Annotated in this window: 37 protein-coding genes and 2 pseudogenes; 30 read left to right on the top strand and 9 right to left on the bottom strand. The window is 42.6% G+C overall.

The features are described from left to right. Window positions 1-66 precede the first annotated feature (66 nt). Complete coding sequence (locus ACT8YW_RS05885) at window positions 67-6,024, top strand: DUF3320 domain-containing protein (protein WP_444104321.1); 5,958 nt, start codon at window positions 67-69, stop codon at window positions 6,022-6,024. 1 nt (window position 6,025) lies between these two features. Here ACT8YW_RS05885 and ACT8YW_RS05880 read toward each other — a convergent pair whose 3' ends face one another. The 3 genes from ACT8YW_RS05880 to ACT8YW_RS05870 all read right to left on the bottom strand — a co-directional run bounded on the left by ACT8YW_RS05880 (window position 6,026) and on the right by ACT8YW_RS05870 (window position 10,560). Next, window positions 6,026-7,156 carry a retron St85 family RNA-directed DNA polymerase gene (locus tag ACT8YW_RS05880; RefSeq protein ID WP_444104320.1) on the bottom strand — a complete coding sequence of 377 codons (1,131 nt, stop codon included), beginning with the start codon at window positions 7,154-7,156 and terminating at the stop codon, window positions 6,026-6,028. Between the two features lie 205 nt (window positions 7,157-7,361). Next, on the bottom strand, window positions 7,362-9,569 hold the full coding sequence (locus tag ACT8YW_RS05875) for a DUF5686 family protein (RefSeq protein ID WP_444104319.1): 2,208 nt from the start codon (window positions 9,567-9,569) through the stop codon (window positions 7,362-7,364). Between the two features lie 166 nt (window positions 9,570-9,735). Further along, window positions 9,736-10,560 carry an Rpn family recombination-promoting nuclease/putative transposase gene (locus ACT8YW_RS05870; RefSeq protein ID WP_444104318.1) on the bottom strand — a complete coding sequence of 275 codons (825 nt, stop codon included), beginning with the start codon at window positions 10,558-10,560 and terminating at the stop codon, window positions 9,736-9,738. A gap of 877 nt (window positions 10,561-11,437) precedes the next feature. Between ACT8YW_RS05870 and ACT8YW_RS05865 the strand changes: the two are divergent. The 4 genes and pseudogenes from ACT8YW_RS05865 to ACT8YW_RS05850 form a co-directional block, all read left to right on the top strand. Continuing rightward, a pseudogene (locus ACT8YW_RS05865) lies at window positions 11,438-11,830 on the top strand (hypothetical protein); the annotation flags it as partial. A 138-nt stretch (window positions 11,831-11,968) separates the two neighbouring features. Further along, entirely contained in the window at window positions 11,969-14,158 is a 2,190-nt protein-coding gene (locus tag ACT8YW_RS05860) for a glutamine synthetase III family protein (protein ID WP_004301833.1), read from the top strand. A 116-nt stretch (window positions 14,159-14,274) separates the two neighbouring features. After that, window positions 14,275-14,976: a Crp/Fnr family transcriptional regulator gene (locus ACT8YW_RS05855; RefSeq protein WP_004301832.1), complete on the top strand. Its 702-nt coding sequence runs from the start codon at window positions 14,275-14,277 to the stop codon at window positions 14,974-14,976. A gap of 64 nt (window positions 14,977-15,040) precedes the next feature. Beyond that, a complete protein-coding gene (locus ACT8YW_RS05850) occupies window positions 15,041-17,470 on the top strand; it encodes a beta-N-acetylhexosaminidase (RefSeq protein ID WP_444104317.1) in 2,430 nt (809 codons plus the stop codon). A gap of 289 nt (window positions 17,471-17,759) precedes the next feature. Here ACT8YW_RS05850 and trxB read toward each other — a convergent pair whose 3' ends face one another. The 3 genes from trxB to ACT8YW_RS05835 are packed head-to-tail and all read right to left on the bottom strand — an operon-like array spanning window position 17,760 to window position 21,903. Continuing rightward, window positions 17,760-18,710 carry a thioredoxin-disulfide reductase gene (gene trxB / locus ACT8YW_RS05845; RefSeq protein WP_004301820.1) on the bottom strand — a complete coding sequence of 317 codons (951 nt, stop codon included), beginning with the start codon at window positions 18,708-18,710 and terminating at the stop codon, window positions 17,760-17,762. 36 nt (window positions 18,711-18,746) lie between these two features. After that, window positions 18,747-19,391 carry a LolA-like putative outer membrane lipoprotein chaperone gene (locus ACT8YW_RS05840; protein ID WP_009000539.1) on the bottom strand — a complete coding sequence of 215 codons (645 nt, stop codon included), beginning with the start codon at window positions 19,389-19,391 and terminating at the stop codon, window positions 18,747-18,749. A 19-nt stretch (window positions 19,392-19,410) separates the two neighbouring features. Continuing rightward, window positions 19,411-21,903 (bottom strand): DNA translocase FtsK, encoded by a 2,493-nt coding sequence (locus ACT8YW_RS05835; RefSeq protein ID WP_009000538.1) that lies wholly within the window; start codon window positions 21,901-21,903, stop codon window positions 19,411-19,413. Window positions 21,904-22,028: 125 nt separating this feature from the next. Between ACT8YW_RS05835 and ACT8YW_RS05830 the strand changes: the two genes are divergently transcribed. The 23 genes from ACT8YW_RS05830 to ACT8YW_RS05720 all read left to right on the top strand — a co-directional run bounded on the left by ACT8YW_RS05830 (window position 22,029) and on the right by ACT8YW_RS05720 (window position 49,214). Continuing rightward, window positions 22,029-22,700, top strand: coding sequence for a DUF5063 domain-containing protein (locus ACT8YW_RS05830; RefSeq protein WP_444104316.1), 672 nt, complete (start codon window positions 22,029-22,031; stop codon window positions 22,698-22,700). Between the two features lie 2 nt (window positions 22,701-22,702). Then, window positions 22,703-23,362 carry a 3'-5' exonuclease gene (locus tag ACT8YW_RS05825; protein WP_444104315.1) on the top strand — a complete coding sequence of 220 codons (660 nt, stop codon included), beginning with the start codon at window positions 22,703-22,705 and terminating at the stop codon, window positions 23,360-23,362. A gap of 63 nt (window positions 23,363-23,425) precedes the next feature. Then, window positions 23,426-24,604 carry a class I SAM-dependent rRNA methyltransferase gene (locus ACT8YW_RS05820; RefSeq protein WP_444104314.1) on the top strand — a complete coding sequence of 393 codons (1,179 nt, stop codon included), beginning with the start codon at window positions 23,426-23,428 and terminating at the stop codon, window positions 24,602-24,604. A gap of 407 nt (window positions 24,605-25,011) precedes the next feature. Continuing rightward, the gene (locus ACT8YW_RS05815; protein WP_004301812.1) at window positions 25,012-26,262 is read left to right on the top strand and encodes a nucleoside permease; all 1,251 of its coding nucleotides are present in this window, start codon (window positions 25,012-25,014) and stop codon (window positions 26,260-26,262) included. Window positions 26,263-26,275: 13 nt separating this feature from the next. Next, window positions 26,276-26,869: a bifunctional nuclease family protein gene (locus tag ACT8YW_RS05810; RefSeq protein WP_004301811.1), complete on the top strand. Its 594-nt coding sequence runs from the start codon at window positions 26,276-26,278 to the stop codon at window positions 26,867-26,869. Between the two features lie 8 nt (window positions 26,870-26,877). Next, a complete protein-coding gene (locus ACT8YW_RS05805) occupies window positions 26,878-27,576 on the top strand; it encodes a 16S rRNA (uracil(1498)-N(3))-methyltransferase (RefSeq protein ID WP_128858059.1) in 699 nt (232 codons plus the stop codon). 51 nt (window positions 27,577-27,627) lie between these two features. Then, window positions 27,628-29,175: a DUF4836 family protein gene (locus ACT8YW_RS05800; RefSeq protein WP_444104313.1), complete on the top strand. Its 1,548-nt coding sequence runs from the start codon at window positions 27,628-27,630 to the stop codon at window positions 29,173-29,175. A 20-nt stretch (window positions 29,176-29,195) separates the two neighbouring features. Then, the gene (locus ACT8YW_RS05795) at window positions 29,196-29,840 is read left to right on the top strand and encodes an ATP-binding cassette domain-containing protein (protein ID WP_004304608.1); all 645 of its coding nucleotides are present in this window, start codon (window positions 29,196-29,198) and stop codon (window positions 29,838-29,840) included. Window positions 29,841-29,934: 94 nt separating this feature from the next. Beyond that, on the top strand, window positions 29,935-31,140 hold the full coding sequence (locus tag ACT8YW_RS05790; protein ID WP_004304607.1) for a hypothetical protein: 1,206 nt from the start codon (window positions 29,935-29,937) through the stop codon (window positions 31,138-31,140). Window positions 31,141-31,163: 23 nt separating this feature from the next. Further along, complete coding sequence (locus tag ACT8YW_RS05785) at window positions 31,164-33,815, top strand: TonB-dependent receptor plug domain-containing protein (protein WP_444104312.1); 2,652 nt, start codon at window positions 31,164-31,166, stop codon at window positions 33,813-33,815. A gap of 395 nt (window positions 33,816-34,210) precedes the next feature. After that, complete coding sequence (gene miaA / locus ACT8YW_RS05780) at window positions 34,211-35,131, top strand: tRNA (adenosine(37)-N6)-dimethylallyltransferase MiaA (protein ID WP_444104311.1); 921 nt, start codon at window positions 34,211-34,213, stop codon at window positions 35,129-35,131. A gap of 58 nt (window positions 35,132-35,189) precedes the next feature. Beyond that, complete coding sequence (locus tag ACT8YW_RS05775; protein ID WP_444104310.1) at window positions 35,190-36,116, top strand: diacylglycerol/lipid kinase family protein; 927 nt, start codon at window positions 35,190-35,192, stop codon at window positions 36,114-36,116. Between the two features lie 75 nt (window positions 36,117-36,191). Continuing rightward, window positions 36,192-36,992, top strand: a complete 801-nt coding sequence (gene kdsA / locus ACT8YW_RS05770) for a 3-deoxy-8-phosphooctulonate synthase (protein WP_444104309.1) — start codon at window positions 36,192-36,194, stop codon at window positions 36,990-36,992. A gap of 81 nt (window positions 36,993-37,073) precedes the next feature. Continuing rightward, entirely contained in the window at window positions 37,074-39,911 is a 2,838-nt protein-coding gene (locus tag ACT8YW_RS05765) for a M16 family metallopeptidase (protein WP_444104308.1), read from the top strand. 23 nt (window positions 39,912-39,934) lie between these two features. Continuing rightward, window positions 39,935-41,428 (top strand): DUF5687 family protein, encoded by a 1,494-nt coding sequence (locus ACT8YW_RS05760; RefSeq protein ID WP_444104307.1) that lies wholly within the window; start codon window positions 39,935-39,937, stop codon window positions 41,426-41,428. A 38-nt stretch (window positions 41,429-41,466) separates the two neighbouring features. Continuing rightward, entirely contained in the window at window positions 41,467-42,174 is a 708-nt protein-coding gene (locus ACT8YW_RS05755; RefSeq protein WP_004301798.1) for an ABC transporter ATP-binding protein, read from the top strand. Window positions 42,175-42,199: 25 nt separating this feature from the next. Continuing rightward, window positions 42,200-42,823, top strand: coding sequence for a C40 family peptidase (locus ACT8YW_RS05750; RefSeq protein ID WP_009000529.1), 624 nt, complete (start codon window positions 42,200-42,202; stop codon window positions 42,821-42,823). Between the two features lie 26 nt (window positions 42,824-42,849). Further along, window positions 42,850-43,734: a TraB/GumN family protein gene (locus ACT8YW_RS05745; RefSeq protein ID WP_444104306.1), complete on the top strand. Its 885-nt coding sequence runs from the start codon at window positions 42,850-42,852 to the stop codon at window positions 43,732-43,734. Window positions 43,735-43,772: 38 nt separating this feature from the next. Further along, window positions 43,773-44,411 (top strand): HAD-IA family hydrolase, encoded by a 639-nt coding sequence (locus ACT8YW_RS05740; protein WP_302825993.1) that lies wholly within the window; start codon window positions 43,773-43,775, stop codon window positions 44,409-44,411. Window positions 44,412-44,605: 194 nt separating this feature from the next. After that, the gene (gene rplU / locus ACT8YW_RS05735) at window positions 44,606-44,923 is read left to right on the top strand and encodes a 50S ribosomal protein L21 (protein WP_004316691.1); all 318 of its coding nucleotides are present in this window, start codon (window positions 44,606-44,608) and stop codon (window positions 44,921-44,923) included. Between the two features lie 21 nt (window positions 44,924-44,944). Continuing rightward, the gene (gene rpmA, locus ACT8YW_RS05730) at window positions 44,945-45,208 is read left to right on the top strand and encodes a 50S ribosomal protein L27 (RefSeq protein WP_004301792.1); all 264 of its coding nucleotides are present in this window, start codon (window positions 44,945-44,947) and stop codon (window positions 45,206-45,208) included. Window positions 45,209-45,480: 272 nt separating this feature from the next. Continuing rightward, the gene (serS, locus tag ACT8YW_RS05725; RefSeq protein ID WP_004301791.1) at window positions 45,481-46,755 is read left to right on the top strand and encodes a serine--tRNA ligase; all 1,275 of its coding nucleotides are present in this window, start codon (window positions 45,481-45,483) and stop codon (window positions 46,753-46,755) included. 158 nt (window positions 46,756-46,913) lie between these two features. After that, window positions 46,914-49,214, top strand: coding sequence for a bifunctional dihydroorotate dehydrogenase B NAD binding subunit/NADPH-dependent glutamate synthase (locus tag ACT8YW_RS05720; protein ID WP_004301790.1), 2,301 nt, complete (start codon window positions 46,914-46,916; stop codon window positions 49,212-49,214). Window positions 49,215-49,424: 210 nt separating this feature from the next. Here the strand turns inward: ACT8YW_RS05720 and panD are convergent, their stop codons facing one another. Both panD and panC read right to left on the bottom strand, forming a co-directional pair. Then, a complete protein-coding gene (panD, locus tag ACT8YW_RS05715; protein ID WP_004301789.1) occupies window positions 49,425-49,778 on the bottom strand; it encodes an aspartate 1-decarboxylase in 354 nt (117 codons plus the stop codon). Window positions 49,779-49,796: 18 nt separating this feature from the next. After that, a complete protein-coding gene (gene panC, locus ACT8YW_RS05710) occupies window positions 49,797-50,642 on the bottom strand; it encodes a pantoate--beta-alanine ligase (protein WP_004301788.1) in 846 nt (281 codons plus the stop codon). Window positions 50,643-50,784: 142 nt separating this feature from the next. Between panC and ACT8YW_RS05705 the strand changes: the two genes are divergently transcribed. Beyond that, the gene (locus ACT8YW_RS05705) at window positions 50,785-51,618 is read left to right on the top strand and encodes a glycogen/starch synthase (protein WP_444104305.1); all 834 of its coding nucleotides are present in this window, start codon (window positions 50,785-50,787) and stop codon (window positions 51,616-51,618) included. 20 nt (window positions 51,619-51,638) lie between these two features. Then, window positions 51,639-53,339, top strand: a complete 1,701-nt coding sequence (locus ACT8YW_RS05700) for a DUF4270 domain-containing protein (protein ID WP_444104304.1) — start codon at window positions 51,639-51,641, stop codon at window positions 53,337-53,339. A 221-nt stretch (window positions 53,340-53,560) separates the two neighbouring features. Here the strand turns inward: ACT8YW_RS05700 and ACT8YW_RS05695 are convergent. Next, window positions 53,561-54,489: pseudogene (locus ACT8YW_RS05695) on the bottom strand (alpha-amylase); the annotation flags it as partial.

The following is a 54,489-nucleotide window of genomic DNA, read 5'->3' as shown; positions in this document are numbered from 1 at the left end:
AATAAGACATTATATTATCTATAAATCGGGCGCAAAGGTAGGAATATTTTCTTGATTGACAAAAGAATGGCAGAAGAAAAGAGAATTATATCCGTATTTTTTGTAATATTGCAATCTTTAATTTATACAGTTTTTGCCATGGACGAGAGATTGGACAAAGTCAAGGTGCAATGCGACTATTTACCGCTTATTAATTTTGCGATACAACAAAACGGTGCATCAATCATTCATCAGCTTTCTATTGAGAATACAACGCCTGCCCCGCTGAAGGACATTCAGGTACAAATCACGACAGAACCGACTTTCGGAAACGCTGCTCCGATAGCTGTGGCACAGATTCCGCCCAATGAATCGATATGCCTGTCGTCATTCAATCTCACTTTGTCCGCCAACTATTTCACACAGCTGACCGAACGTTTATCCGGCAATCTGAAAATTGAAATTACTTCCGAAGCAGAATCCGTATTCTGCCAAACCTACCCTATCGACATTCTGGCATACGACCAATGGGGAGGGCTCAATGTATTGCCCGAAATGCTGGCCGCTTTCATCACCCCCAATCATACAGCCATTGTGCCGATCATCAAGAGAGCCGCTTCCATCCTGGGACAATGGACTGATAATCCGTCCCTCGACGAATATCAAAGCCGCACTCCGGACCGGGTAAGGAAACAGATGGCCGCCATCTACACGGCTATCACGGAACAACAGATTATATACAGCACCATCCCCGCCAGCTTCGAGGAATATGGGCAACGTGTACGGCTAGCCGACTCCGTAATGGCACAAAAACTGGGAACCTGTCTGGATATGGCCTTGCTCTATGCTTCCTGCCTGGAAGCAATCGGTCTGAATGCACTCATTATCATCACTCAAGGGCATGCTTTTGCGGGAGCCTGGCTAGTGCCGGAGACTTTTCCGGATCCTACCATTGACGATGTTTCCCTGTTAACCAAACGGACAGCCGAAGGAATCTACGACATTACCTTAGTTGAAACGACCTGCATGAACATGGGCCATTCGTCCGATTTCGACGATGCTGTGAAGAAAGCGAACGGAAAGTTGACGGATGGAAACAGTTTCATTCTTGCCATAGATGTGAAAAGAGCGAGACATTCGGGCATCCGCCCCATCCCCCAACGCATTTTGCATGGACAGGTATGGGAAGTAGAAGAAAAGGAGACCGACATTCAAAAAAGTGCCGTTCATGCCACTCCGCAAAGTATCAATCCGTATGATTTATCGGGCAATGAAACCCAGACCGTAATCACCAAACAACTGTTATGGGAAAGACGGTTGCTGGATTTAAGCCTGCGCAACAACCTGCTGAATATCCGGATTACCAAAAACACGCTCCAACTCATCCCGGCTAATCTATCCTGTCTGGAAGATGCATTGGCCGACGGAGAAGAATTCCGCATCCTCCACCGCCCTGCCGATTGGGAAAGTCCGGCGATGGACTTCGGGATTTATTCCTCCATACCGGAGTCTGATCCCATGGTTGGTTTCATCAACTCGGAACTTTCACAGAAAAGGTTACGTTTCTATCTGCCCGAAAACGATTTAGGTAAGGCACTGACTCACTTATACCGCTCTTCGCGTACTTCTATCGAAGAGAATGGAGCCAACACACTCTATCTGGCTCTCGGACTTTTGAAATGGTATGAGACACCTTCCAGCGAACGCCCCCGATATGCCCCCATCTTGCTATTACCGGTTGAAATTATCCGCAAATCGGCAGCCAAAGGTTACGTAATCCGTTCCCGGGAAGAAGAAACAATGATGAACATCACCTTATTGGAAATGCTTCGCCAAAACTTCGGAATCTCCATATCAGGATTGGATCCGTTACCTACCGACGAAAGCGGTGTTAACGTCAAACTGATCTATTCCATTATCCGCAACAGCATCAAGAACCAGCGTAAATGGGACGTGGAAGAGCAAGCGATTCTGGGTATCTTCTCTTTCAACAAGTTCATTATGTGGAATGACATTCACAACAATGCCAACAAACTGGTTCAGAACAAGATTGTGTCCAGCCTCATCAACGGAAAGATAGAATGGGAAGCCGCCACAGAGGAAATAGATGCAACGGATATGGACAAACAAGTGTCGCCCGCAGACATTGTATTACCCATCATCGCCGATTCTTCGCAACTGGAAGCTATTTACGAAGCCGTACACGACAAGACTTTCATCCTGCACGGGCCTCCAGGAACAGGAAAATCGCAAACGATTACCAATATTATCGCCAACGCGCTTTACAAAGGAAAACGTGTTTTATTTGTAGCGGAAAAGATGGCTGCCCTCTCCGTTGTACAAAACAGATTGGCAGCTATCGGCCTGGCTCCGTTCTGTCTGGAAATTCATTCCAACAAGACAAAGAAATCCGCCGTTATCTCTCAACTGAAAGAAACCACGGAAATTATCAGGCAGACACCTCCCGAAGAATTCAGAAAGGAAGCGGAACGCCTGCTGAATTTACGGGCGGAATTGAATCAATATATCGAAGCCCTGCATAAAGAATACCCGTTCGGAGTTTCATTATATGACGCCATTATTCATTATCAATCCGTGGACGTCGAATCTTGTTTTGATATTCCACAAGTTTATCTGGATACATTAGATAAAGACACATTCGCCCAATGGGAAGATGCCATCGAGTTGTTAGTCCGGACGGCCAATGCGTGCGGACACCCTTATCAGCATCCATTAACCGGCATCTCAATTACCGAATATTCATCAGCCGTTAAGGAGGAGTCCTCCCAACTGCTCACCGGATTTATCGACCTGTTGACCACCATCCGGCAGAAGCTGGATGTATTCTCCATACTTCTAAAAGATACGGATATACACCCTACACGCAAGGATTTCCAGACAATCTCCCACATCATCCGGAGAATACTCGACATTCCGGAACTGACTCCCGGATTGCTGACTTTGCCATTGCTCAACGAAACACTGAATGAATACCAGGAAGTAGTGGTTCACGGACGGAAACGGGATGAACAAAGGAAAGAGATAGAAACCGGATTCACCCAAGAAATCCTGTCTATCAACGCCAAGCAGATGATAGCCGAATGGAACCGGGTATCCGATCAATGGTTCCTTCCCAGATATTTCGGACAACGGAAAATCAGAAAGGCAATCAACGTATATGCTTTAAAAACGATTGAAACAGAAGACATCAAACCTCTGCTCCACCACATTATCCGGTATCAGGAAGAAGCAGAAGCCGTCCGGAAATACATCGGGCAACTTCCCTCCCTATTCGGACGCCCCGGCAAGAACGAGGATTGGAACACCATTGAGCAGATAATCGACGACATGACTTCCCTTCATTCGCATTTGTTGAACTACGCAAAAGACATTGCCAAAGTTTCGCAAATCAAGCAGAATTTGTCCGTACAACTCACAGAAGGAATTCAAACATTCAGAGATATTCATGCTCATTCTTTCAATGAACTGTATCAGCTCGCAAATACACTCACAGCCACCGAAAAGAAATTGTCCGGCATGTTGGGTATCTCGATCGAAGAACTTTATACCGATTCAGCCGACTGGATAACGATTGCCTTGTCAAAAGCCCGAACCTGGAAAGAGAACCTCGACAAGCTCAAAGACTGGTATCAGTGGCTACAAGCCTACCAAACCCTGCATAGCCTGGGAATAGGATTTATCGCGACGGAATATAAGGAAAAGAATATTCCTACCGGCCAACTTACAGACAGTTTCCGCAAGAGTTTCTATCAGGCGGCTATCCGGTATATCATCGCCAAAGAGCCGACTTTGGAATTATTCAACGGTAAGATATTCAATGATATCATTGCTAAATACAAACAAATATCCGCCAAATTCGAAGAAACGACCCAAAGAGAATTATTTGCCCGGTTGGCCTCCAACATTCCGTCTTTCACTCACGAAGCCATCCAAAGTTCCGAAGTGGGTATCCTTCAAAAGAATATCCGCAACAATGCCCGCGGCATATCTATTCGCAAGCTATTCGACCAGATTCCCACTTTGTTGTCGCGCATGTGCCCGTGTATGCTGATGAGTCCTCTTTCCGTCGCTCAATTCATCGATACGGACGCTGATAAATTTGATTTGATTGTCTTTGATGAAGCCTCACAGATGCCTACTTATGAAGCGGTGGGCGCCATTGCACGGGGCAAAAACGTCATTATCGTAGGCGATCCGAAACAAATGCCCCCTACCAGTTTCTTCTCGGTCAACACCATTGATGAAGACAACATTGAAATGGAAGATTTAGAGAGTATCCTTGACGACTGTCTCGCCCTGTCTATCCCTTCCAAATATTTATTATGGCACTACCGAAGCAAACATGAGAGCCTCATCGCTTTCAGTAACTCCGAATATTACGATAACAAACTGATGACTTTCCCCTCACCGGACAACATTGAATCGAAAGTCAGGATAGTCAACATCAACGGTTACTATGATAAAGGCAAGTCGCGCCAGAACCGGGCGGAAGCTCAAGCAGTAGTGGACGAAATAGCCAGAAGATTGAGAAGCGAGGAACTAAGAAAGAAAAGTATCGGTGTAGTCACTTTCAGCATTGTCCAACAAGCCTTGATAGAAGACTTATTATCTGACCTTTTTATCTTTTACCCCGAACTGGAAACTCTTGCGTTGGAATGCGACGAACCGTTATTTATCAAGAACCTGGAGAATGTGCAGGGAGACGAACGCGATGTTATTCTCTTCTCTGTGGGCTATGGGCCGGATGCAGAAGGGCGCGTCAGTATGAATTTCGGACCACTGAACCGGGCAGGCGGCGAAAGAAGATTGAATGTAGCCGTTTCCCGTGCCCGGTATGAGATGATTATCTATTCCACCCTAAGGTCGGATATGATCGACCTGAACCGGACTTCTTCCATTGGAGTGGCCGGACTAAAACGTTTCCTCGAATATGCGGAGAAGGGAACCCGAAGCACCATCAACAGCGTGACAAGACAACTGTCGGAAACAACAGCCTCCATCGAAACGATCATTGCCGACAGACTACGCTCATTGGGTTACACTGTGCATACAGACATCGGTTGCTCCGGATACAAGATAGACATAGGTATCGTCGACACCGAGAACACCTCTAACTATCAGTTAGGTATTATCTGCGACGGCAAAAACTACAAACGTACCAAGACCGCACGTGACCGGGAAATTGTGCAGAATAATGTATTGAAAGCACTCGGATGGGACATCTACCGGATATGGACAATGGATTGGTGGGAAAAGCCGGACGAAGTAATAGCAACTATCCAAGAGGCTATCGCCCGAAAAAAGAGTTCAAAGGTCGGCTCTATGACAACAGCCGGAATTAACTCAACTCCGACAGAAGTGGCAGCACCTGCACCGACGGCACAGACAACCAACAATGAAATTTCATTCGTGCTCAAGGCATCGCCTGCTGCCCCTGAAAAGCAAGCTGCTTCCGTTCTTTCTACGCAAAACCGGATAGAACAAAAGTACAAGTTTGCAAAGATTACCCCATACAGTTATTCACCGGAAGACTTTTTCTTTACGGACAGTTACTCTATCCTCCTCTCCCAAATACGGAAGATTATGGAAAGCGAGGCGCCAATCAGTAAATCCCTGCTCTGTAAGAAAATCCTGTCCGAATGGGGAATCAGCCGCTTGGGAACACGGGTAGAAGCACAGATAGAAACAGCACTCGACACATTGAATATCTATCGCACAGAATACGAAGGACTTGTCTTCTGCTGGAACGACAAAGAGCAATGCGCTTCCTATTCAATCTATCGCCCGGTTTCCGACCGGGAAGCGACAGACATACCACCTGAAGAGATAGCCAATGCCATCCGGCAACTATTGACCGACTCCATCAGCCTGCCTGCGGCAGATTTGATAAAAGCATGCGCACAACAGTTCGGCTTTGCCCGTATGGGATCGAACATAGACGCTGCCATGCAAAGAGGTATTCGCGAAGCTGTGAAAAGGAATTACGCCAAGATAGAAAATGAACGGGTAACGATTGCCAATTAGATTAATACCCTTTCTCCAAACATTTCAAACGGTTAATAGAATCGGATACATACGCATTGTCCGGTTCTATTGACCGCCAATAACAAAGTTCTCCAATCAGCCGTTTCAGATAGACAGGATCACTCGAGCCAATCCGGCGCTGATGTTCCGCCAAGCCTTTTGTCAGGATAAAATAGACATTCTTCCGGATCTCTCTCTTTCTGGCTTTAGGGATTGTCAGTTTCGCACCGGAAGAAACAGATACTCCTGTAATAATCTTCCTGCCATACTCATTGATAAAACGGGTCTTCTTATGATTCGGTTCGAATTTCTCATCACGGATGATCTGTTTGATCCGGGGAATGATTTGTTCTTTGGGAAACACATCTCCCGAAAAAGTCAGGTCATCGGCATAGCGGGTATAAGTCAGTCCGTATTCCGCTGCCAGTGCCGCCAATTTCTTATCCATCTCATACCCCACGATATTGCTTAACGCCGGACTTGTAGGCGCTCCCTGCGGCAAGTGCCTGTACAAGCAGCACAACACTCCCAATACTTTAGACACATTTTCCGGATAACCAATCTTCTCAAATGTCTTTTTCACCCTCCGGCTCCGTATCGAAAAGAAAAAATCATGAATATCCATTTTCAAGACATACCGTTTTCCCAGATGGGGACTGGCATTATCAACCACAGAATGACCGCTCCGGAAACCTACTGCCGCCGGATGAATCATTGTCACAGATGATAATATTCGAGAATTAATGGTGGCTTGAATAGATTGTAATTCTTTGTCAGGAGCAGAAATCATCCGATAACCTCCCTTTCTTTTTCTCATCCAGAACTCCCGGTAATGTTCAGAAACATCCCGTAGAATCTCCTTCAACCGTGCCGTTTCCACTCCCAACAAGTTGGCGCACCAAACAACAGCCGATTCATCAAACTTTTGAACATACTGCGCTCTCGGAACAGTTTCTCCCAAAGCATGCCTAAGCCAGGCTCCGTGTTCCCATTTTACCTTAGTAGTCTTTTCTTCCTTACCACTGCTTGTTGCTTTCCATCTTTTATACCCCTCCTGTTTCCTGCTTGAGGAAATCATCTTATAAACCAGGAAAGCGGTGATAACAATGATCGTTATTAAAATTCCGTCCATTTTGTATATGCATATAAAAAAGAGAGAAGAGAGGATGAGTTATTTACTAAAATAAATTTAGGTATTTATACCTTAGAATTTATTTTCTAGGAAAATACCTGTGCTTATGAGGCGACTACACCTCTTTGATGCTAAATTTTGCCCTCATCCTCTCTTATACAAAGATAAGTAAAATCTTTCGATAAAACAACCGGAACGAAGAAAACTATCGGTTGAACAACTCAAACGTGAACTTACAGCCTATTCCCCCGAATTTCCAATTTTCGCTGCTCACAAAAACTCCTACGTCAAAAATATGCGTACCGATGCCATATCCTACTTCCAGATAAGGTTGAAGGTGCGGCATAGAGAGGGCACTGATATAAATACGTTCATTCTGCACATAACGGGTGTACTTCATCAGATGCCGGAGAATAAGGAACGGAGCTTCGTAGGTGAAATGCCCCCGTACATAACGGCGGGAGGAGTTATACCAACGTGAGTCAAGCACCTGAAATACTCCGCCGATTTCATCATTCCAACCTACGGGAAGATTATGGCGGGAGAAATTGGCAAAGTCCACAAAATACAACTCATCCTGATTGGTGAATGCTCCGAATCCGAAACGATAATAAATATTACGCATCAATCCCAACCGGATTTGATGCTGAAGGTCAAACTCTATTCTTTCATATTCACCCGTACTCTTGAACACTCCTTTAATACCTCGTTCATAATCGACCGAGAAAGTCGGGTATAAAGAATGGAGGTTAATCTTTCGCTTTCCGTTCATATAATAATAGAGTCCCGGAGTCCACTCTATCCGGATGCGGGGAGCGAAACTGATATAAGTGTTCTTGAATTTATCCATAAATTCCGGGGGCGGCATCGGATAGTCACCGGTAATCACAAAGCGGGAAGGCTCTACCGCTGTTCTTTTATGGGCCGAGAACCCCAGACCGATATCCAGTCCATTGACTACTTCAACGGTATGACGGAAATTGAAATACAAGTCCTTAAAATAATCGAGATGAATTAAATCGAAATTGAAGATACTGTCCGGCATAGCTTTCAGTTCGTCCAGCACTTTACTACTATAAATACGGTTACCGTTACCCACATTCAACCGGAAGAATCCCCGCTTCTGCGGCCAGTATTCAAAATCGGCATTCAATGACCAGTAGAATTCCTTACGCGTAAAGTTGTATCCGAGTTTAGGCACAATGCGAAGTAACTTATCCCCTCTGAAAAGACGGTTATAACGAAAATCCTGTCGATAAGACAAACCGTTGCTTCCACTATAACTGAATAAGAGCGGATTGATAAACGGAGAAAATCGCACACTTCCGATATTGGACAAATTGAATTTATAATCTTCTACCATCAAATCACCCATCGTTCCCAAAAAGGCCTGACTCTTGGATTGCTTTTGTACGGTTGTCGTGTCACGCCGAAGCAAATTGTCGGAATATAGTTTCTTCTCGCTTTCGCTCAAAGGAATGGGGCGCATGATAGCAAAGGTAGAAGCATCCGTCTTATAAGCATTCGTATCACACTGCAAAGAGAAAGATTCTGAAAGGTTATAGTTCTTCTTTTCTTTCTTACGTACCTTCTTTTCTTTCAATTCGATGGATTTATAATCTAAAGAAGCGGTGTAATTACCATCCACCTTATTTCCGAGAAATTTGAAAAGAGCTTCTACGTCATAACGCACCGGCAGGAATTCATTTTTCTTGCCTACATCTCCCATCTGAATCCAACAGGTAAATGTTATCAGCTCCGATCTTCCCGAAAAACGAATTTCACGAACACTCCAAACGTTACTGCTGACCACCATATAACCACCCACCAACTGATCGCTCTTGGTACGGGGAATAAAACGGATTCGATAATCCAGATTATTAGGGTCTCCCATCACGCTGTCTATTCGGTATTTATAGTATTTCTGTCCGTTTTTAGCCAGTGGTGACAATAAGCGTTCATCGTTCAGCAGAGATGAAGAGTAGATATTTACATTAAAGTATTCTAGCAACCCCGGCAATCCCCTGTTTCCCCTCACTGTTCCCTGGGAGGCTTTTACTTTTTGATCGTAAATATTGGGAGCCGTATAATGAAGATCACTATATGTTTCAAGCAGATATTCGCGAACCCCCTTTTGCAAACGAAACATAGAAGGTACATAACGAAGAATAAAATTTTTCTTCTGAATGTCCATCTTACCTTTTATATATAGGTTCGCACGATAATCGCTGACTATCGTTTCATACAAAGGTGCAAAAGTCATTACACGTTCTATAATGGAGTCGGCGGAGATTTCCTGATGGATATAAGGATTCATTATATAATTATTGGCTGCCCCCTTTGGTATAAAAGAGAACAGACACAATATGCATCCTATCAATATTTTATCTCTCAATCGTCGTATCTCCTTCATTAACGCAGGCAAATATAAAAAAGAATATCGAAAAGCAATGGAATTAAGCTACTAAAAAGAGTTATCAAGGGCAGGAACCTCTTCATTGGATTAATATAGATATAAGAATAAACAAAAACGACTCATGTTTGAATGCATGAGCCGTTGATTAATAATAGGAGAAAGATTATAATTTCTCTATTTCTTCTTTCGAAATACCCGTAGATTTTATGATAATATCATCAGCTACTCCTAGCTCTTTCAATTTACGGGCTGTTTCTCGTATACCCTTTTGTATTCCTTTTTGTTCTGCAAAATCCAACGTATTAAAATAATCGTTGTAAACTTTCCATTCTTCCTCGTACTGCATTCTTTCCTCTTGGGTCATATTCGCTTTGGAGGCCAACTTTTCTAGTCGTTCAAAAACGGCTTTACGAGCCTTGAAAGGCATTCGATCAAGTGTATCCATGTGCTTTAATATATAAATCCAGCGTTCAAAATCATTTTCACATTCATCCTCTTCTTTATTAAAGTTCGGCAATTCAATAAAGATTTGCCGGAACTTACTGTTGAAAAGCTTACCTGTATCCCTGTCAGAAAGGATAACATCCGTTCTGATTTTAGAGGGTATATCCTTGTCCATCACGAAGTTCATGAAGAACACTCCATACACAGCATCTAATTGAAAGTTCCAAATTCCCTTTCTCGCTTGTTGAGTTATAGCCCTAGAGAGATAGAAGAGGGCACGGTCTTTAAAGTAAGGCTGCTCCCGGTTCTGCATTTCTACGATAATATGCTCCCCTGTATTGGTTCTGCAATATATATCATAGATAAGTCCTCGTTCTGTTTTTACTTCCGGCTGCTGTTCGTTGTTAAGGAACTGAATGTCGGTAATTACATGCTCTCCTACGAGCAAATCATTCAAGAAGTCAATTAACAACTCCTTTTCTACCTCTCTGCCGAATAAAAACTTAAAGCCAAAATCGGTAAAGGGATTGATAAATCTTCCCATTATTATGTTGTGTCTCAATTATAAAACAAAGATAGAGTTTTTTTGTTGAATTTCCTCAAAGATAGGATAAAAGAAAACTTTAATATTCATAACAGTATGGATTTGAACTAATTCATAGTATAGGAGCTTGAACTAAACATTACATAATGAAAAAACTATCTATCATACTATCATTCATTTTAGTAATGTTTTAATTATCACTGTAATATCTATGATAGATAGCTTTAAAAAAATGTATCTATCATACTTTTACCAGTAAAAACGGGTTACCTATCATCTACAAAATAGCCGTATAAATATCCTATAAGCATAAGACGGCTTGTTTTTGTCATAATGAAGCCATATAAATCCGAATATCGCAGCTCAAAAATCCCACTTAAACGGCGATAAGTTTATAGCCCACAAGTGTGTGCTGCATAGCCCGCATATGTAGGCTGTATGGTTTACATGCGTAGGCTGTACGGCACACACTTGTGAACTATAGAAATACTGCCGCTCCCCATAGATAATTAAGCTGTCAAATACAGGTTATCATCCTATAAAGTGTACATTCGTATGTCTTTAAATGGATTATCTCACCTAATGCTACACTAAAATAGATACAGTATAGGAATGATAGATGTCCCTTTTTGCTGATAAAAGTATGATAGATACATTTTTTTAGAGCTATCTATCATACTTATTCTTTTGATAATTAGAATATTATTAAAATGAATGATAGTATGATAGATGTTTTTTCTATTATGTATGACCGAATTCATACAGTTTCACTCATTTTCGCACTGTTTCATTCATTTCCATACAAATAGAAACTAAACAAATACAAGTCTAATGTATTTCCGCATAAAAAATAGAAAATTACAATATCGGTTAATATGAAGAATTAAAGGATTTCTACCTTAAATTCGCTTTCCTTCTGGACCCGGATTCTTGCTCCGTAAACCGTACCGAATTCGAACTATTAAACATTCTGCTGAAAAACCTAAAAAAAATCCTGGCAGCATTGACTCACCTCAACACCCATCCTTGGGATGAAGGCATTGCAGAAATCCAAATTTCATGCGGTGCTTATTCCATACAAGACAACTTGAGCAAAGAAAAACGTATGCAGATGAACACCTCTACGGGTAAACACCTACAATTTCTCACCCAAATGGCTGTGAGCAGCCCAGTGTTCAAGCTGTTATTCAAGAACTATCACAACCATTATATCCAAGTGGAAAGTTTGGTTAAACAGATGGCTAAAGAAATCAACCAACAGCAACAATAAGAATAGAAGTTGGAGAATCAACAGAGGGGGTACTTTTAGAAAAACACATTATTTTTCAAAATACCCCCTCTAAAATAGGGGTACTTTCAGAAAAAACATATAATTTTGCGCCATCAACCGATAAAAAATAGACCATTTATGTCAAAAATGCGTTTTTTTGCCTTACAAGAGCTTTCCAACCGGAAACCTCTGGAAGTTATTGCCCCTTCCAACAAACTCTCTGATTATTATGGTAGCCACGTGTTCGACCGCAAGAAGATGCAGGAGTATCTTCCCAAAGAAGCTTACAAAGCTGTAACCGACGCTATCGAAAAAGGTACGCCTATCAGCCGTGAAATAGCAGATTTAATTGCTAACGGTATGAAAAGTTGGGCTAAGTCACTCAACGTCACTCACTACACACACTGGTTCCAGCCTCTGACAGACGGAACAGCCGAAAAGCATGACGGCTTTATCGAATTTGGCGAAGATGGTGGAGTGATTGAACGCTTCTCCGGAAAACTACTGATCCAACAAGAGCCGGATGCTTCTTCTTTCCCTAACGGCGGTATTCGTAACACTTTCGAAGCACGAGGATACACAGCCTGGGATGTTTCTTCACCAGCATTCGTAGTGGATACCACTCTTTGTATCCCCACTATCTTCATTTCTTATACAGGTGAAGCGTTGGATTACAAAACTCCATTGTTGAAAGCACTTGCCGCTGTAGATAAAGCAGCAACGGAAGTCTGTCAGCTATTCGACAAGAACATCACACGCGTATATACCAATTTAGGATGGGAACAGGAATATTTCCTTGTAGACTCTTCCTTATATAATGCACGCCCCGACCTCTGCCTGACAGGACGGACACTGATGGGACACTCTTCTGCCAAAGACCAACAGTTGGAAGACCATTATTTCGGCTCTATCCCTCCACGTGTCACTGCATTTATGAAAGAACTCGAAATCGAGTGTCACAAACTCGGTATTCCTGCCAAAACACGCCATAACGAAGTAGCTCCCAACCAATTTGAGTTGGCCCCTATCTTCGAAAACTGCAACCTTGCCAACGACCACAACCAGCTCGTCATGGATTTGATGAAGCGTATCGCCAGGAAGCATCATTTTAATGTACTCCTGCACGAAAAGCCATATAGCGGAGTAAACGGTTCGGGCAAGCACAACAACTGGTCGCTCTGCACAGACACCGGCATCAATCTATTTGCTCCCGGAAAGAATCCGAAAGGAAATATGCTATTCCTCACTTTCCTGGTAAACGCCTTAATGATGGTTTATAAAAACCAGGATTTATTGCGCGCCTCCATCATGAGCGCCAGCAACAGCTACCGTTTGGGAGCCAATGAAGCTCCTCCCGCCATCCTCTCTTGCTTTCTGGGTTCACAACTCTCGTCTACTCTCGACGAAATTGTCCGCCAGGTAGGAAATGAGAAAATGACACCGGAAGAAAAAACCACACTGAAGTTAGGCATCGGACGTATCCCCGAAATTTTACTGGATACCACCGACCGCAACCGTACTTCTCCTTTCGCATTCACCGGAAACCGTTTCGAATTCCGCGCCGCAGGTTCTTCTTCCAACTGTGCCGCCTCTATGATTGCAATCAATGCGGCCATGGCTAACCAGCTGAACGAATTCCGGGCATCGGTAGAAAAGCTGATGGAAGAAGGAGTTGGCAAAGACGAAGCTATCTTCCGCCTGCTGAAAGAAACAATTATCGCCTCCGAACCGATTCGTTTCGAAGGGGACGGTTATTCCGAAGAATGGAAACAAGAAGCTGCACGCCGCGGACTGACTAATATCTGCCACGTACCGGAAGCCCTGATGCACTATATTGATAACCAATCCAAATCAGTACTTATCGGCGAACGTATCTTCAACGAGACCGAATTGAACAGCCGTCTGGAAGTGGAACTGGAGAAATACACTATGAAGGTGCAAATCGAAGGCCGTGTATTGGGCGACCTCGCCATCAATCACATCGTACCAACTGCCGTTGCCTATCAGAATCGTTTGCTCGAAAATCTTCGCGGACTGAAAGAAATATTCCCGGCTGAAGAATATGAAGTATTAAGTGCCGACCGTAAAGAACTGATTCGTGAGATTTCACACCGGGTCACTTCTATCAAAGTACTCGTGCGCGACATGACCGAAGCAAGAAAAGTAGCCAACCACATGGAAAACTACAAAGAAAGGGCATTTGCATACGAAGAAAAAGTACGCCCGTATCTTGACCAAATCCGCGATCACATCGACCACCTGGAGATGGAAGTGGATGACGAAATATGGCCGTTGCCTAAATATAGGGAACTGTTGTTTACCAAATAAAACGCCTGTAAGATTGCACGAAAGCTCCCACTTTTGTGCAATCTTTTTATAGATTCGTTCATTTTCTCATTTTTTCTTTTTACTTTTGTGCTGTATAACACAGTTTTGTAGCACTCATGGTAAAAATGAATATGTCAGACATCGATATTTCGGAACCATTATCCGATATGTTAGCTCCTCTAAACAATGAGCAAAAGGAGTTTCTGATGAATAATTATACGATACAAACCTACAAAAAGAATGAAACCATCTACTGTGAAGGAGAAACGCCACATCATCTGATGTGTCTCATCAGTGGAAAAGTGAAAATCTTCAAAGATGGTGTGGGGGGTAGAAGTCAAATTATCCGCATGATTAAACCACGCGAATACTTTGCATATCGTGCTTATTTTGCCAAACAAGATTTTGTAACTGCCGCAGCAGCTTTCGAACCTTCCGTTGTTTGCCTGATTCCTATGAGTGCCATCACTACGCTGGTTGCCCAAAACAATGACTTGGCCATGTTCTTTATCCGCCAGCTTTCCATTGACTTGGGTATCTCTGACGAACGCACCGTTAATCTGACACAAAAACATATTCGCGGACGCTTGGCCGAATCACTTATCTTCCTGAAAGAAAGTTATGGACTGGAAGAAGACGGTTCTACGTTGAGTATTTATCTTTCACGTGAAGATTTAGCTAATCTCTCTAATATGACTACTTCGAATGCTATCCGCACATTATCACAGTTCGCTACGGAACGACTGATTACAATCGACGGAAGAAAGATCAAAATCATCGAAGAAGAAAAGCTGAAGAAAATAAGTAAGATTGGGTAAAGGAATTATAAACAAGTACGTTTGCCCTGTCAAATCTATTTATAACTTAACACACATTTTGACCATGAAGAAAAGTATTTCTCTTCTTCTTTTGTCCTTGCTAATGATTACCCCCAGTTGCCAGAAGACAAAAGAAGCGGTGAACGAGTACAACATCGTTCCCCAACCCAACCAGATTCTTCCACAGGAAGGACGCTTTGAACTAAACAACAAAGTCTGCCTCGTAGTTCCCTCGGATGCTCCGGAAGTAAAAAGCATTGCCGACAGCCTGGCCGGACAACTAAAACTGACAGCAGGAATCTCCTTGAAAGAAGCTGAAAGTGCAGACGGAAAAACAGCAATCTCTTTTGTTGTACAGGAAGGTATGCCGAAAGAAGGTTATAAATTGTCGGTTACTCCCAGCCTCATTACACTCACCGCTTCCCAGCCAAACGGATTCTTTTATGGAGTGCAGACTCTTTATCAGTTACTCCCTCCGGCAATTTACGGAAAGCAGTTGGATAAGAAAGCTGACTGGTCGGTTCCTGCCGTAGAAATTGAAGATTCACCCCGTTTTGTTCATCGCGGACTCATGTTGGATGTTTGCCGCCATTATGTACCGATTGACTACATTTACAAGTTTATCGACTTACTGGCTATGAACAAGATGAATGTCTTCCACTGGCATTTGACAGACGATCAGGGATGGAGAATCGAAATTAAGAAATATCCCAAATTGACGGAAATCGGTTCCCAACGTGAAAAGACATTAGTAGACTATTACTATGTAAACTATCCGCAAGTATTCGACGGAAAAGAACATGGAGGTTATTATACACAGGAGCAAATCAAAGATGTAGTGGCTTATGCCGCAAGTAAATATATCAATGTTGTTCCCGAAATAGAAATGCCGGGACATGCATTGGCCGCACTTGCCGCCTATCCGGAATTGTCATGCGACTCTACACAGACTTACAAGGTATCTCCTACTTGGGGAGTATTCGAACAGGTATTCTGTCCGAGTGAAACGACTTTCAAATTCTTTGAAGGAGTGATGGATGAAGTAATAGAATTATTCCCCAGCGAATACATTCACATCGGTGGCGACGAATGTCCCAAGACAGCATGGAAGAATAGTGCTTTCTGCCAGCAGTTAATCCGCCAGTTAGGATTGAAAGATGATACGATTCCCAGTAAGATAGACGGAATAAAGCACAGCAAAGAAAATAAGTTGCAGAGCTATTTCGTTACCCGTATGGAGAAATACCTGAATAGCAAAGGTAAAAACATCATCGGCTGGGATGAAATTCTCGAAGGTGGTCTGGCTCCCAATGCGACTGTTATGTCATGGCGCGGTGTAGAAGGGGGTATGAACGCAGCCAAAGCAGGACATAATGCCATCATGACTCCGAATCCTTATGTATATCTGGACTACTATCAGGAAGAGCCGGAAATTGCTCCGACCACTATCGGCGGATACAATACTTTGAAGAAAACATATAGCTACAACCCTGTTCCGGACGATGCTGACGAGCTTGCCAAGAAGCATATTATCGGAATACAAGGTAATATCTGGAGAGAATATATGCAGACTTCAGAACGTACAGACTACCAGGCTTTCCCGCGTGCAATGGCTATCGCCGAAACGGCCTGGACACAAAACGCAAACAAAGACTGGAAGAATTTCTGCGAACGGATGGTGACTGAATTCGAACGTTTGAAAGTTATGAACACCCAACCTTGTCTCAACTTCTATGACGTAAATATAAATACGCACGCAGATGAAAACGGCCCTTTAATGGTATTGCTGGAAAGTTTCTACCCGAATGCGGAAATCCGGTATACAACGGACGGGAGCGGACCAAACAAAGCATCCACTCTGTACGAAAAGCCTTTCGTTCTGGAAGGTAATATCGACCTGAAAGCCGCTGCTTTCAAAGATGGAAAAATGTTGGGTAAAGTAGCTCACAAGCCATTATACGGTAATTTATTGACAGGAAAGCCCTATAGGGTTAATTATAAGATGGGATGGACAGGCGATATATTCGATGAAAACGATGTATTAGGAGCTGACAAGACAACCTTTGGACTGACCAACGGCAAACGAGGCAATAACGCTTCTTATACTCCGTGGTGTAGTTTCGGCATCGTGGAGGGTAAGGACTTGGAATTTATCGTTCATCTGGATAAACCGACACAAGTCAGCAAAGTTATTTTCGGTTCTTTATTCAATCCTGCCATGAGAATTCTTCCTGCAGGAGGAGTTGCCGTAGAAGTATCAGCAGACGGCAAGCAATACACACCGATAGCCGAAAAAGCTTTGAAACACGATTATCCGGAAACAGGAAGAATTGCATTCACCGATTCCATTGAATTTGAACCGGCACAGGCTACATTCCTGAAAGTCAAAATCAAGAATGGCGGCACACTGCGTAATGGTGTCAACTTTGAAAAGAATAACGGGCCGGAAGTCATTCCTGCCGAATTATGGATAGATGAAATAGAAGCGTATTAACCAAAGACAATCGACAAATATTGTTCGAGAAGCTTTGAGTTTATAAAATAAGAGTGTGTCAAAACGCAGATTAACGCAAATTATCGCAGATTATTTTAATTATATTGATATATTAATCAACGACTTATAAAATTATTTCTGCGATAATTTGCGTTAATCTGCGTTTTATGATTCATTATGGCACACCTTCCTCTACAAAATCACCCACGCTACAGATTAAACTCTAGCGTGGGTGATTTTTATATTTATAAGGGTTTTAATACCCTCCTATGGTCGGATATAAACCGGATTAAATGAGTCCTTTGGCAGAAAGATAACGTTCTGCTTCCAAAGCAGCTTTGCAACCACTTCCCGCAGCCGTAATAGCCTGACGATAATGCGGATCGGCAACATCTCCTGCCGCAAAAACTCCGGGGACTTTTGTACGGGGACTATCACCTTCCGTGATGATATAACCCACTTCGTCCGTATCAACGTATTCTTTAAAGATTTCAGTATTCGGCTGATGTCCGATAGCCAGGAAGAAACCGTCGATAGGCAAGCTGTAACGTTCTTCATCCGGTTCGCCCCAACGTTTCACCAGGTTTACACCTTCTACCCCATTGTCGCCAAACAAACCAACCGCGTTGTGTTCAAAAAGAACTTCTATTTTCTCGTGGTTCATTACTCGTTCCTGCATAATCTTCGACGCACGCAGGAAAGGTTTGCGGACAATCAGATATACTTTGGATGCAAGTCCGGCAAGATAAACAGCTTCTTCACAAGCTGTATCACCGCCACCGACTACGGCAACTACTTTCTTACGATAGAAAAATCCGTCACAAGTGGCGCAAGCACTTACACCCATTCCGGCATATTTCTTTTCATCTTCCAGTCCCAGATATTTAGCAGTAGCTCCGGTAGCAATAATCAATGATTCTGTTTCAATAACCTTATCACCATCGATTGTTATTTTATAAGGGGCTTTGCTCAAATCGGCCGCTGTAGCAATACCGAAACGAACATCTGTTCCGAAACGGCTTGCCTGTGCACGCAAGTCTTCCATCAACTGCGGACCACTGATTCCTTCCGGATAACCGGGGAAGTTCTCCACATCCGTAGTAGTAGTCAACTGGCCACCCGGTTGCAATCCTTCATAAAGCACCGGACATAAATTTGCACGTCCTGCATAAATCGCTGCCGTATATCCGGCAGGTCCTGAACCTATAATCAGGCATTTCACTTTTTCTATTTCTGCCATTTTAATTTATCTTTATCGTTTTGTTATAAACGTATATTATCTCAAATCTATTACCTCCGCATTGGGGTATTGTTTCTTATTAAACGTAAAAACCTGATCCGCATAATTCTGCTTAGTCTGATAACTTGTAATGGTTATCTCATTACGCGTCTGCTGACCACGCTGTTGAAGCAAAATATACAAAGGTTCGTAAGTATCCTTCGTCACAAAAAGAGTGATATGTTCCAACTCCTGTTTCTTATCCCTGGCAGTCAAAACGACTTCCCAAACGGCTTTTCCACGATACGTCTTAGTTGTTCCTAACTTATAAGAGAATCCTTTCTGATACATATATAGAAACGTATACGGATTAATCTGCTGCAACTCTTCCTGTGTCGGATTGCTGACGTTCACTTCATCATTCTTTGTCACATAACTCCACTGCGTTTTTCCATCAAACCAAGTGATGATATCCGACGTTTTCAGTACGAATTTCTCTCCTTTCAACTGAATCGTTCCATTTTCTGCACCTTCTACCAGACCGTTCGTCACAGCCTTTACAGTAAAATCAGCCTTTACACCACCTGCTTTACGAAACGCCTCTGCCGTCTTGTCAAGAATAACTTTAGCCTGCGACTGTTGTTGGGCAATCACAGGCAAAGACAGTAAAGCTATTAAAACACTAAAAATGTACTTTCTCATTTGATTAATAAACGAACGGTTACTGTAAATTGTTCAATCGCATTTCAAGATCGTTATCATCCATGCACAAGACATCGCGCGCCTTGCTTCCCTGGGTAGGGCCTACGATTCCCGCTTTTTCGAGTTGGTCCATAATACGTCCGGCACGGTTGTAACCGATAGCGAATTTACGCTGAATTAACGAAGTGGAACCTTGCTGATGGATCACCACCAGTCGGGCTGCATCTTCGAACAACGGATCAAGACGTCCCATATCAATATCTCCGACTTCACTGCCACCATCTTCACTCACGAACTCTGGCAGGAAAAACGGAGTAGGATAACTTTGCTGACGGGCAATGAATTTCGTAATTTCTTCCACTTCCGGCGTATCGATAAAGGCACACTGCACACGCACCGGATCGGCTCCCTGCAAGAAGAGCATATCACCCTTACCAATCAAACGGTTAGCACCCGGACGGTCGAGAATGGTACGGGAGTCCATCATGGCAGAAACACGGAATGCGATACGTGCAGGGAAGTTGGCTTTGATCGTACCTGTAATAATATTAGTAGTCGGACGCTGTGTAGCAATAATCATGTGGATGCCGACAGCACGCGCCAACTGTGCAATACGGGCAATCGGAAGTTCCACTTCCTTACCGGCAGTCATAATCAAATCTCCAAACTCGTCAATCACCACTACGATATACGGCATAAACTTATGTCCCTTTTCCGGATTCAGGCGGCGGTTGATAAATTTCTCGTTATATTCTTTGATATTACGCACATGTGCCATCTTCAAAAGATCATAACGGGTATCCATCTCCACACAAACAGAGTTCAGGGTTTGCACTACTTTCGTTACGTCCGTAATAATCGGTTCGCCTCCATCAGGAAGTTTGGCAAGGAAGTGATTTTCAATCACCGAATAGATACTGAATTCCACTTTCTTCGGATCGACCAGCACAAACTTCAATTCTGCCGGATGCTTCTTATATAATAAGGAAGTGATAATGGCATTCAAACCGACTGATTTACCCTGACCGGTTGCACCTGCCACCAATACGTGCGGCATCTTGCAAAGGTCGAACATAAAGACTTCGTTCGTAATCGTCTTACCCAATACAATAGGCAAGTCATATTTGGATTCCTGGAATTTCTTACTTCCGATCACACTCTGTCCGGAAACAATTTTCGGATTCTTGTTCGGTACTTCAATACCGATGGTTCCTTTACCCGGTATCGGAGCAATAATACGGATACCGTCAGCGGAAAGGCTCAATGCGATATCATCTTCCAACCCACGGATTTTAGAAATACGTACTCCCTGCTCCGGAGTAATTTCATATAGAGTTACCGTAGGTCCCACGGTTGCTTTAATCGTACTGATTTCGATTCCGAAGCTACGCAATGTATTGATGATGCGGTCTTTATTTGCATTCTGCTCGTCCATGTCAATCGTCGGATCATCATTTTCAAAATGCTTCATCAAATCGATAGTCGGGAAACGGTAGTTTTCCAAATCCTTAGTAGGATTATACGGTTCGAGTTCAGGTCCCTGGTATTCTTCTTCCGAAGCTGCCGGTTCCACCTCAAATCCGGGTTCCGCCTCTTCCAAAGAGTCTTCCTGCACAATAGGAGCAGGATTGGAAACAGTCGGTTCAAATACCATAGTCACTCCTTCACTCTCGTCAGATACGGAAGTATCTTCCTTTTCCGGTTTATTAATAGGAAAGTCGTCTTCAGGTTCTTCAGCCTGAATATCCATCACTGGTGCCGGAGGAGGTGTCTGTTTATACGTCCGTTTCAAATTAAACTCCACTTCTTGCGGTTGGGAAGTCGTAAATTCCGGATCGCCTTCTCCTTCCGGAACATTCTCCTTTTCTTCTTTCTTTTCGCGTTTCAGGAAACTCAATGCGAAGAGTTTACGCAACCAGATGACGGTACGCGCACTTATATATATGAAGAAACAGATAGCCGTTATCAACAGGATCATCCACACACCGGGTACTCCAACTTGCGAGATCAGCCAACGACTGACATTATATCCGTGCATACCTCCCAAATAAATGAAGGAATCCTGATAATGATCCATAAAGGCAAATCCGAAGAATACGGAGAACCAGACCAGCAAGAGTGTGCAGCCGATAAACCACTTCCACAAACGTACAACACGTACACGCATCAACTTCAATCCTGCCACTGCCAGGAAAACAAGTATGAAGAAAGAGGAAACACCGAAACAGTCATTAATCAGATAACTGGCCAATTGTGCTCCGCGTGAACCTGCATAATTCTTCACCTGATTATTAACAGCCGCCAAATCTGCCGAACTGCCACTATCAATAATACTTTGATCGGCAGCCCCCGTGAAGAAGAAGGAAGAAAAAGCCAACAACAGGTAAACAGAAAAGATGACCAGCATCAATCCGATTACAAAATGAATGGTTTCATTCTTAAATACAGCCACAATTTTACTGGGGGAAGAGGGAGTACGTTCCGCCTCCTTATCTAATTTCTTCTTTGCCATGAGTCTTTAATTCTTTTTTATAAAACAGGAATGAGATTCTAAGCTGCAAAAATAATAAAAAAATAACGAGCACTACGCTCATTCAATCCTTTTTCTTACCTTTGCGTTTCAAATCAATATAGATCATGGAAAAAGAAAGCCAAACGATATTTGATAAAAACGTAATTGAGTTCGTAACGGTAGCTGCCGAATTTTGTGCATTTCTCGAACGTGCCGAACGCATGAAGCGTAGCACTTTCGTTGATACATCATTAAAAATACTTCCCCTACTCTATCTCAAAGCATCTATGCTGCCCAAATGTGAGACTATCGGGGACGAAGCACTTGAAACGTATGTCACAGAAGAGATTTACGAAATTCTGCGTATCAACCTTTCCGGATTGATGGCTGACAAGGATGATTATCTGGACGTATTCGTGCAAGATATGGTGTATAGCGACCAGCCTATCAAGAAGTCTATATCGGAAGACCTGGCCGACATTTATCAGGATATTAAAGATTTCATATTTGTCTTCCAACTGGGACTGAACGAAACAATGAATGATTCATTGGCCATCTGCCAGGAAAACTTCGGTACACTGTGGGGACAGAAACTGGTAAACACACTTCGTGCCCTTCACGACGTGAAATACAACCAGGAGGAAGAAGAAGAAGAAGAGGAAGTAGGTAATGAAGAAGGATTTTACGAACCAAGCGACGACAACGATTGTTGTGAAGAAGATGGCTGTCATTGCCACGATGATGATTGCCACTGTCACGAAGACGGTTGCCATTGCCACGATGATGAATTAAAATAGAAATGATTGTAAGAAGAACCATAGATAAAGATGAACTAAAAGAACTCCCGAAAACAGTCTTTCCGGGACGTATTTATGTTATCCAGTCGGAAGCTGAAACGGAAAAAGCAGTAGCTTACCTCCAATCCAGACCAGTGATAGGTATCGACAGCGAAACTCGCCCTTCCTTTACCAAAGGACAATCGCACAAAGTAGCACTTCTCCAGATTTCTTCCGAAGAATGCTGTTTCTTATTCCGGCTCAATATGACGGGACTGACCCAGCCATTGGTTGACTTGTTAGAAAATCCGGCTGTAATCAAAGTGGGACTTTCACTGAAAGACGACTTTATGATGCTGCACAAACGTGCACCTTTCACCCAACAAAGCTGTATCGAATTACAGGACTATGTGCGTCAATTCGGAATACAGGACAAAAGTCTGCAAAAGATTTACGCCATCTTATTCAAAGAAAAAATATCCAAATCACAACGCTTGTCCAACTGGGAAGCTGATGTATTAAGTGACGGACAGAAACAATACGCTGCTACCGATGCATGGGCATGCCTCAATATCTACAATCTGTTGCAAGAACTGAAACAGACGGGAGATTGGGAGGTTTCTCCGCTGACAGTTACTGTTTCTCCCGCGGAGGAAGTGATAAGTAATAAAATAAGTGATTAATAACCAATAATAAAACGATCTAAAATCCTCTCCCTTGGGAGAGGATTGAGGAAAGACTACATTATGCATAAAGTATATCTCAAACCTGGTAAAGAAGATTCTCTTAAGAGATTCCACCCCTGGATTTTTTCCGGTGCTATCGCTCGTTTTGACGGAGAGCCCGATGAAGGTGAAGTTGTAGAAGTGTACACCTCAAAAAAAGAATTTATTGCCGAAGGACATTTCCAGATCGGAAGTATTGCTGTGCGCGTACTGTCTTTCCGCCAGGAACCTATCGATCACGATTTTTGGAAACGTAAACTGGAAATTGCATACGATATGCGCCGCAGTATCGGCATCGCCACTAATCCGACCAACAACACTTACCGTCTCGTTCACGGTGAAGGAGACAATCTCCCCGGGCTGGTGATTGACGTTTATGCCAAAACCGCTGTTATGCAGGCACACTCTGCAGGAATGCATGTAGACCGTATGACAATTGCCGAAGCTTTATCCGAAGTAATGGGTGACAAAATCGAAAATATCTATTATAAATCAGAAACAACTCTTCCTTTTAAGGCAGACCTTTTCCCCGAAAACGGTTTTCTGAAAGGAGGAAGCAGTGATAATATCGCACAAGAATATGGCTTGAAGTTCCATGTGGACTGGCTGAAAGGTCAAAAGACCGGATTCTTTGTAGATCAGCGTGAAAACCGTTCTTTGCTGGAACGTTACGCCAAAGACCGTTCGGTACTGAATATGTTCTGCTACACCGGCGGATTCTCATTCTACGCCATGCGCGGAGGTGCGAAACTCGTGCACTCTGTCGACAGTTCAGCCAAAGCGATTAATCTGACTTACAAAAACGTGGAATTAAACTTCCCCGGTGATTCCCGCCACGAGGCGTTTGCCGAGGATGCTTTCAAATACCTCGACCGCATGGGTGACCAGTATGATTTAATCATCCTTGATCCGCCCGCATTCGCCAAACATAAAGATGCACTGCGGAATGCTTTGCAAGGTTACCGCAAACTGAATGCCAAAGCATTCGAGAAAATCAAACCGGGCGGCATCCTGTTTACTTTCTCTTGTTCGCAAGTGGTAAGCAAAGACAATTTCCGTACTGCCGTGTTTACCGCAGCAGCCATGTCAGGGCGTAGCGTACGTATTCTACACCAGCTGACTCAACCGGCCGACCATCCGGTAAACATCTATCATCCCGAAGGAGAATATCTGAAAGGATTGGTACTCTACGTAGAATAACCGGCAAGGTGCCGGAGCCAAGTTTCCATTCGGATATCAGGCATTTCTCCGGAAGTATAGCTGATTAGAGAAGGCAATAACAGAAAAATGGAAGATTCAAAGTTAATTAGAGTTAACGAACAGAAGATTTTCGAGAAAACATTATGTTGTATAACATAAAACCTATATCTTTGCACTGTGTTTTTCATGGTATTAGATTTAAGGTTAACAAAGATTGGCTGTCTGGGATAGATAGCCTTCTTTTTTTACCCCCCCTTCATTTGTTTTTTCACACCCAAATCTCATCTTTTCTTCGCATTTATGCCATTTTTATCCCCTTTTTATCAAATTACTTATCCACCTATTCAACGAAAATATTATATTTGCAAGGTTTATGAACGTGAAGAGAAACACAAATTAAAAAAGTCATGAGTATAAAAGTTCGTTTGATTATTATGAACTTCCTGCAATTCTTTGTATGGGGGTCATGGTTAATATCATTAGGTGGTTATATGGGAAGAGAACTTCATTTTGAAGGAGGACAAATCGGAGCCATTTTCGCCACCATGGGGATTGCCTCTTTGGTAATGCCGGGTATTATCGGTATTATTGCCGATAAATGGTTTAATGCAGAACGTTTATACGGACTTTGCCATATTGCAGGAGCAGGATGTCTCTTCTACGCTTCCACCGCAACGGGATACGACCAGATGTATTGGGCCATGTTACTCAACCTGTTGGTATATATGCCCACTTTATCCCTCGCCAACACGGTATCGTACAATGCACTGGAGCAATACAAATGTGACCTGATTAAAGACTTCCCTCCTATCCGCGTATGGGGAACAATCGGTTTTATTTGTGCCATGTGGGCTGTCGACCTTACCGGATTCAAGAATTCAAGTGCGCAACTTTATGTAGGAGGTGCTTCCGCATTGCTACTCGGACTTTATTCATTTACGCTCCCGGCCTGTCGACCGGCTAAATCTGAAAACAAATCATGGCTCTCCGCTTTCGGACTGGATGCGCTGGTGTTATTCAAGAAAAAGAAAATGGCTATTTTCTTCCTTTTCTCCATGCTTCTAGGTGCAGCATTGCAGATTACGAATACTTACGGCGACCTTTTCCTAGGCAGTTTTGCCAGCATCCCTGAATATGCAGATTCTTTCGGAGTGAAACATTCAGTTATCCTGTTATCCATTTCACAGATGTCCGAAACATTGTTTATTCTTGCCATACCTTTCTTCCTGCGTCATTTCGGAATCAAACAAGTCATGCTAATCAGTATGTTCGCTTGGGTGTTCCGGTTCGGCCTGTTCGGTTTTGGAGATCCGGGATCAGGACTATGGATGCTGATCCTTTCCATGATCGTTTATGGTATGGCCTTTGATTTCTTCAACATTTCCGGTTCGTTGTTTGTTGAACAAGAAGCCAAATCTTCTATCCGTGCCAGTGCACAGGGCTTGTTCTTTATGATGACTAACGGATTGGGAGCCATCATGGGCGGATATGCCAGCGGTGCGGTAGTTGATGCATTCTCTGTATATGCCGACGGCAGACTGGTGAGTCGCGAATGGATGAACATTTGGCTGATCTTTGCCGCTTATGCGCTGGTAATCGGCATTCTGTTTGCCTTGGTATTCAAGTACAAACACCAGCAGGAGAGTAAAACAAATTAAGTAAAAGAGAACGATGGACAAAAAGGTAGAATTACAAGTTATAAATATCACGAACAGCCAGGCGCAAGTAGGCGCGTTTGCTATGCTATTGGGCGAAGTGGACGGTGAAAGGCAACTGCCTATCATCATCGGTCCAGCGGAAGCCCAGGCTACCGCTTTATATCTGAAAGGAGTGAAAACTCCCCGTCCGTTGACACATGATTTATTTATAACAAGTCTTACTATACTGGGAGCCAGCCTGATACGTGTATTAATTTACAAAGCAAAGGATGGTATTTTCTACTCCTATATTTACCTCAAAAAAGACGAAGAGATTATACGTATCGACGCACGGACTTCAGACGCAGTTGCCCTGGCAGTGCGTGCCGACTGCCCGATTCTTATTTATGAATCTATTCTTGAACAGGAATGTCTTCACATGTCGTCAGAAGAAAGAACCCGTTCTGAAGAAACGGACAACGACGAAGTGGCTGAAGAAGAACATGATTTGCCCGGTGCTACTTCCAGAACGCTTGAAGAAGCACTGGAACAGGCTATTAAAGATGAGAATTACGAGTTAGCCGCGCAGATACGCGATCAAATCAATTCAAGAAATAAAAATCAGTAAGTAATATTATGCACGTATTTTATACTCCAGATATACAGAAAAGCAACGAGCTTCCCGAAGAGGAAGCACAACACTGTATCCGTGTTCTGCGGCTAAGTATCGGAGACGAAATCACGCTTACCGACGGTAAGGGTAACTTCTACAAAGCTGAAATTACTGTTGCAACCAACAAACGTTGTTTCGTAAACATCAAAGAAACCATTTTTCAGGAACCGTTATGGCCGTGCCATTTACACATTGCCATGGCACCAACGAAGAATATGGACCGCAACGAATGGTTTGCAGAGAAAGCTACCGAAATAGGTTTTGACGAACTGACTTTCCTCAACTGCCGTTTCTCGGAACGTAAAGTCATCAAGACCGAACGGATTGAAAAGATTCTGGTATCAGCCATCAAACAATCTCTCAAGGCACGACTGCCAAAATTGAACGAAATGATTGAGTTCGATCAGTTCACCAGGCAGGAGTTTAAAGGACAGAAGTTTATCGCCCACTGTTATGAAGGGGAGAAACCTCTATTGAAGAATGTTCTGAAACCAGGAGAAGACGCCCTTGTTCTGATAGGTCCCGAGGGAGATTTCAGTGAAGAAGAAGTGAAGAAGGCCATCGAACGGGGATTCGTACCGATTAGTCTCGGCAAATCACGGCTCCGTACAGAAACAGCGGCATTGGTGGCCTGCCACACGCTGAATCTGCAAAATCAATAACAGCAGTAAATGTCTGAATCAATGATTATACAACTTTTAAATAACATAAGTATGGCAAAGAAAACGATTTCACGACTCTCGGTACTGGCAGTACTGATTGTTTTTCTGGCAGCATGTTCCAAAACATCGGAATATACAAATGTGATACCGGCTGACGCTTCGGTAGTTGCCTCTATCAACCTTAAATCCCTCGCAAGCAAAGCGGGATTGGATGATAAAGAGAATGAAGCTGCCAAACAAAAAGTACTGGAAGCACTGAAAAGCGGAATGAATGCGGCCACATTCCAACAACTGGAAAAGGTTATGAAGAATCCGGGCGAATCGGGAATCGATGTTGAATCTCCATTCTATGTGTTCTCTTCATCTTCTTTCCCTTATCCTACTGTTGTAGGTAAAGTGAACAATGAAGATAAGTTGCATGCTTCACTCGACGTGATGGCAAAAGAACAGATCTGCCAACCGGTAGGCGAAGCTGACGGTTACAGTTTTACAACGATGAACAGCGGTTTGCTTGTTTTCAATAGTTCTACTATATTGGTAGTCAATGTCAGCGGAACAACTCAAACTGATAAAGCCAAAGAAGCCATTACTAATTTGTTGAAACAGACAGCAAGCAATAGTATCGTGAAATCAGGAGCTTTCCAGAAAATGGAGAAACAGAAAAGTGATATTAACTTCTTTGCTTCCATGACAGCTATTCCTTCAACCTACCGCGATCAGATAACCATGGGATTACCTACCGAAGTGAAAGCGGAAGACATCACTCTGATAGGAGGACTGAACTTTGAAAAAGGAAAGATTGCCCTCAAAACAGAAAACTATACTGAAAACGAAGCAGTGAAAGCTCTCCTGAAAAAACAAATGGAATCTGTTGGAAAAGCGAACAATACTTTCGTTAAATACTTCCCGGCTTCTACCCTGATGTTCTTCAACGTAGGTGTAAAAGGAGGCGAACTGTATAACCTGTTGAGCGAAAACAAGGAATTCCGCAACACAGTATCTATCGCTAAGGCAGACGAAGTAAAAGAGTTGTTCAGCTCGTTCAATGGTGATATTTCTGCAGGATTAATCAACGTAACGATGAGTAGTGCTCCCACTTTCATGATGTACGCTGACGTGAAGAACGGCAATGCTCTTGAAATGATTTACAAGAACAAGGAATCATTGGGATTGAAGAGAGGGGAAGATATCATGCAACTTGGCAAAGACGAATATGTCTACAAGACAAGAGGCATGAATATATTCTTCGGCATCAAGGATAAACAAATGTATGCAACCAATGATGAGTTACTCTACAAAAACGTAGGTAAAGCTGCCGACAAATCAGTCAAAGATGCTCCTTATGCATCGGATATGAAGGGAAAGAGCCTATTTATAGCAATCAATGCCGAAGCAATCCTCGATCTGCCTATCGTTAAAATGGTAGCAGGTTTCGGAGGACAGGAAGCTAAGACATATATCGAACTGGCCAACAAGGTTTCTTACCTGTCCGTGAGTTCGGAAGGGGAAGTCAGCGAAATCGACCTCTGCCTGAAAGACAAAGATGTAAATGCCCTCAAACAAATTGTAGACTTTGCCAAGCAATTTGCCGGCATGTAATAAATGTATAAACCAACGGTATGAATAGTATTCACTTACAGCAAACACTTCCCCAAGTGTTTGCTGACCGTAATTCGGTGACTTCGGACGTATGGCATCAGGATCTTTTCTTCCGGAAAGGAGAAATGTATCTGATTGAAGCTGCTTCCGGCACCGGCAAATCTTCGTTGTGCAGCTATATCTATGGCTACCGCAACGACTATCAGGGGATTATTAATTTCGATGAAACCAATATCAAAGCATACTCCGTGAAGCAATGGGTCGACCTGCGAAAGCATTCACTAAGTATGCTTTTTCAGGATTTACGCATCTTCACCGAACTTAGCGCTCTTGAAAATGTGCAATTGAAGAATAACCTCACCGGATGCAAAAAGAAAAAAGAAATCTTATCGTTCTTCGAACAACTGGGGATCGCAGATAAAATAAATGTGAAAGCCGGCAAGCTATCTTTCGGACAGCAACAGCGCGTCGCCTTTATCCGGGCGCTCTGCCAGCCGTTCGACTTTTTATTTCTGGATGAACCTATCAGCCACCTGGACGATGATAACAGCCGCATCATGGGTGAACTTATCATTGCCGAAGCAAAGGCACAAGGAGCCGGAGTGATCGCCACTTCCATCGGTAAACATATCGAGTTGCCTTACAACCATACACTTCAACTGTAGTAAGCTGGTTAATAGCAGGTAGCAGGTAATAAACAACCTCTTTTCACAGCATCATTTCAAATCGTAAATCGTAAATTGTAAAATCGTAAATAAAATGCCAACTCTTGTCTGGAAGCTTCTCCGTCAACATATCAGTATCGGTCAATTAGCCGGTTTCTTTTTAGCCAACCTATTCGGCATGATGATTGTATTGCTTAGCGTACAGTTTTATAAAGATGTCATTCCCGTATTCACCGAAGGAGACAGCTTTATGAAAAAGGATTTCATCATAGCTACAAAGAAAATCAGTGCTCTCGGTTCTTTTGCAGGAAAGAGTAATACATTCTCTGCCGAAGAAATTGCGGATCTGAAAAAGCAACCGTTTACCAAAACAATAGGAGCTTTCACTCCTTCTCAATTCAAAGTTTCAGCAGGATTGGGAATGAAGGAAGCCGGTATTCATCTTTCCACAGATATGTTTTTTGAGTCTGTTCCCGATGAGTTTGTCGACATCAAACTCGATAAATGGCATTTCGATGAAAACACACATACCATCCCCATTATCATTCCGCGCAACTATCTGAACCTTTATAACTTCGGTTTTGCGCAAAGCCGCAGCCTCCCCAAACTATCGGAAGGGTTAATGAGTCTGATTCAAATGGATATTATGATGCGTGGCAACGGACGGGTGGAACAGTACAAAGGAAACATTGTCGGCTTTTCCAATCGTCTGAATACGATTCTTGTTCCCCAGTCCTTTATGAAATGGGCTAATGAGAATTTCGCACCGAATGCAGAAGCCCAACCGGCACGATTGATTATCGAGGTTAGCAATCCGGCAGATTCCGCCATCGCCAGTTATTTTCAGAAGAAAGGATATGAAACGGAAGATGGTAAGCTGGATGCCGGAAAAACAACTTATTTCCTCCGTCTTATCGTAGGTATTGTATTGGGAGTGGGTTTATTTATCAGTATCCTTTCATTCTATATACTGATGTTGAGCATCTTCCTGCTTTTACAAAAGAATACGACCAAGCTGGAAAGTCTATTACTAATCGGATACAGTCCCAACAAGGTAGCATTGCCTTATCAGTTGCTCACGGTAGGATTGAACGTTATCGTGCTTGTATTATCCATCGGATTAGTCTCCTGGTTGCGCAGTTATTACATAGACAGCATCCGCTTGCTATTCCCACAACTGGAAACCGGATCATTATGGGCAGCAATCAGTATGGGTATTCTATTATTTATCGTTGTATCGGTGATTAACATACTGGCAGTAAAAAGGAAAGTGCTTTCGATCTGGATGCACAAATCATAGATGTAGAACCAAACACATACCGTATGAAAAACAAAACTACATTTTCTATCCATAGAGGCTTAATAGCTTTCTTTTTCGGAATACTGTTCTGTTTTGCCCCATTGTCGGGGCAAAACGTACAAGATACAATTATTGCGTATTTTAATCTACTGGAAAAAGTCCCACAGGAGAAACTCTACTTACATCTGGACAAGCCTTTTTATGGGGCAGGAGAAAAAATATGGTTCAAGGGATATCTGGTAAACTCTGTTACACATCAAGATAATACACAAAGCAACTTCATCATTACAGAACTTGTCAACCGTTCCGACTCTATCGTAGAACGTAAGAAGATTCGTAGAGATTCATTGGGTTTTCATAATGCTTTCACCCTCCCTCCCACTCTCCCAGCAGGCGATTATTATTTGCGGGGATATAGCAACTGGATGCTTAATCAGGAACCGGAATTCTTTTATTCACGCAATCTGAAAATCGGTAATTCGATTGATAATACGATTGTTTCAAACATTGAGTATCAGCAAGAAGACGAATCACATTATACAGCCAAGGTAAGATTTACCAGCAATACCCAAGAGGCTTTCGGAAATACTGCCATCCGCTACCGCTACATTGAAAACGGAAAGATTAAAGATAAAGGTAAAAGAAAGACAGATGAGAATGGGTTGATTTCTATTTCCCTGCCGGATTTGAAGCCTATTGCCACACGCCACATTGAAGTAGAGTTCGATGATCCCCAATATACTTATAAAAAGACTTTCTATCTGCCTTCGTTTACAAAAGACTTTGATGTTAAGTTCTTCCCTGAAGGGGGCGCTCTCCTGACCGTTGCTCATCAGAATATAGCTTTCAAGGCTCAAGGATCGGATGGCTTTCCTACAGAAATAGAAGGCTTCTTGTTCGATGCCAACGGAGACACATTAACAGCTTTCCGCTCGGAGCATGACGGTATGGGAGTTTTCACACTGAATCCGACTGTGGGAAACTCTTACTATGTGATTGCCAAATCCGGTGACGGGATCAGTAAACGATTCAACCTCCCAGCTGTAGAAGAAAAAGGAATCACACTTTCCATGACACATTATAAAAAGGAAATCCGTTACGAAATCCAGAAAACAGAAGCTACCGAGTGGCCTCAAAAGTTATTCTTGATTGCGCACACTCGTGGAAAGCTAGTCATCCTACAACCAGTCAGTATCGACAGGACTTTTGGAAGAATGAACGACAGTTTATTCAACGCAGGCATCACCCATTTCATGCTGATCGACCAACAGGGCAACGCACTTAGCGAACGCCTGGTTTTCATACCCGACCGGAATCCGCATCAATGGCAAATTCTTGCAGATAAACCGACATACGGAAAAAGAGAAAAAGTATCCCTGCAAATTTCAGCAAAGGATGATAACGGCACTCCGGTAGAAGGTAGTTTCTCCGTCAGCATTACCGACAGAAAGAGTATCCGTCCGGATTCGCTTGCTGACAATATCGTATCGAATCTTCTATTGACCTCCGACTTAAAAGGATATGTAGAAAATCCCGGATATTATTTTTTGCAGCAAGACCTCCGGACTCTCCGCACGGTAGACTTTCTGATGATGACGCACGGATGGCGCAGACACCATATCCAGAATGTACTGACTGCACCTTCAATGAACCTCACCAACTATATGGAAAAGGGGCAAACTATCAGCGGACGTATCAAAGGTTTCTTTGGAGGCAACGTCAAGAAAGGACCTATTTGTATTCTGGCCCCCAAACAGAACATCATCGCCACTACCACCACAGACGAAAAAGGAGAGTTTATCGTGAACACATCTTTCAGAGATAGCACGACTTTCCTTGTTCAGGCACGTACCAAAAGAGGATTTGCCGGAGTGGACATCGTGATTGACACTCCTCAATACCCGGCAACTTCGCACAAGTCTCCTTTCCATGATGGAACAGCAACGTTTATGGAAGATTATTTGCTCAACACCCGCGACCAATATTACATGGAAGGTGGAATGAGAGTGTACAATCTGAAAGAAGTGGTAGTCACTGGAAGTCGTAAAAAGGCCAGTTCAGAAAGTATTTACACAGGAGGTATCAACACCTACACGATCGAAGGGGACAGACTGGAAGGATTCGGTGCACAAACAGCTTTTGATGCAGTCACCAGACTTCCGGGCATTAGCGTGACAAATGGAAATGAAATACATATCCGCAACAATCCCGAGCAACCTGTCATTGTTGTTGACGACGTGGTGTATGAAGACGATAACGACATCCTGACCATGATACAAACCAGCGATATGTCGAGTTTGAGCCTTCTTCGCGGTGCCGATGCAGCAATCTTAGGTTCCCGCGGTTCGGCAGGCGCTATCGTTATTACGCTGAAAGACGGCAAAGATATCCCGGCAAGACCGGCACAAGGTATTATCACGTGCACTCCACTAGGGTACAGCGATTCGGTCGAGTTCTATCATCCTACTTATGATACGCCCGAAAAGAAGAATGACCAACGCTCGGATTTACGAAGTACGATCTATTGGAATCCTAGCCTTCAACTGGATGCTAATGGAAAAGCAACCATCGAATACTATACTCCGGACAGCACTGCACCGGAAGATATAACCATAGAAGGTGTAGATAAAAACGGAAAGGCATGCCGGATCATACAGACAATAAACAACAGATAAATGTGGAAATGATTTTGAACATTAGGTTTATAGACTTACGCAAGTAAGCACAACTCTATTAAGGCACCTTTATCTTTATTCTATCAAGCAGGTATACATCCGTTAAGCTACCGATATCATTCATTCACCACGGCCGTGGAGAGCTAACAAGAGCGGTACTTTAGCTGAACAATAAAAGCACTCTAGCTGGACAATGCCAGTATCTTTAAGCTACTTTACCCGTATCTCTGTAGTATCCTCACACGCTTCATCATCATTAGATTGAATATCACCAATTAGAGGTTAAAATACAAATTTACCTTCCCTACCCCCTTATTAATCTTGATAAAAAAGCGATTGAATACCAAACAGGTTAAAAATATTTCGTAATTTTGCAGACATAAAAGAATGAAGCTATGCCGGACTATGATTTAATCGCCATACTCGGACCTACAGCCTCGGGTAAAACTCCCTTTGCCGCTGCCTTGGCCTATGAACTCAACACAGAAATTATCAGTGCCGATTCCCGTCAGATATATAGAGGAATGGATCTCGGTACAGGAAAAGATTTGGCCGACTATACCGTAAACGGACGTACAATCCCCTATCATCTGATTGACATTGCAGACCCCGGATATAAATACAATGTGTTTGAATATCAACGTGATTTCTTGAATTCTTACGAAAGCATCAAACAAAAAGGCTGTCTTCCCGTTTTATGTGGAGGGACAGGTATGTACCTGGAATCCGTGTTGAAAGGATATAAACTGATGCCCGTACCGGAAAATCCGGAATTGCGCAACCGTTTGGCAAATCATTCGCTGGAAGAGTTGACGGAAATGCTAAGTCAATACAAGGCTTTGCATAACTCCACCGACGTGGATACCGTGAAACGGGCGATACGTGCGATAGAAATTGAAGAGTATTATGCAGCCCATCCAGTTCCCGAAAGGGAATTTCCGGAACTGAACAGTCTCATCATCGGAGTGGACATTGACCGGGAACTGCGCCGTGAAAAGATCACCCGCCGATTGAAACAACGATTGGATGAAGGAATGGTGGACGAGGTAAGACGATTGATCGAACAGGGAATTGCACCGGACGATCTCATCTACTATGGACTGGAATACAAATACCTGACATTATATGTCATAGACAAACTGACTTATGAAGAAATGTTCAACGGTTTGGAGATAGCCATCCATCAGTTTGCCAAGCGACAAATGACCTGGTTCCGCGGCATGGAAAGAAGAGGATTTACGATCCATTGGATGAATGCAGAACTGCCGATGGAAGAAAAGATAGCTTTTGTAAAAGAGAAACTGCAAGGGAATTAGTATCTTTGGCAGTTATTATAGTGCGATTTTTAATACACAATAGGATAGATAAACAAATATGAGTGTAGAACCGAAGAAATGGGGAGTGATTTACAACCCAAAAGCTGGTACCCGAAAGGTAAAGAAGCGCTGGAAAGAAATTAAGGAGTACATGGACAGTAAAGGTGTAGACTATGACTATGTACAATCCGAAGGTTTCGGTTCGGTAGAGCGTCTCGCTAAAATTTTGGCCAACAATGGTTATCGCACGATTGTCATTGTGGGAGGTGATGGGGCATTGAACGATGCCATCAATGGCATTATGCTATCCGATGCCGAAGACAAAGAGAACATCGCCCTCGGCATGATTCCGAACGGTATCGGAAATGACTTCGCCAAATATTGGGGACTTAGCACCGAATACAAGCCGGCTGTCGACTGTATCATCAATCATCGGTTGAAGAAAATAGATGTAGGCTACTGCAACTTCTACGACGGAAACGAACACCAGCGTCGCTATTTCCTCAATGCCGTTAATATCGGACTGGGAGCACGAATCGTTAAAATCACCGATCAGACCAAACGTTTCTGGGGGGTGAAGTTCCTTTCATACATTGCCGCCCTGTTCTCCCTCATCTTCGAACGGAAACTCTACAGAATGCATCTCCGCATCAATGATGAACATATCCGCGGACGCATCATGACCGTATGTATAGGCAGTGCCTGGGGATGGGGACAAACTCCCAGTGCCGTTCCGTACAACGGATGGCTGGATGTATCTGTAATCTACCGCCCGGAATTCCTGCAAATTATTTCCGGGTTATGGATGCTGATTCAGGGAAGAATCCTGAATCACAAAGTGGTGAAAAGCTACCGGACGAGAAAAGTAAAGGTACTCCGGGCACAGAATGCAGCGGTGGATTTGGACGGGCGTTTGTTGCCTAAACATTTTCCTTTAGAAGTAGGCGTGCTCCCGGAAAAGACAACGCTTATCATCCCCAACTAATCAGGATCACTCCACCCAAGGAGAGAAACATATACTCACAATCTAATTGATAATTTGTAATTGGTAAATAATAAAATGATAGAACTTAAGAACAACCCCGCCGGCAACTTTTTCCTGTTGGCCGGTCCGTGTGTGATAGAAGGTGAAGAAATGGCAATGCGCATTGCCGAACGAGTAGTAAAGATCACCGAAGCACTGCAAATTCCTTATGTATTCAAAGGTTCTTACCGTAAGGCAAACCGCTCACGTCTGGATTCGTTTACCGGCATTGGCGATGAGAAAGCACTCAAAGTATTGAGAAAGGTACATGAGACTTTCGGAGTCCCCACCGTAACCGATATCCATACCGCAGATGAAGCTGCCATTGCAGCCGAATACGTGGACATACTTCAAATCCCGGCTTTTCTTTGTCGCCAGACCGACTTGTTGGTTGCCGCAGCCAAAACCGGAAAAACGATTAACATCAAGAAAGGACAGTTCCTTTCACCGCAGGCAATGCAGTTTGCTGCCGACAAAGTGGTGGAAGCCGGAAACAAGAATGTGATGCTTACCGAACGCGGAACAACTTTCGGCTATCAGGATCTTGTTGTAGACTACCGTGGTATCCCCGAAATGCAATCATTCGGCTATCCGGTGATTCTGGACGTCACTCACTCCTTGCAGCAACCCAACCAGACCAGTGGGGTAACGGGAGGAATGCCGCAGTTGATAGAGACTGTCGCCAAAGCAGGTATCGCCGTAGGTGCCGACGGAATATTCATCGAAACACATGAAAACCCTGCCATAGCAAAAAGCGATGGTGCCAATATGTTAAAGTTAGACCTTCTGGAAGGACTGTTAACTAAGCTAGTCAGGATACGGGAAGCTATAAAATAACTCTTTTCCCTGTCTATTTGTGATTTACAACCAAGCACAACGACAAATAACACAGAAATATTTATTTAAACTAAATAGAACATGAAACATTTATTACGTGGATTATTTATTGCAGTCCTTTTTATATGCTGCAATTTCCAGCTCGTACTTGCACAACCCATGCAAGAGTTACCTGTAGACAAGAATGTGCGTATCGGTAAACTAGACAACGGGCTTACCTATTACATTCGCCACAACGCCCTTCCCGAAAAACGAGTTGAATTCTACATCGCCCAGAAAGTAGGTTCCATTCTTGAGGAACCGCAACAACGTGGTCTGGCTCACTTTCTGGAGCACATGGCTTTCAACGGAACAAAGCACTTCCCGGGTGATGAAACCGGACTTGGCATCGTGCCCTGGTGTGAAACAAAAGGTATCAAATTCGGCACGAACCTGAATGCATATACCAGTGTCGACCAGACGGTGTACAACATCAGCAACGTACCAACTGAAAATATAAACGTGGTAGACTCTTGTCTGCTGATCCTTCACGACTGGTCGAACGCTATCAACCTTGCCGACAAGGAAATTGACAAAGAGCGTGGCGTTATCCGCGAAGAATGGAGAAGCCGCAACAGTGGTATGCTTCGCATCATGACTGATGCACAGTCGACTCTGTATCCGGATTCTAAATATTCAGACTGTATGCCTATCGGAAGTATTGATGTTATCAACAACTTCCCTTATCAGGATATCCGCGATTATTATGCGAAATGGTATCGTCCGGACTTACAAGGAATCGTTATTGTAGGTGATATCAATGTAGATGAAATTGAAGCTAAACTGAAAAAGGTATTTGCAGATGTAAAAGCTCCGGTAAACCCGGCCGAACGTATCTACTATCCAGTGGCAGATAATCAGGAACCGCTGATCTATATCGGTACAGACAAGGAAGTGAAGAATCCTTATGTGAACATCTTCTTCAAACAAGACGCTACACCGGATTCTTTGAAAAATACCATTGCTTATTATGCTACTCAGTATATGGTCAGCATGGCTATGAATATGCTGAACAACCGTTTGAACGAACTCCGCCAAACTGCTAATCCTCCTTTCACTAGTGCAAGCGCAGAATATGGAAACTATTTCCTTGCCAAGACTAAAGAAGCCCTCGCACTTGATGCAAGCAGCAAAATAGACGGTATCGATTTAGCAATGAAAACAGTTTTGGAAGAAGCTGAACGTGCACGCCGCTTCGGATTTACCGCATCAGAATATGAACGCGCACGCGCCAACTATCTGCAAGCCGTAGAATCTGCTTACAACGAACGTGAAAAGACTAAAAGTGGTTCTTACGTCAACGAATACGTTAACAATTTCCTTGAAAAAGAACCGATTCCGGGAATCGAAGTTGAATATACACTGGTAAACAAACTGGCTCCGAATATCCCTGTAGAAGCTGTCAATCAGGTGATGCAACAACTAATCACTGACAACAATCAGGTGGTTTTGCTGGCCGGTCCGGAAAAAGAAGGAGCAAAATACCCTACTAAAGAAGAAATTGCTGCTTTATTGAAACAAATGAAGTCATTCGATCTGAAACCTTATGAAGATAAAGTTTCTAACGAACCGCTAATCTCTGAAGATATTAAAGGTGGCAAGATTGTTTCTGAAAAAGCTGGTGAAATCTATGGTACGACTAAGTTGGTACTTTCCAACGGCGTAACCGTATATGTGAAGCCAACTGATTTCAAGGCTGACCAGATTGTAATGAAAGGTGTAAGCCTCGGTGGTACCAGCGTATTCCCGAACGAAGAAATTATCAATATCTCTCAATTAAACGGGGTAGCTCTGGTAGGTGGAATCGGTAATTTCAGCAAAGTGGATCTGGGTAAAGCTTTAGCCGGCAAACGTGCAAACGTAGGTGCGGGTATCGGCAACACTACGGAAACAGTTTCCGGTAGCTGTGCTCCGAAAGACTTTGAGACAATGATGCAGCTTACTTATCTGACTTTCACATCTCCGCGTAAGGATAATGAAGCATTCGAATCTTACAAGAACCGTCTGAAAGCTGAACTTCAAAATGCCGACGCTAACCCGATGACTGCTTTCAGTGACACTATTACAAGCGTACTATACGGTCACCATCCACGCGCTATCAGAATGAAAGAAAACATGGTAGACCAGATCAACTATGACCGTATTCTTGAAATGTACAAAGACCGCTACAAAGATGCAAGTGATTTCACTTTCTTCCTGGTAGGAAATGTAGACTTGGCTACAATGAAACCGTTAATCGCCAAATATCTGGGAGGTCTGCCATCTATCAACCGTAAAGAAACTTTCAAAGATAACAAGATGGACATCCGCAAGGGAGAGATCAAAAATGTATTTGCGAAAGCACAGGAAACTCCGATGGCTACCATCATGTTCCTTTATAGCGGCACTTGCAAATATGACTTGCGCAACAATGTCCTGCTTAGCTTCTTAGATCAGGCTCTGGATTTGGTTTACACTGCTGAAATCCGTGAAAAAGAAGGAGGTACATACGGTGTAAGCTGTAACGGAAGTCTTGGTAAATACCCGAAAGAGGAACTTGTTCTTCAGATTGTATTCCAAACTGACCCTGCCAAGAAAGATAAATTGTCTGCTGTTGTTGTAGAACAACTTCACAAAATGGCAAAAGAAGGTCCGTCTGCCGAACACATGCAGAAGATCAAAGAATATATACTGAAGAAGTATAAAGACGCCCAGAAAGAAAACGGCTATTGGCTTAATAATATGGACGAATACCTCTACACGGGTGTAGATAATACAAAAGACTATGAAAAGTTGGTCAACAGCATTACAGCGAAAGAAGTGCAAGACTTCCTCGCCAAATTGCTGAAACAGAACAACGAAATTCAAGTCATCATGACCGTGCCGGAAGAAAACAAATAAAAATTCTCTAGTATATCTACCGAATGATGATATTCAACGAATTACGCAAACATGGAAGGCTTGCCGCCAAACGGCATCCGATGTATGAAAAGAACAAAGTTGCTAAAATACTCGGTTATATCATGGGCGCATTCTGGGCCGGTTACCTGATATTCTTCGGTACGACGTTCGCGTTCGGATTTTCTGATATGGTTCCCAATCGGGAACCATATCATGTGATGAACGCAGTGGTTCTGATCTTTATCCTGGCACTGGACTTTCTGTTGCGTGTTCCGTTTCAAAAAACACCGACGCAGGAGGTAAAACCTTACCTCCTGCTGCCGGTTAAACGAATTCGTGTCATCGACTTCTTACTGATCCGCTCGGGACTAAGCCTGTTCAACCTGTTCTGGTTGTTTCTGTTTGTCCCTTTTTCCTTCATCACTATTACCAAGTTTTTCGGTATCCCCGGTGTCATCACCTATCTTATCGGTATCTTGCTATTGATTATTGCCAATAATTACTGGTACTTGCTTTGTCGCACTCTTATCAACGAACGTATTTGGTGGATTCTATTACCTATCGCTTTCTACGGTGGAATAGGCTGCCTTCTTTTCATTCCCGAAGATAGTCCTCTCTTCTATTTCTTCATGGATCTGGGAGACGGATATATACAGGGCAACATTCTCTATTTTCTCGGTACCATACTTGTGATTGCCATTTTATGGCTGATTAACCGCAAGATCATGTCCGGACTTATCTATGCAGAGCTGGCAAAAGTAGAAGATAGCCAGATTAAACATGTCTCCGAATATAAATTCTTCGAACGCTACGGGGAAGTTGGCGAATATATGAGGCTGGAACTGAAAATGCTTTTACGCAACCGCCGCTGCAAAGGTGCATTACGCAATATCGCAATTGTAGTGGTGGCTTTCTCCGTCGCACTTAGCTTTTCCAGTGTCTACGACGGGAATTTCATGACTTCTTTCATCTGTGTATACAACTTTGCCGTATTCGGAATGATTATCCTTTCACAGATTATGTCATTCGAAGGTAATTACATTGATGGCCTGATGTCTCGTAAAGAATCAATTATGAGTCTGCTGAAAGCCAAATATTACACATACAGCATTGGCGAAATCATACCTTTCATACTCATGATTCCCGCCATCATCATGAATAAACTCACTTTACTGGGCGCCTTCGCCTGGTTTTTCTATACCATCGGCTTTATTTATTTCTGTTTTTTCCAACTGGCTGTCTACAACAAACAGACGGTACCCTTAAACGAGAAAGTGGCAAGCCGGCAAACGAATAGCGCTATACAGATGGTGGTTAATTTCGCTGCTTTCGGTGTGCCTCTCATCTTATACAGTCTATTAAATGCATTTTTAGGTGAAACAATCACTTACATAATTCTGTTAGTTGTCGGTCTCGGATTTACCCTGACTTCTCCTTTATGGATTAAAAATGTATATCATCGTTTCATGAAACGGCGATACGAAAACATGGAAGGCTTCAGAGACAGCCGCCAATAAACGCTCATGAATCATTAACCATATAAACATTGAAGATCATGATTATCATTGACAAACTTAAAAAGAATTTCGGTGAGAAGATTGCCGTAGACATAGAACACTACGAAATCAATCAAGGCGATATGCTCGGATTGGTGGGAAACAACGGTGCCGGTAAAACAACTCTCTTCCGAATCATGCTGGATCTGCTAAAAGCAGATGATGGTAAGGTGATTATTAATGATATTGATGTCAGCCAAAGCGAAGACTGGAAAAGCATTACCGGTGCTTTCATTGACGATGGTTTTCTGATTGATTATCTCACTCCGGAAGAATATTTCTATTTCATCGGAAAGATGTACGGACTAAAGAAAGAAGAAGTGGACGAACGTCTGATTCCTTTCGAACGTTTTATGAGTGGAGAAGTGATCGGGCACAAGAAGCTAATCCGCAACTACTCCGCAGGTAATAAGCAAAAGATCGGAATTATTTCTGCCATGCTTCATTACCCGCAATTATTGATACTGGACGAACCGTTCAACTTCCTCGATCCAAGTTCTCAGTCTATCATCAAACATCTGCTCAAGAAATATAATGAGGAGCATCAAGCTACGGTTATTATATCCAGTCACAACCTCAATCATACCGTAGATGTATGTCCGAGGATCGCTTTATTGGAACACGGTGTCATCATCCGGGATATTATCAACGAGGACAACTCCGCAGAGAAAGAACTGGAGGATTATTTTAATGTAGAAGAAGAGTAAACGGTAAATAGGGAATGATAAAATAATGAATGGTAAGTATTCATCCTTACCCAAATTATTGCATAAACTAATGATGATGAGATATATAACAGAAAAGTCTGATAGCCATAAGTCTAGTATAAAGAAACCTGATAAAAAGAAAAGATACTTCCTGCAATTCATCCTTTTATTAGGACTGGTTGCCAGCCTTAGTTCCTGCCGCACTTCCGCGCCCCGGCTGGATTATCAAGCATTGGCGCGAGCTTCTATATTGTTGGGGGTAGATATTAATATGGAGGATAACCATAAGCTCTATCTGGAAGCAGCCGACTGGATAGGGGTTCCCTATCGTGGTGGAGGTGATTCGAAACGAGGAGCCGACTGTTCGGGATTAGTTTATCAAGTGTACCGTAAGGTATACCGCACCCAAGTGCCGCGTAACACGGAAGATCTGAAAAAAGAAAGTAATAAAGTCGCCAAGCGGAATCTCCGGGAAGGAGACTTGGTATTCTTCACCAGCAGTCGTTCAAAAAATAAAGTAGCTCATGTAGGCATTTACCTCAAAAACGGTAAGTTTATTCATTCCAGCACCAGTAAAGGAGTGATCGTCAGCAACTTGAACGAGAACTATTATACCAAACACTGGATAAGCGGCGGCAGGATACGTTAATTATCAACTTCTAATGATATAAAATTATGAAATCATTCATCGGAGCAGTTCTATTTATTTGCGTGGCATTCAGCGCCAATGCACAGCTTTTATGGAAAGTGTCCGGCAACGGACTGAACCAACCTTCCTATATCATAGGCACTCACCATCTGGCACCGTTCAGCATCATGGATAGCATTGCCGGACTTAAAAAGGCTATGAATGAAACTCTACAAGTATATGGAGAGATGAAAATGTCGGAAATGCAATCGCCTGCCACCATGGAAAAGATGCAAAAGGCAATGATGATTGAAAGTGATACCACGCTGAACTCTCTCCTTTCTCCGAAAGACTTTGAGACTGCTAATAAATTCTGCAAAGAAAACCTGATGGTAGATTTAAATATGGCTCCGAAGCTAAAACCTGCCTTCTTATTAAATAATGTAGTGGTGATGGCTTACGTAAAACATATAGGGAAATTCAACCCGCAAGAGCAACTCGACACATTCTTTCAGAGCCAAGCCATCCAAAACGGAAAAAAGGTGGACGGACTGGAAACTGCAGAATTCCAATTCAACCTGCTTTTCAATGGCACTTCACTACAACGGCAAGCACAACTATTAGTGTGCACTCTTAACCATATAGAGACTGAAGTAGAAAACCTGAAAAGGCTCACAAACGCCTACATGAAACAAGATCTGAACACCATGCTTAAAATCAGCGAAGAGCGTAAAGGCGATCAATGTGACGCACTTCCCGGCGAAGAAGATGCTATGATTTACAACCGTAATAAAACATGGGCTGAAAAACTACCGGCAATCATGAAGGCTGCCCCGACTTTTGTTGCAGTAGGCGCCCTGCACCTCCCCGGAGAAAAAGGATTATTAAACTTACTAAAAAGACAAGGATACACGGTAGAAGCTGTGAAATAAAAAAAGTATTTAGTACTTTTGCGGAAAAGTTTTCCCCAATGAACTACAAAACCTATTTATTCGATTTCGACTACACACTAGCCGATTCGTCGCGTGGTATCGTTAAGTGTTTCAGAATTGTGCTTACCCGGCATCAGTATTTAACCGTTACTGATGAAGCTATCAAGCGTACAATCGGCAAAACATTGGAAGAATCATTCAGTATCCTTACCGGAATTACCGACCCGGCACAGCTGGAGGCCTTCCGGCAGGAGTACAGACTGGAAGCTGATGTGCACATGAATGTAAATACCCGTCTTTTCCCCGACACATTGTCTACGCTGAAAGAATTGAAGAAACGGGGCGCCCGCGTCGGAATTATCTCTACTAAGTATCGTTTCCGGATATTGAGTTATCTGGAAGAATATCTGCCTAAGGATTTTCTTGATATAGTAGTGGGAGGAGAAGATGTTAAAGCACCGAAACCTTCGCCGGAAGGAGTTAAATTTGCATTGGAACATCTGGGAAGTAGCACCGAAGAGACATTGTATATCGGAGATAGCACCGTAGATGCCGAAACAGCGCAGAATGCAGGAGTCGATTTTGCAGGTGTGCTGAACGGAATGACAACTGCAGAGGAACTTCGTGTTTATCCACACAAAATCATTATGCAAAATTTAGGAGAATTAGTCCAATAGGCTACAATGAGAGCTAAAATGCTCATTTATTTGCCGTAATCATTTTATCTCCTATAAAAAATAAAAGAAATATTTGTCGGGAACGAATAAAAATAGTACTTTTGTGCCCGATTATTCCGCAACGGGTTCGATAAAGAGTTCTTTAAGTGATTAAAGACCACCCGCCGGAGCTAACTTATACATTTATATATAAGATGTACGCAATTGTAGAGATTAACGGTCAGCAATTTAAAGCAGAAGCTGGTCAAAAGTTGTTCGTTCACCACATCGAAGGTGCAGAAAACGGTTCAACAGTAGAATTTGAAAAAGTTCTTTTGGTAGACAAAGACGGAAACGTAACAGTAGGTGCTCCTACCGTAGAAGGCGCTAAAGTTGTTTGCCAGGTTGTTTCAAACTTGGTTAAAGGCGACAAAGTTCTTGTTTTCCACAAGAAAAGAAGAAAAGGACACAGAAAACTGAACGGTCACCGTCAACAGTTCACTGAATTAACAATTACAGAAGTAGTAGCTTAATCAATTAAAAAGTAAGAAAAAATGGCACATAAGAAAGGTGTCGGTAGTTCTAAGAACGGCCGCGAATCACAAAGTAAAAGATTAGGCGTTAAGATATTTGGTGGCGAAGCTTGCAAAGCAGGTAACATCATCGTTCGTCAAAGAGGTACTGAATTCCACCCGGGTGAAAACATCGGAATGGGTAAAGACCACACTCTTTTCGCTTTAGTAGATGGTACAGTTAGCTTCAAAGTTGGCAAAGAAGACAGAAGATATGTTTCTGTTGTTCCTGCTACCGAGGCATAATTGCACAACTGAAAATATTTAAGAGAAGGAGATGTAATCCAATGGATTACATCTCCTTTCTTTTTACACAACCAGAGTTTTATATATCACTCTAAAAGAGACATATATATATCATTCACTGCACATATGTTTATTATACAGCTCAATACATGTATTATATATATATCATAGACATATCATATATATTATATATAACACATATATTTGCTTGATTATTCGTTTTTTCTTTATCTTTGTAGCCTTAAATAAGAAAGTTCATAAAAAGTATAGATATGCTTACCATTAAACAAATTACAGAAAACACAGAGGCGGTACTCCGCGGACTGGAAAAGAAGCATTTCAAAAATGCAAAGGAAACGATCGACCAAGTGATCGCTCTTAACGACAAGAGACGTAGCACACAAAATGAATTAGATAAGAATCTGGCAGAGGTTAACTCGCTTTCACGCACCATCGGTCAACTGATGAAAGAAGGCAAGAAAGAGGAAGCTGAAACTGCACGTGCCCGCGTTGCCGAACTAAAAGAAGGTAACAAAGAATTAGACGCCGCTATGACACAGGCTGCAACAGATATGCAGAATGTACTTTATACCATCCCCAACATTCCTTACGACAGTGTACCCGAAGGTGTAGGCGCTGAAGATAACGTAGTGGAAAAAATGGGAGGTATGGAAACTGAACTTCCTAAAGATGCGCTCCCCCACTGGGAACTGGCTAAGAAATATGATTTAATAGACTTCGACCTGGGTGTAAAAATCACAGGTGCAGGTTTCCCTGTATATAAAGGTAAAGGCGCACAACTTCAACGCGCTCTTATCAACTTCTTCCTGGACGAAGCACGCAAATCCGGATATACTGAAATCATGCCACCAACAGTAGTTAACGCTGCTTCCGGCTATGGCACAGGACAGCTTCCTGACAAAGAAGGACAAATGTATCATTGCGAAGTAGATGATTTATATCTGATCCCGACAGCAGAAGTACCTGTAACCAACATCTACCGTGATGTAATTTTGGAAGAAAAACAGTTGCCAATCATGAATTGTGCCTATACACAATGTTTCCGTCGTGAAGCTGGTTCCTATGGTAAAGATGTGCGCGGCCTGAATCGTCTGCACGAATTCTCCAAAGTAGAATTGGTTCGCATTGACAAACCGGAACACTCCAAACAATCTCATCAGGAAATGCTCGACCACGTAGAAGGTCTGTTGCAAAAACTGGAACTTCCATATCGTATCCTCCGCCTCTGTGGTGGTGATATGAGTTTCACTGCTGCCCTTTGTTTCGACTTCGAAGTATATTCAGAGGCACAGAAACGCTGGTTGGAAGTAAGTTCCGTATCCAATTTCGACACCTATCAGGCCAATCGTCTGAAATGCCGTTACCGTAATGCAGAAAAGAAAACCGAACTCTGCCACACACTGAACGGTTCAGCATTAGCACTGCCACGTATCGTTGCTGCCCTACTCGAAAACAACCAGACTCCGGAAGGCATTAGAATTCCGAAAGCGTTGGTTCCGTACTGCGGCTTCGACATGATAGACTAAGACTTGATCTGACAGACTAATAAAAGCACCCTTATATAGAGAGCCACTCATCAAAAGAGTGGCTTTTCTTTTATATTTCGCAAATAAGCTGTATCTTTGCCAAAATTTATATCATTCTGATAGCAGTTACGTAATAAAAACAACAAATTAATTAGATAATGAACAAAATCATTAGCAAGGAACGCTTTTCTGAAAAAGTATTCAAATTTGAAATTGAAGCTCCTTTAATTGCTAAATCTCGTAAGGCCGGACACTTCGTCATCGTACGTGTAGGCGAAAAAGGAGAACGTATGCCATTGACTATCGCAGGTTCCGATCTAAAAAAGGGCACCATTACTCTGGTAGTGCAGGAAGTCGGGCTTTCTTCTACCCGTCTCTGCGAGCTGAATGAAGGCGATTATATCACTGACGTAGTAGGCCCACTCGGACAAGCTACCCATATAGAAAAATTCGGAACAGTAATCTGCGCTGGTGGTGGTGTAGGTGTGGCTCCGATGCTTCCTATCGTACAGGCTTTGAAGGCTGCCGGTAACCGTGTTATCACCGTATTGGCTGGACGCAATAAAGATCTTATCATCTTGGAAAAAGAAATGCGTGAAAGCTCTGACGAAGTAATTATCATGACGGATGACGGTTCTTACGGCCGGAAAGGTCTGGTGACAGAAGGTGTAGAAGAAGTTATCAAACGTGAGAAAGTAGACAAATGTTTCGCTATTGGCCCTGCCATCATGATGAAATTCGTTTGCTTGCTGACTAAAAAATATGAAATTCCGACAGATGTTTCGCTAAATACGATCATGGTGGACGGAACAGGTATGTGCGGTGCTTGCCGTATCACTGTAGGAGGAAAGACTAAATTCGTTTGTGTAGATGGTCCGGAATTCGACGGTCACCAAGTGAATTTCGACGAAATGCTGAAACGTATGGGTGCGTTCAAGAATATCGAACGCGAAGAAATGCATAAGCTGGAATCGGAATGTGAAGCAACCAAAGAAATAGATGAAAAAAGTCGTAATGCTGCTTGGAGACAGGAATTACGTAAATCCATGAAGCCAAAAGAACGTACGGCTATTCCTCGTGTAGAGATGAATGAACTCGATGCTGAATACCGTTCACACAGCCGTAAAGAGGAAGTTAATCAAGGATTAACAGCGGAACAGGCTGTTACAGAAGCGAAACGCTGTCTCGACTGTGCTAATCCGGGATGTATGGAAGGTTGTCCGGTAGGCATTGATATTCCCCGCTTCATTAAGAATATCGAACGCGGCGAATTCCTCGAAGCTGCTAAAACATTGAAAGAAACAAGTGCGCTCCCTGCAGTTTGCGGTCGTGTGTGCCCACAAGAAAAACAGTGCGAATCAAAATGTATTCATCTGAAAATGAATGAAAAGCCGGTAGCTATCGGTTATTTGGAACGTTTTGCAGCTGATTACGAACGTGAAAGCGGACAAATCTCCGTACCTGTCATTGCAGAGAAAAACGGCATTAAAATAGCTGTTATCGGTTCAGGACCTGCAGGATTGGCATTTGCCGGAGATATGGCTAAATATGGATATGATGTAACTGTATTCGAAGCGTTGCATGAAATTGGCGGTGTATTGAAATACGGTATCCCCGAATTCCGTTTGCCAAACAAGATTGTAGACGTAGAAATCGACAACCTCGGTAAGATGGGCGTTAACTTCATCAAAGACTGTATTGTAGGAAAGACTATCGGTGTAGAAGACTTGAAAGCGGAAGGTTTCAAAGGAATATTCGTGGCTTCCGGTGCCGGACTGCCAAACTTTATGAATATCCCGGGAGAGAACTCTATCAATATCATGTCTTCAAATGAATACCTCACCCGTGTCAATTTGATGGATGCCGCCAGCGAAGATTCGGACACTCCGGTAGCATTCGGTAAGAATGTGGCAGTAATCGGTGGTGGTAACACAGCTATGGACTCTGTCCGTACGGCAAAACGTCTTGGCGCTGAACGTGCTATTATTATCTATCGTCGTTCGGAAGAAGAAATGCCTGCGCGTATCGAAGAAGTAAAACACGCCAAAGAAGAAGGAGTTGAATTCCTCACTCTGCATAATCCTATCGAATATATTGCTGATGAACAAGGTTGCGTAAAACAGGTTATTCTGCAAAAGATGGAATTAGGCGAACCAGATGCTTCCGGACGTCGTAGTCCTGTAGCCATCCCGGGAGCAACAGAAACAATCGATATAGACCTGGCCATTGTCAGCGTTGGGGTATCTCCCAACCCGATTGTTCCAAGCTCTATCAAAGGACTAGAATTAGGACGAAAAGGAACTATCGCAGTAAATGACAACATGGAATCTTCTATCCCAATGATTTACGCAGGTGGCGACATCGTTCGCGGTGGAGCTACCGTAATTCTGGCGATGGGTGATGGCCGTAAAGCTGCCGCTGCTATGAATGAGCAACTGAAAACAAACGCCGGCAACTAACTGCCGCTTATTAACACCCGGGCTAAACTTCCCTAACACGTGGGATAACTACATCTGACACGTGGGCGGAAGTTTATCGAGAGGTGGGCTAAAACCAACTCACACGTGGGTAGAACATCGATCACCCCCGGCATAAAAAGTAGAATAAGAAAAGCCCCGTTTACGAAATGTAAACGGGGCTTTTCTTATTTCAAATATCAAAGATACTTTCTACTTTACCACTTTGTTCGTCGCAGGATCAGGGAAAATTACAGCCGGTTTAAACGACTTGGCTTCCTCAAAATCCATCAATGCATAGGACATGATTATCACAATATCATCGGGTTGCACCTTGCGGGCAGCAGCACCATTCAGACAAATTTTGCCCGAACCGCGTTCACCTTTGATAATGTAGGTTTCAAAGCGTTCACCGTTGTTATTATCAGCGATATACACTTTCTCTCCCGGAATCATGTTTGCAGCATCCAGCAGGTCTTCATCAATCGTGATACTACCCATGTAGTTCAGATTTGCCTCCGTGACACGTGCACAATGAATTTTCGACTTCAACACTTCAATCATCATAAGGTTTCGTCTTTTTAGTTATTCTTTATATTTAATGTTATCGATCAGCCGGACCTCTCCACAGAACACTGTGATGCATCCTACTGCATAGGAAGTATCTTCCCAATTGCTAATTTTCTGCAATGTGTTTCCGTCTACGATCTCAAAATACTCCATACGCAAACCCGGAGCGGCTTCAATCGCATCTTCAACCATCTTTTGCGTCTCGCTCACTGTATGAGTGGCTGCAAAGTTACGACTTTTAAATAAGGTGCGAGAAATATTTAAAGCATTTTCACGTTCTTCTGCAGATAAACGTTTGTTCCGGCTACTCAATGCCAGTCCGTCTTCCTCACGTACAATTGAACAACCTACAATTTCAAGGTTATATTTCAATTGTCGAACCATCTCACGAATAATCGCTAACTGCTGGAAGTCTTTCTCTCCGAAATATGCACGATCCGGCTGTACAGCATCAAACAGCTTGCTGACAATTTGGCAAACACCGTTAAAATGTCCCGGACGGAAAGCTCCTTCCATCACCGTATCCAATGGTGCATAGCTAAATTGACGGGTATCCGGTTCCGGATACATTTCGCTAACTGAAGGAGAAAAAGCGAAATCCGCCCCGCATTCTTCCAACAAACGGCAATCTGCATCCAATGTACGCGGATATTTCTCCAAGTCGTTTTTATCGTTAAACTGTGTGGGATTCACAAAAACACTCACAACAGTTACACCATTCTCACTTACGCTGCGCTTTACCAGAGATGCATGTCCCGCATGTAAAGCACCCATTGTAGGAACCAGTCCCACCTTTTTACCTTGGGCTCTTAGGGCAGTCAATTCTGCCTGTAAGTCCTTGATAGTGTGCACTACTTTCATTTTCGTCAATTGGTTTATGTTTTACTCGTTTGCAAAAACTCTGCAAAATAAACTAATATTTGCCACATAAAGAAAGAATATCTTATTTAATGTGTCTTTTTTTTCGTATCTTTGCAGAATATTATAGTGAACTATTGTTATTATGACAAAGGCGAATAAAGTTTTATTTATTACTCAAGAGATTACACCTTACGTTTCAGAATCCGAAATGGCCAATATAGGTAGAAACCTTCCACAGGCGATACAAGAAAAAGGCCGTGAAATCAGAACCTTTATGCCTAAATGGGGAAATATCAATGAGCGCAGAAATCAACTGCACGAAGTGATCCGCCTCTCTGGTATGAACCTGATTATCGACGATACTGACCACCCCTTGATTATAAAAGTTGCTTCTATCCAATCCGCACGTATGCAGGTATATTTCATCGATAACGATGATTATTTCCAGAATCGTATGCAGACAACGGATGAAAATGGTATAGAATATGATGATAACGATAGCCGTGCCGTTTTCTATGCACGCGGTGTATTGGAAACAGTGAAAAAGCTTCGCTGGTGTCCTGATGTCATTCATTGTCATGGCTGGATGACAGCTTTAGCTCCTCTTTATATTAAGAAAGCCTATAAAGACGAGCCTTCTTTCCGCGACGCTAAAGTGGTATTCTCTGTTTATGAAGATGATTTCAAGAGTACACTTAGCGACGATTTCGCAACAAAACTGATGCTGAAAGGTATTACTAAGAAAGATTTAGGTGATTTGAAGGAACCGGTAGACTACGCCGCTCTTTGCAAACTCGCTGTCGACTATTCGGACGGAGTAATACAAAACAGTGAAAAGGTAGACGAGGCTATTATTGAATATGCCCGCCAATCTGGCAAATTGGTACTTGACTACCAGAACCCGGAAAACTATGCAGATGCCTGCAACGAGTTCTACGATCAAGTATGGGAAGCCACTGCAAACGAAGAAGTATAAAAAATCAAGATACGACGATCATGAAAGCAAAATACGCCTTAATAGCTTTACTGGCAATCACCTTTTGGGGTTGTGATGACAACACTGCCGGACTGGGATTGGGAATGTTTCCGGGAAGCGACCAGAATATCAATGGAAAGCTATCTACATTTGATGTAACTACCGAATCCGTTCATGCCGGTGAGATTTATGCAATGACTAATGTGGGGTACGTAGGTAAGTTTACTGATGAAACATTTGGAACTTATCAGGCAGGTTTCTTGGCAGAACTCAACTGCCCGTCAGGAATGACATTCCCTGGAGTATATGATGGTACTGCTTTGGACGAAAAGAAGAAAGCTACCCGCGTAATGGTAGATGAAGCTGGACTAGGAGATGACGTGGAGCCAATATACAACAGTCAAAATAAGCTTATAGGTAACATACATACAATTGAGCTTTACTTGTGGTATAGTAGTTACTTTGGAGATTCGTTAACAGCTTGTCGTTTAAGTGTCTATGAATTAAACAAAAACTTAGATACTGAACATGCCTATTATACCAATATTGATCCGGAAGAATATTACGATCATGCAAATCCCGACAACAGCCTATTAGGCACGAAAGCTTATACAGCAGTCGATCTTTCAGTAAAAGACTCTATTCGTAATCTTAGTACGTATGTCCCTAGTGTTCATGTTTCTTTCAGAGACGAAGCTGCCAAGGAAATTGGTAAAGAGATTATAAAAAAAGCCAATGAGTTAGGTGTCAATCTTGACAATAAAGAGTTTAGGAAGATTTTTAAGGGAATTTATGTAAAAAGTGATTACGGTGATGGTACGGTACTTTACATAAATCAAGCTCAAATGAACGTAGTGTATAAATGCTATGCTGTCGATACAATTACTGGTCTTAAATTGCAAAAGAAAGTAGCAGAAGAAAATGGAGAGTATAAAGACTCTACTTACTATGGATATCGTACCTTTGCTACTACTCGCGAAGTCATTCAAGCAAATCAGTTAGAAAACGATGAAGTGGCTATTCAAAAGTGTATTGATAATCCCGACTGGACTTACTTAAAAAGTCCGGCAGGAATTTTTACTCAAATAACTCTTCCTGTTAGTCAAATAGCAGAGAAACTTCAAGGAGATACTCTAAATGCAGTAAAATTAGGAATTCCGATCTATAATGAAACGAGTGATAAAAAGTTTGGCATGTCTACTCCTAATAATGTTTTATTAATACGCAAAAAGTATAAAGATAGTTTCTTCAAAGGTAATCAACTTAGTGATGGTATAACTTCATCTCTATTTACTCCTACGACAACTAGCTTTACTCAATATACATTCAACAACATTACTCAAATGATTAATGATTGTTTAGGTGATGGAGAAAGAGAAAAAGCGGAAAAAAGCTTACCGATGACTCTCGAAATAACCAATTCATCAGGAGAAAAAGTGAAACAAACAGTCACTACTATTGAAGAATGGGAAAAATATAGTGATTGGAATAAGTTCATACTTATCCCAGTACTTGTAACCACAGATTCTTCTTCAAGTAATAGCTATTATGGTTCTTCGAGCAATGTTATTAGCATACAACATGACCTGAAACCTGGTTATGTACGTTTAAAAGGAGGTAGTAAAGGAAGCATACAAGATGCTCAAGGCAACCCTTTACATCCAGAGCATTTACTTAAACTTGAAGTTGTCTCTACAAACTTCGGAACAAAATCAAAATAAAAGACAAGTAAAATAATCTATAAAATAATAGCACAGGTTACAATTAGAGCAACCTGTGCTATTATTTTATAGATATATTCAGATGAAGCCGGCAAGGTAAATTTCACTCTTTGCATTATAACAAAGACATTCATTAGAATCCCTTAAATCTCTATTATAAAAAAACCGTAAGTGCATTTTATCTCACTCACGGTTTCTACATATAATAAGCCTTATTCTTCTTATTTAGCAGTAGCCTTTTTTGCTTTACCTGTAGCCTTCTTCGGCTCCGCAGCAGCTTTCTTAACTTCAGCTTTCTTTGCAGCAGGTTTTGATTTAGCAACAGCTTTTTCTTTTACTGTCGGTTCTTTAGCATCAGCAGTCTTCTTAACAGTTGCTTTCTTTGCAGCCTCCACTTTTGCCTGCAATTTAGCCACTTCTTTCTCCAACTCTGTAATCTCATCTCCCTGGTTCTTAATTGTAGTCAACAAAGAATTTAATTCTTCACTGTCTACATCGGCAGGATATAGTGCATCTACCCGTTTGATAAAGTCACCCAGAATATTCATATAGTTAGTGAAAGCATCATAAGGAGAATCATAGATTCCACGATTCAACCACATACCATTATTCTTCGTTGTCATAAAACGGAAGTTATTGCTAGCCTGCAAATAATCCCAATCCTGTTTGATACGACGGTCGTCACACAAATGAACACGTTCAGCTACACTATACAATTTATTGAAAGCCTCGCGTTGCATAACATTACCCAGCCAACAACTAGTATCTCTCTCTTCATCCACCCATGACATCGGATATGCAACATCGAGCTGTGACACAGATTTCAGTTTCGTTACAATTTCTGTCGGTGTAGAGAAAGTGACTCCCTTAGCCTTTGCACATTCCGGCAACGCTTTCAAGAATTCAAGAATATTAGAAGATAACGGTTGAGCCATACCAAGTGCACTCAATTCCATGAAGATATTGATGACTTGTTCTTCTTGTGGCAATGCATCAATCCAATTAATATACTTATCAGCAAACAAAGGATATTCTGCCCACTCCGAATTAGAAAAGCGCAAACTGATGTCGTCAGAGAGTTTGAAATCCCGCAATAAGAGCTTAAGACTTGGAGCTTGATTACAGTGATAAACATAATGTGGACTCTTCC

This window comes from Bacteroides sp. (assembly GCF_052357945.1).
Classification (GTDB): domain Bacteria; phylum Bacteroidota; class Bacteroidia; order Bacteroidales; family Bacteroidaceae; genus Bacteroides.
This window is presented reverse-complemented; position numbering and strand designations above follow the sequence as displayed.

Coding starts and splice junctions, on each gene's coding strand:
- ACT8YW_RS05700 (WP_444104304.1), top strand. CDS start 51,639: ATGAAAGCAAAATACGCCTTAATAGCTTTACTGGCAATCACCTTTTGG.
- ACT8YW_RS05835 (WP_009000538.1), bottom strand. CDS start 21,903: ATGGCAAAGAAGAAATTAGATAAGGAGGCGGAACGTACTCCCTCTTCC.
- kdsA (WP_444104309.1), top strand. CDS start 36,192: ATGATAGAACTTAAGAACAACCCCGCCGGCAACTTTTTCCTGTTGGCC.
- ACT8YW_RS05790 (WP_004304607.1), top strand. CDS start 29,935: ATGCCAACTCTTGTCTGGAAGCTTCTCCGTCAACATATCAGTATCGGT.
- ACT8YW_RS05740 (WP_302825993.1), top strand. CDS start 43,773: ATGAACTACAAAACCTATTTATTCGATTTCGACTACACACTAGCCGAT.
- ACT8YW_RS05705 (WP_444104305.1), top strand. CDS start 50,785: ATGACAAAGGCGAATAAAGTTTTATTTATTACTCAAGAGATTACACCT.
- ACT8YW_RS05785 (WP_444104312.1), top strand. CDS start 31,164: ATGAAAAACAAAACTACATTTTCTATCCATAGAGGCTTAATAGCTTTC.
- ACT8YW_RS05860 (WP_004301833.1), top strand. CDS start 11,969: ATGTCAAAAATGCGTTTTTTTGCCTTACAAGAGCTTTCCAACCGGAAA.
- ACT8YW_RS05815 (WP_004301812.1), top strand. CDS start 25,012: ATGAGTATAAAAGTTCGTTTGATTATTATGAACTTCCTGCAATTCTTT.
- serS (WP_004301791.1), top strand. CDS start 45,481: ATGCTTACCATTAAACAAATTACAGAAAACACAGAGGCGGTACTCCGC.
- ACT8YW_RS05820 (WP_444104314.1), top strand. CDS start 23,426: ATGCATAAAGTATATCTCAAACCTGGTAAAGAAGATTCTCTTAAGAGA.
- ACT8YW_RS05825 (WP_444104315.1), top strand. CDS start 22,703: ATGATTGTAAGAAGAACCATAGATAAAGATGAACTAAAAGAACTCCCG.
- ACT8YW_RS05745 (WP_444104306.1), top strand. CDS start 42,850: ATGAAATCATTCATCGGAGCAGTTCTATTTATTTGCGTGGCATTCAGC.
- ACT8YW_RS05795 (WP_004304608.1), top strand. CDS start 29,196: ATGAATAGTATTCACTTACAGCAAACACTTCCCCAAGTGTTTGCTGAC.
- panC (WP_004301788.1), bottom strand. CDS start 50,642: ATGAAAGTAGTGCACACTATCAAGGACTTACAGGCAGAATTGACTGCC.
- ACT8YW_RS05760 (WP_444104307.1), top strand. CDS start 39,935: ATGATGATATTCAACGAATTACGCAAACATGGAAGGCTTGCCGCCAAA.
- ACT8YW_RS05880 (WP_444104320.1), bottom strand. CDS start 7,156: ATGGACGGAATTTTAATAACGATCATTGTTATCACCGCTTTCCTGGTT.
- ACT8YW_RS05800 (WP_444104313.1), top strand. CDS start 27,628: ATGGCAAAGAAAACGATTTCACGACTCTCGGTACTGGCAGTACTGATT.
- panD (WP_004301789.1), bottom strand. CDS start 49,778: ATGATGATTGAAGTGTTGAAGTCGAAAATTCATTGTGCACGTGTCACG.
- rplU (WP_004316691.1), top strand. CDS start 44,606: ATGTACGCAATTGTAGAGATTAACGGTCAGCAATTTAAAGCAGAAGCT.
- ACT8YW_RS05775 (WP_444104310.1), top strand. CDS start 35,190: ATGAGTGTAGAACCGAAGAAATGGGGAGTGATTTACAACCCAAAAGCT.
- ACT8YW_RS05870 (WP_444104318.1), bottom strand. CDS start 10,560: ATGGGAAGATTTATCAATCCCTTTACCGATTTTGGCTTTAAGTTTTTA.
- ACT8YW_RS05830 (WP_444104316.1), top strand. CDS start 22,029: ATGGAAAAAGAAAGCCAAACGATATTTGATAAAAACGTAATTGAGTTC.
- ACT8YW_RS05855 (WP_004301832.1), top strand. CDS start 14,275: ATGGTAAAAATGAATATGTCAGACATCGATATTTCGGAACCATTATCC.
- trxB (WP_004301820.1), bottom strand. CDS start 18,710: ATGGCAGAAATAGAAAAAGTGAAATGCCTGATTATAGGTTCAGGACCT.
- ACT8YW_RS05875 (WP_444104319.1), bottom strand. CDS start 9,569: ATGAAGGAGATACGACGATTGAGAGATAAAATATTGATAGGATGCATA.
- ACT8YW_RS05805 (WP_128858059.1), top strand. CDS start 26,878: ATGCACGTATTTTATACTCCAGATATACAGAAAAGCAACGAGCTTCCC.
- ACT8YW_RS05765 (WP_444104308.1), top strand. CDS start 37,074: ATGAAACATTTATTACGTGGATTATTTATTGCAGTCCTTTTTATATGC.
- ACT8YW_RS05840 (WP_009000539.1), bottom strand. CDS start 19,391: ATGAGAAAGTACATTTTTAGTGTTTTAATAGCTTTACTGTCTTTGCCT.
- ACT8YW_RS05750 (WP_009000529.1), top strand. CDS start 42,200: ATGAATGGTAAGTATTCATCCTTACCCAAATTATTGCATAAACTAATG.
- ACT8YW_RS05720 (WP_004301790.1), top strand. CDS start 46,914: ATGAACAAAATCATTAGCAAGGAACGCTTTTCTGAAAAAGTATTCAAA.
- ACT8YW_RS05755 (WP_004301798.1), top strand. CDS start 41,467: ATGATTATCATTGACAAACTTAAAAAGAATTTCGGTGAGAAGATTGCC.
- ACT8YW_RS05850 (WP_444104317.1), top strand. CDS start 15,041: ATGAAGAAAAGTATTTCTCTTCTTCTTTTGTCCTTGCTAATGATTACC.
- miaA (WP_444104311.1), top strand. CDS start 34,211: ATGCCGGACTATGATTTAATCGCCATACTCGGACCTACAGCCTCGGGT.
- ACT8YW_RS05810 (WP_004301811.1), top strand. CDS start 26,276: ATGGACAAAAAGGTAGAATTACAAGTTATAAATATCACGAACAGCCAG.
- rpmA (WP_004301792.1), top strand. CDS start 44,945: ATGGCACATAAGAAAGGTGTCGGTAGTTCTAAGAACGGCCGCGAATCA.
- ACT8YW_RS05885 (WP_444104321.1), top strand. CDS start 67: ATGGCAGAAGAAAAGAGAATTATATCCGTATTTTTTGTAATATTGCAA.